Raw genomic sequence first — 56,764 nt, 5'->3', positions numbered from 1 at the left:
GCCCTCTTGATTCCGTCGGTATTCGACTTCGACCGGCTGGCTGCCGAATTCCCGACACAGCACGCCGCGTTTCTCTCCAGCTGATCAGGATCGGGACGCCGCAGCTTCGGGCAATCGGTCGCTGCATGCGCAAGCAAGGTCGCAGCTCCGGAAACCGGGTCGCCGGCACGCAGCCGCGCTAGCGGGAATGCGACCGGTTCATTACCGGCGCCACCCAATCCTCGCGCAAGGCCTTTGCCGGATGACTGGCGCTGACGTGCCCCATGAACGGCGCCCAGATGTCGTACCCCAGCAACTGCTGAAGGCGTGGCGACATGTCGCGCGCCAGTGACGCCGGCACGCCGAGAAAATAGTTTTCCTGCGTGCGCGCCCACGGCTCGCAGTACTGGTTCGAGAAGGCCAGTCGCGGCGCGTCGCTGCGATTGGCGCCGCCTCGGTGCAGCAGCGTGCCGAGAAACACGACACAGGCTCCAGCCGGCATCCGGGTCGCTCGCAGCTGCGCCTGCAGATCATCACGCGCAGGCGCATCGGCGTCATGGCCATCGTAAATGCCGGCAATCTGCGCGTCGCTCCAGAGATGGCTGCCGGGCAGCATATCCGTCCCGCCGTTGTCGGCCGTGAACGGGTCGACTGCGACGATCGTCGAGACGCTGATGGCCGGCCGCGGGCGAGGAATGCGATAGAACTGATCGTCGTAGTGAATCGGCTGCGGCGTCTCGCCGGGATGGATGCGGATCGCCTGACTCGCCGTCAGCAGATAGCCCGGCTGCAGCAGGCGATCGAGCAGCGCCAGCACGCGCGGATCTTCGGTGATGCGCTCGAAGATCGCGCCGCGTGCCACCAGCGTGTAGACACGCTCGGTCTTGTGCCCTTCGAAATTGTTGCGGCCGCTGTGCCGATCGAGATGCGGCGCCAGACCTTCGCGAACCTCGCGCAGATCGCTCGCCGTCAGGAAGTCGTCGATGATGCTGTAGCCGTCACGCTGCAGATTCTGCAGGTGCTTCTCGACATCGAAAGCCGGAGCATTGTCGACCATCGCGGAGGTCCTCGTTATCGGTGTTGCCGCAATCAACCGCCGCCGACATTCTTCAGCCAGGCCGTGCCCTCGAACCACTTGCCGTACAGCGCGTCGTAGCTGCCGTCGGCGCGGATCACGCGCAGGAAATTGTTGAGCCAGTTCATGAAATCGGGATCGCCCTTGCGGATCGCCCAGCCCAGCGGCTCCTGCGTGAACGTCTCCTTGAGCAGGCCGACCTGCCCCGGATAGCGAGCAACGAACACGGCATTGAACGGCAGGTCGTAAACGAAGGCATCGGCGCGGCCGTTGCGCACTTCCAGCGTCGCTTCGGCCTCGCTCTCGAAAGCCTTGATCTTCGCCTTGGCGAAATACTTGCGCGCGGCGATGTCGCCGGTGGTGCCGAGCTTGGTGGCAATCGTGTATTTCGGATCGTCGAGCTGTTCACGCTCGGTGATCGTGCCGATCAGGCCCTTGCGGATCAGTACGGTCTGGCCGATGACGATGTAGGGATCGGCGAAATTGACCTGCAGATTGCGTTCCGGCGTGATCGTCATGCCGCCCATCAGGATGTCGAACTTGTCGGTCATCAGGGCCGGGATGATGCCGTCCCATTGCGTGTTGACCAGGGTCATCTTCACGCCCATGTAACGCGCCATGAGCCGCGCCAGATCGACATCGAAGCCGACGATGTTGCCGTTGCGGTCGCGCATCTCGAACGGCATGTAGCCGGCTTCGACACCGACCCGCAGCTCGCCGCGCCTGAGGATCTGGTTCAGCGTCGAATGCTCCCAGAGCGCCTGATCGGACGCCCGGGCCGACGGCAGCACGATCAGCAACAGCGCGGCGAGCAAATAACGCGGATGTCTCACGGGATTTTCCTCAGGCGCCGTTCGGCAGCCTACCTAGAATGGAGTCATTACAGCAGATCGGATTCGCGACGTGCGAGACGCTTACATCCCGCATCTGGAGTGGACAGTGGCGCAGGCGTCGGCGCTGCGCGACGAACTCGTGCAGCTCGCCAATCTCAACTCCGGCAGTTTCAACGTCGCCGGCGTGCGCGCGGTCGCCGAGCGAATCGCGCCGCGCTTCGAGGCGCTCGGTGCGCAGGCGCAGTGGTTCGAGCTGCCCGCGCACCGGTCCAGCGCCGACGACGGCACGCTGCGCGAGCGCGCGATCGGGCCGGCCCTGCGTCTGCGGCAGCGGCCCGAGGCACCGCTGCAGATCTTCCTCGGCGGGCACCTCGACACCGTCTACGCCGCGGACGGCCCGTTCCAGACCGCCACGTTCAGCGACGACGACAGCCTGCACGGCCCCGGCGTCGCCGATCTCAAGGGCGGCCTGCTGGTGATGTGGCTGGCGCTGGCGACGCTGGAGCGCAGTCCCTGGCGCGAGCGCATCGGCTGGGAGGTGCTGCTGAATCCGGACGAAGAGATCGGCTCGCAGGGCTCGGCACCGCTGCTCGCCGAAGCCGCGCAGCGCAATCGCTTCGGTCTGGTGTTCGAACCATCGTTCGCGGACGGCAATCTGGCCGGCGCGCGCAAGGGCAGCGGCAACTTCGACATCCTGATCCACGGTCGCGCAGCGCACGCCGGCCGCAACCCGGAACAGGGACGCAACGCGATCGTCGCCGCATCGCGGGTGATCACCGCGATCCACGCGCTGCAACGTGACGGCGTTACCGTCAATCCCGGCTATGTCCGCGGCGGTGGCGCCCTCAATGTCGTGCCCGAGTTCTGTCTGTTCAAATTCAATGTCCGCACCCGGCACGCCAGCGACGAGCAATGGCTGCGCGAGGCGCTCGACCGGATTTTCCGGGCACACGGCGGCGACGGCATCGTGTTCGAACTGCGCGGCGGCTTCACGCGGCCGCCCAAGCCCTTGAACGAAGCCCAGCACCGACTCATGGACTGGATGCTCGACTGCGGTCGCGCACTGGAACTGCCATTCGAGTTCAAGGCGACCGGCGGCTGCTGCGATGGCAACAATCTCGCCGCGCACGGCCTGCCCAATCTCGACAACCTCGGCGTCGTCGGCCGTGACATCCACTCCGAACGCGAAACCATGCGCTGGTCCAGCCTCGCCGAACGCGCGCGCCTGTCGGCCCTGCTGCTGATGCGCGTCGCCAGCGGCGAATGGAGCTGGACGTGAATCGCGTACGGCCGATCGCCGCCGGCGATCTCGATGCGCTGCTCGATCTTGCGCGCGGCGCCGGCACCGGCTTCACGTCGCTGCCGCCGGTGCGCGAGGTACTGGAACGGAAGATCGCGCGTTCGCTGGCCTCGTTCGGCGAGGACGTGAAGCGGCCGGGCCCCGAACGCTACATGTTCGTGCTGGAGGACATGACGAGCCGCACGATGCTCGGCTGCTGCGCGATCGAAGCGGCCTGCGGGCTCGAAGAACCGTTCTACAGCTACCACGTCGGACTGACCGTACAGGCCAGTCCGGCGCTGGACGTCTACAAGCGCCTGCCGACGCTGTATCTGTCGAACGACCTGACCGGCGCTTCGATGCTCTGCTCGCTCTACCTGAATCGCGATGCGCGCCAGGGCGGCAACGGCGCGATGTTGTCGAAATCGCGCTTCCTGTTCATGGCGGCATTCCCGCAGCGCTTCGCCGACAAGGTCATTGCCGAGATGCGCGGCGTTTCCGACGAAAACGGGCGCTCGCCGTTCTGGGAGGGCCTCGGCCGGCATTTCTTCGACATCGAATACGGCGCCGCCGAGCACGTCGTCGGTCAGGGCAACAAGGCGGTGATCGCCGAGCTGATGCCCAAGCACCCGATCTATACCGTCCTGCTGCCGGCCGAGGCGCAGGCGGTTCTGGGGCAGGTCCATCCGGAAACGGCACCGGCGTTGCGCTTCCTCGAACAGGAGCGCTTCCGTTACCAGGGTTATATCGACATCTTCGACGGCGGACCGTCCGTCGAGGCACCGCTGCGTGCCATCCGTTCGGTGCGCCGCTCGCTGTTGCTGCCGGCAATCATCGAGGACGGCCGCCTGTCCGACACGCGCCCCTTGCTGATCGCCAACGAACAGCTCGCGGACTATCGCTGCACGATGGCCGAGGCCCGCTCCGGTCGCGACGGCGTACAGGTGTCGCCGGCGGTAGCGGCGGCGCTGCAGATCAGCGACGGTGAAACCGTGCGGGTCTGTCCGCTGTGAGCAAGCGACTGCCATGCCGGATCAGAGGTCGGGCATGCACGCTGCCGCGATCGACGACGAACTTGATCGCGGCAGCGCTTCGTCGTCGCGGGAATCAGACGTGGAACCCATGATGCAGACCACCGGACTACTTCTCGTCAATGGGCGCTGGCGCGACGGCGGTGGCAGCACCTTCGACAGCATCGATCCCGCGAGCGGCGATTCGCTGTGGCAGGGCAAGGCCGCCAATCGCGAGGACGTGCACGAAGCGTTCACGGCGGCGCGGGCCGCGTTCGACGACTGGAGCGACCGCGCACACGGCGAGCGCGAAGCGCTGCTGCGCGCCTATGCACGGACGCTCGAACAGCGCAAGGAAGCCCTGGCCGCGCTGATCGCCCGCGAAGTCGGCAAACCGCTGTGGGAAGCGCGCACCGAAGTCGCGGCGATGATCGGCAAGATCGAGCTGTCGATCCGCGCCTACGGCCTGCGCACCGGCAGCACGGAAGCCGCCGGCGGCCACGTGCTGCGTCACAAGCCGCACGGAGTGGTCGCGGTATTCGGGCCGTACAATTTTCCCGGCCATCTGCCGAACGGGCACATCGTGCCGGCCCTGCTCGCCGGCAACTGCGTGCTGTTCAAGCCCAGCGAACAGACGCCCGCCGTCGGCGAGGCGATGGTCGCGTGCTGGCAGGCGGCCGGGCTTCCGGCTGCCGTGCTGCAGCTGCTGCAGGGCGAACGGGCGACCGGCGAAGCGCTGGCCGCACACCAGGAACTCGACGGCCTGTTCTTCACCGGCAGCTCGCGTACCGGCGCGATCCTGCACCGGCAGTTCGCCGGCATGAGCGAGAAAATCCTCGCGCTCGAACTCGGCGGCAACAATCCGCTGATCGTGCGGCCGGTCGAAAACCTCGACGCCGCGATTCACGACGTCGTGCAATCGGCGTTCCTGACCTCCGGCCAGCGCTGCACCTGTGCGCGCCGCCTGATCGTGCCCGACGACGCGTTCGGCAGACGCTTCGTCGCACGTCTGAGTGAAGTCGTCGAGCATCTGCGCATCGGCGCCTGGAACGACGAGCCGCAGCCCTTCATGGGCCCGGTGATCAGCGCCGCCGTCGCGCGTCAGCTGCTCGATACGCAGGCTGGACTGATCGGCCTCGGCGCGAAAGTCGTGCTGCCGATGCGTACGCTCGAACGCGGCGCGGCCTTCGTCACACCCGGGCTGCTCGATGCCAGCGATTGTGAAATGCCCGACGAAGAGCACTTCGGACCGCTGCTGAAGATCATTCGCGTCGCCTCGCTGGCCGACGCCATCACCGTCGCCAATCGCACACGCTATGGCCTGTCGGCCGGCTTCATCGGTGACGACGAGGCCGAATACCGGCAGTACTGGCGCCGCTCACGTGCCGGCATCGTCAACTGGAACCGCCCCACCACCGGCGCCAGCGGTGCGTTTCCGTTCGGCGGCATCGGCGCCAGCGGCAATCATCGCGCGAGCGCGTTCTACGCCGCCGACTACTGCGCGTATCCGGTTGCCAGCGGTGAAAGCGCGCATCCGCAACTGCCGGAAAAACTTGCGCCGGGTCTCAATCTGTAGCGCCGAGACCACTTAGGCTGGGACGCAGACATCGGAGACCACGATGCTGCGAAGATTCCGAATCGCGATGTTCCTGATCGGCGCCCTGCCCGCTCTCGCGGTCCATGCTGCCGATCCGCCGCCCCTGATGCTGGCCGACGTCTACCACGTCGGCGACGCCATCGATCTGTCGGCTTACTGGGTCAGCGAGAAGTTCGACGGCGTACGTGGTTACTGGGACGGACGACGCCTGTGGACGCGCGGCGGCACGCCGGTATCGGCACCGGCATGGTTCACGACCGGCTGGCCGGCCGTGCCGCTCGACGGCGAACTCTGGGCCGGACGCGGCCGCTTCGAACAGGCCTCGTCGACGGTGCGCAGCGAGACGCCGGACGACGCGGCCTGGCGACAGATGCATCTGATGGTGTTCGACCTGCCGGCGCACGGCGGCAGCTTCGACACGCGCCTCGCCGCCTTGCGCGCCTTGTTCTCCAGTGCGATGCCCGCGACGCTGCGCCTCGTCGAACAGACGCATGTCGCCTCGCCGGCCGCCTTGCTCGCGCGGCGCGATGCCATCGTCGCCGCCGGTGGCGAGGGCCTGGTCCTGCATCGCGGCGCCTCCTTTTATCGCGCCGAGCGCAACGACGATCTGCTCAAGTTCAAGCCGCACGACGATGCCGAGGCGCGAGTCGTCGGCTACACGCCGGGCAAGGGCAAGTACACGGGCATGGTCGGAGCGCTGGAAGTCGAACGCGCCGACGGTCTGCGCTTCCGCATCGGCTCGGGACTGTCGGATGCCGACCGGCGGACACCACCGCCGGTCGGCACCACGATCACCTATACCTACAACGGCTTGACCGCCAACGGCGTGCCGCGCTTCGCACGTTACCTTCGCGTGCGAACGGACTTGCCGTGAACGGCGCAACCGTGACATCCGCCAGGCTCAGGGAAAGCCTGCGAGACGCAATGGCCTGCTTCGCGTCGGCGAGTGCATTTGCCATCGCCCCCGCGGCGTCACCGATCAGCTGCCCGTAGACCGCACGGTATGCGTCCTCGCTGCTCGGCGTAACAGGCGGGCCGATCGCCATCGCCACCTGCCCGAGCGGACCGTCGAACACTTTGCCGATTCAGGTCTTGCCGCCGAGAGCGCGGCGAGCATGGGCTCCGGGCCTGGCTGCGGTAATAACCTGTTGAGGGGGCAAGGGCTTGACGCTGTGCATGGCGCCCAAGCAGGCTGCGACCCCTGCGGCCCGACATCCGCATCGGCGTGCGCGACGCATTCGGGGGAATGAGGCAAGATGAATCGGGGATTGGTGGTGGAGGACCAGCCGGCCTTGACGCGCTGGCTGGGCGAAACCCTGGCGGATGCCTTTCCCGGCGTCGAGGTGCGGACGGCCGACACGCTCGCTTCCGCGCGCGCCAGCATCACCTCGCAAGCCCCCGACATCGCGCTCGTCGATCTCGGCCTGCCGGACGGCTCCGGCATCGACCTGATCGCCGAACTCGCCGCCTCGCATCCGGGCTGCCACTGCATCGTCACCACCATCTACGCGGATGACCAGCATCTGTTTCCGGCCTTGCGCGCCGGCGCCGCCGGTTATCTGCTGAAGGACCAGCCGCGCGATCGCACGGTCGCGGCACTGCGCGGCATCGCCGCCGGCGAACCGCCGCTGTCGGCGTCGATCGCGCGTCGCCTGCTGCGCGTGTTCGGCGATGAAAAGACCGCGCGTGCGACAGCCGAAGCGCCGAAGCTGACGCCGCGCGAGCGCGAGACGCTGACGCTGATCGCCAAGGGCTTCAAGATTGCGGAAGTCGCCGAAACGCTCGGCGTCACACGCAACACCGCGCACGAGTTCGTCAAGAACGTCTATCGCAAGCTGAAGATCGGCTGCCGCGCCGAAGCCGCGGTGGAAGCGACGCGGCTCGGCCTGATCAATCCACACCTGTAGCGACAAAACGACGCATTGCCGCGAACCGCGGACTTTCTGCATCATCGAACGGGTTCGGGGGAGCCATGAGCGAGACACTGCCGGCACGACTGGGGCCGTACCGCATCCTGCGCCTGCTTGGCGAAGGCAGCAGCGGGCGCGTCTATCTGGCCGAACAGGACGAGCCGCGACGCGAAGTCGCGCTCAAGGTGTTGCGCAACACGGCATTGTCCGGCGACGCGCGACTGCGCTTTGCCCGCGAGGCGGAACTGCTCGCGCAGCTCGAACACCCGGGCATCGCCCGTGTCTACGCGGCCGGCGTGATCGACACCGACACCGGCCCACTGCCCTATCTGGCGCTGGAATATGTGCACGGCGTCGAGCTGCTCGAGTACGCGCGGCGCCATGCGCTGGATCTGGCCGCCAAGCTGGCGCTGGTCGCGGCAATCTGCCGCGCCGTGCACTACGCACACGCGCGCGGCATCGTTCATCGCGATCTGAAGCCGGCCAACATTCTCGTCGACGCCGACGGCCAGCCGCATATCCTCGACTTCGGCATCGCCCACGTCGCACAGGATCGCTTCGCGACGATGACGATCGCCGGCCAGGTGCTCGGCACGGTGCCGTACATGAGCGCCGAACAACTCGCCGGCCGCGTCGGCGCCAGCGACCCGCGTTGCGACGTTTATTCGCTGGGTGTCATCGCCTATGAACTGATCTGCGGGCAGCTGCCGTATCCCGGGCTGTCGACGTCGACGGTCATCGAAGCGATCGCGATCATTCGCAGCGGCCGCATCGAGAAGCTGTCGAAACTCGCACCGCAGGCCCGTGGCGACGTCGAAACCGTGGTCATGAAGGCGATGGCGCAGGAGGCGCCGCGCCGTTACGGTTCGGCCGCGGAACTGGCGGCCGACTTCGAACGCTATCTGCAGCACCAGCCGATCGAGGCGCGCCCGCCGACGGCCCGCTATCTGCTCGGACTGTTCGTGCGACGCCATCGCGCGGTATCGGCCGCGATCGCGGTGGCGATACTGGCACTGGTCGGCGCCGCGGTGATCTCGCTGAACTACGCCATTTCCGAAGCGCGCGCGCACGCGATCGCCGACCAGCGCGCCGCCGAATTCGCCGCCGTCAACCGCTTCCTCAACGAAATGCTGGTGTCGGCGGACCCGGCGCATACGCGCGGCCGGGACGTGACGGTCGCCGAAACCCTGGATGCCGCGCGCCTGCAGCTGCCGAACGATCACTCGCTGACGCCCGAAGCCGGTGCCGCGCTGGCGGCGACGCTGTCGAACACCTATGCCGCGCTCGGCGACGTCGACACCGCGCTGAAGCTCGCCCGCGACGCACGCATCGAAAGCGAAAAGGCGCTCGGCCCCGGCAGCGAAGCGGCGATTCGCCTGCGGCTCGCCGAAGCCAGCGCCCTGCACACTGCCGGCGATCTGAAAGCGGGCAATGCGCTGCTGGCACCGCTGATCGATCAGCCGACGCCGGCCGGCGAAGACCCGCGCCTGCGCTTCCAGGTCCGTCTCGAATACGCGACCGCACTGCTTTACATGGGCGAGCACGAGCTCGCGCTGCAGGCACTCGAAAAGCTCGACAAGGATGCAACGGCAAGGCTGGGCGCCAGCGACAGCACGACGCTCGAAGTGGCGCAGGGTTACACCTCGATCCTGTTCAACACGGGCCGCTACGAGCAGGCGATCGCCGGCTTCCGCGAACTGATCGGCCGCGAAACCGCGGCACTCGGCGCGGATCATCCGATGACCCTGCTGACACGCATGGACTACGCCGATCGCCTGCGACAGCTGGCGCGCTACGACGAGGCGGAAAAGCAGATCCGCAGCGTCATCGCCGATCGCACCCGCGTGTCCGGCCCGACACACTACTGGACGCTGCTGTCGAACTACGTGCTGTGCAACGTGCTCGATCAGGCCGGTCACCCGCAGCAGGCGGAGGCGCCGATCGGCCCGGTCGTCGACGGCCTGCGCAGCAGCCTCGGCGACCGCAGTTCCGATACGCTGAACGCCATGTTTCTGCAGGCCAACATCGAACGTCACCTCGGCCACTACGCGCTCGCCGAGCGCCAATATCGCGACGTCATCGCCCTGCGCGCACAGTCGGACTCGGCGACGCATCCGGAATCGCTGTTTCCGGTCGAAGGCCTGGCGCTGACCCTGATCGAAACCGGCCGCAGCGACGAAGCCCTGCGCCTGCTGCAGGACGCCCTGCCGAAGGCCGACGGCCGCAGTGAACACAATGTTCTCTATGGCCGCCTGCTCGGCAGCTACGCTTACGCGCAAATGCGCAAGGGCCGCTGGCAGGACGCGCGCGTGTCACTGGAAAAATCGGCGGCGATCGTCGGCCCGCCGACGCTCGATCTGCATCATCCGGTCGTGCAGACGGTCTACGCGCGCCTGCTGACGGTCTATCGTCAGCTCGGCCTCACGCAGGAAGCAGACCGCCTCGCGCCCAAGGTCGATCCGTCGCCGTGACCCCGATCCTGTCGCTGCTGGCCATCGCCCTGCTGATCGCGCTCGGCGGCGCGCTGCTGCTGCTGCGCCGCGAACGCCGTCATTCCGAACGACTCGCGCGCGAATTGGGCGGCAAGCTCGCACTGGCGCGCTCTGCAGCGGCGGCCGACGAGCGCCGTCGCCTGCTTGCCGACCTGCATGACGACATCGGCGCCAAGCTGACGACACTGGTTCATGCGCTCGACAACCCCGCGCACGCCGACCTGATCCGTGCCGTCGTCCAGGATTTCCGCGACATCGTCTCGCGCACGCAGCAGGATGCCTGCACGCTGCTCGAAGCGCTGGGCCAGATGCGCGAGGAAACCGAGCAGCGACTCGATGCGGTGGACAGTGTGCTCGACTGGCAGCAGGCCGCCGACCTCCCCGATCCGGCGCTCGACGAAGCGCAGGTCCTGCACCTGTTCCGCATCGGCCGCGAGACCGTGACCAATGCGCTGCGTCACGGCCACGCGCGCCACATCCGCGTCCGCGTCCGTGCCGTCGCCGATCATCTGCTGCTTGATTTCACCGACGACGGTCCGGGCCTGCGGCCCAGCATCCCGGAGGCCGGCCTTGGTCGTGGCACCAGCAGCATGCGCAGCCGCGCCGAGCAGCTCAGCGGCACGATCGACTGGGCGCCGGGCACGCTCGGCGGCACCAAGGTCATCCTCGAATTTCCGCTGCCGCGGCAGACCTGAAGGAAACCCTTCAGGTCACGGTCGGGCGGGCTGCCTACAATCGCTGCTTTCCAGATCGCGGATCGCCGATGGCCAGTTCAGCACTCGCGCATGCCGTTGAAGCCAATTTCGACGGACTTGTCGGACCAACGCACAACTATGCCGGCCTTGCCTTCGGCAATGTCGCGTCCGCAAAAAACGCCGACCAGCCCTCCAATCCGCGTCTTGCAGCCCTGCAGGGCATCGCCAAGATGCGCGCGCTCGCTGAACTCGGGCTTGCCCAGGGTGTGCTCGCCCCGCACGAGCGGCCGCATGTGCCGACACTGCGACGACTCGGCTTTTCCGGCAGCGATGCCCAGATCCTGCAGGCGGCGCGCAGACGCGCGCCGCAACTGCTCGCGATCGCCAGTTCCGCGTCGGCGATGTGGACCGCGAATGCGGCCACGGTTTCGCCGAGCGCCGACTGCGAAGACGGCCGCGTGCACTTCACGCCGGCCAATCTGTGCATGAACCTGCATCGCGTGATCGAAGCCGCGACGACCTCGCGCCTGCTGCGCGCCGTGTTCGCCGACGCGCGCTGCTTCGTCCACCACGCACCGCTGCCGTCAACACCGGCGCTCGGTGACGAAGGCGCCGCCAATCACACTCGCCTGTGCAGCGACTACGGCGACGCCGGTCTGGAGCTGTTCGTCTACGGACGCGGCAATGCCGACGAGACCGCGCCCGCACGATTTCCGGCACGTCAGACGCGCCTCGCCAGCGAGGCGGTGGCGCGCCTGCACGGCCTGCGCGACGCGCATACCTGCTTCACGCGGCAGCAAGCGGCCGCGGTCGATCAGGGCGTGTTTCACAACGATGTGATCGCGGTCGGCAATCGCGAGGTTCTGCTGCATCATGAACAGGCCTTCGCCGATGCCCAGGCCCTGCGTGCCTGGATCTGCACGCACCTGCACGGCGAACGGCGGCCGGTCTTCGTTGAAGTGCCGGAGGCCGAGGTGTCGCTTGCCGACGCCGTGGCGTCCTACCTGTTCAATTCGCAGCTGATCTGCACCGCGGACGGCACCATGCGCCTGATCGTCGCACAGGAAAGCCGCGAACACGCCGGCGTCTGGCGCACGATCCAGCGCATCATCGCCGACGAAGGCAATCCGATCGCCGCAGTCGATGTCTTCGACCTGCGCCAGTCGATGCGCAACGGCGGCGGACCGGCCTGCCTGCGCCTGCGCGTGGTACTCAACCCGGCCGAGCAGGCGGCGGTCAATCCGCTGTGCTGGATCGACGCCGCGCAGGCCGAACGGCTGTCGCAGTGGGTTTCACGTCATTATCGCGATCGGCTGTCGCTCGACGATCTGGCCGATCCGAAACTGCTCGACGAATCGCGCACCGCGCTCGATGCGTTGACGGGCCTGCTCGGGCTCGGCAGCGTCTACGATTTCCAGCGCTAGGCGACGCCATCGGCGTTGACAGGCCCTGGTCCACCTTCACCGTTTCCGCGATCCCCATGCAACTGAACCTCGGCTGGCAGTGGTACACGTGGTCCGAGCTCGATGCGCCCACGCTCTATGACCTGCTCCGGCTGCGTGTCGATGTCTTCGTCGTCGAACAGAAATGTGCGTACCCGGAGCTCGACGGACTCGACGCGCAATGCGATCACCTGCTGGTGCGCGATCATGCCGGCATGCTGATCGGCTATCTGCGGCTGTTGCCGCCGGGCCTGAAGTCGCCATTGCCGACACTCGGCCGCCTGATCGTGGCCGAAGCCGCACGCGGTCAGGGCATTGCCCGGGCGCTGGCGCAGGAAGGCGTGCGCGGCTGTCAGCTCCGCTATCCGGAGCACGACATCCACATCTCGGCGCAGCAGCACCTGGAAGCGTTCTACCAGTCACTCGGTTTTGCCGTGGTCTCGACGCCCTACCTGGACGACGGCATCTGGCATGTCGACATGCGCAAGGTCTGGCAGCGCTGAGGGCCGTCGCGCGGGGCCTGAAACCTTCAGCGTCGCGACGACCGCGGCCGCCACGTGCGCATCAGCAGAAAGCCGCCGACCAGTCCGCCGAGATGGGCGAAGTGCGCGACGCCGGACATCGAGCCGGTGACGCCGGCGTACAGCTCGAACGCCGCGTAAAGCACGACGAACAGCGGCGCCGGCAGCGGGATCGGCGGAAACAGCAGGATGATGACGCGCTTCGGAAACAGCATCGCGAACGCGACCATCACGCCGAACAGCGCACCGGACGCCCCGACCACCGGATGCGCGTCGTGCAGCAGGGCGCTGACCGCGAGCTGCGCAAGGGCGGCCGTCACCATGCTCAGGGCGTAGAGCGTCGCAAAGCGGAGCCGGCCGAGCGCGGCTTCGACGTCGCGACCGAACACGAACAGGCCCAGCATGTTGGCCGCCAGATGCATGGGACTGCCATGCAGGAAGGCGCTGCTGAGGATCTGCCAGGGCGCGAAACCGGCGCCGATCGGCCACAACGCGTAGCGCTGCACCATCGAACTGCCGATCAGCAGTTCCAGGCCGAAGATCGCGACGTTGGCGAACAGCAGCGTGTAGGTCAGTGGCGAACGTTTCATGTCGGTCCGGTTCAGGGCGCGTCGCGGCATTGTACGAGGCGCATCGACCACGGCCACGGCAGAAAACGCCGAAGCACCGCAAAATAGCGGGCTGAGCAAACCACAGGAGCAGGATGATGAGTCAGCGTGAAGTGCTGGTGGTCGGTGCCGCCCGGACCGCGGTCGGCAGTTTTGGCGGCAGCCTCAAGGACGTGCCGTTGACGACACTGGCGACGACCGCCGTCAAGGCGGCGCTCGAACGCTCGGGCGCGCCCGCTGCCGAGATCGGCCATGTGGTGATGGGCAACGTCATTCCGACCGACACGCGCGATGCATATCTGTCGCGCGTCGCGACGATCGAAGCCGGCATGCCGCAGGAAACGCCCGCGTTCAACGTCAACCGCCTGTGCGGCTCGGGCCTGCAGGCCATCGTGTCGGCGGCGCAGGCGATCCTGCTCGGCGATGCCGATCTGGCGATCGGCGCCGGCGCCGAATCCATGAGCCGCGGCCCGTACATCATGCCGGCCGGTCGTTGGGGCGCGCGGCTCGGCGACACGCAGATGATCGATTACATGAACGGCATCCTGCACGATCCGTTCGGCCGCTTTCACATGGGCGTGACCGCCGAGAACGTCGCCGAGCGTTACGGCATCAGCCGGCAGATGCAGGACGAACTCGCCGCCGAAAGCCAGCAGCGCGCAGCGCGCGCGATCGCCGAAGGCCGCTTCAAGAGCCAGATCGTGCCGGTCGAACTGAAGACACGCAAAGGCACGGTCCTGTTCGACACCGACGAGAACGTGCGCAGCGATACCAGCGTCGACAAACTCGCCGCGATGAAACCGGTGTTCAAGAAGGACGGACAGGTCACCGCCGGCAACGCCTCCAGCCTCAACGACGGCGCCGCCGCGCTGGTACTCGCCGAAGCCGGCAAGGCGCGCACGCTGGGGCTCAAGCCGCTCGCGCGTCTGGTTGCGTACAGCCACGCCGGCGTCGATCCGGCGTACATGGGGATCGGTCCGGTCCCCGCGACGCGCCTGGTTCTGAAGCGCGCCGGTCTCGCACTCGATGCGATCGACGTGATCGAAGCCAATGAAGCCTTCGCCGCGCAGGCCTGCGCGGTCAGCAAGGAACTCGGCTTCGATCCCGCCAAGGTCAATCCGAACGGCTCCGGCATCTCGATCGGTCATCCGGTCGGCGCGACCGGCGCGATGATCGCGACCAAGGCGATCCACGAGCTGCAGCGCATCGGCGGCCGCTATGCACTGGTGACGATGTGCATCGGCGGCGGTCAGGGCATCGCCGCGATCTTCGAACGCATCGCCTGAGCCGACGCCGCAACGGCGTCCGTCATCCCGCGGTACGGTGATGACGGACGCCGTTTTCGTTTCCCGCTTCGCCATCAATGACGCTTTCGTCGCGCGGCGTGAATCAGGCGAAGCATCACGCACGTATACTGCCCGTCCACTTGGCCGACCGGGCGGACGCGCACACGCATGTACATCGAGTTCTTCCAGCTGAAGGAGATGCCGTTCTCGATCACGCCGGACCCGGCGTATCTGTACATGTCGCCGCGCCATCAGGAGGCGCTTGGTCATCTGCTGTACGGCACCGGCCAGTACGGCGGCTTCGTGCAGCTGACCGGCGAAGTCGGGACCGGCAAGACCACCATCGTTCGCACGCTGCTCGAACAGCAGCTCGACAAGGTCGATGTCGCGTTCATCCACAATCCGCGCCAGAACGAGCAAGAATTCGTGCAGACCATCTGCGACGAGCTCGGCGTCAGCTATGCCCGTGACGATCGTTCACTGAAAGGTCTGATCGATGCGCTCAACGAGCATCTGCTGCGCGTGCACGCCGAAGGCCGGCGCACGGTGGTGATCATCGACGAGGCCCAGAATCTGGAACGTGGCGTGCTCGAACAGGTCCGCCTGCTGACCAATCTGGAGACAGCCAAGGAAAAGCTGCTGCGCATCATGCTGATCGGCCAACCGGAGTTGTCGGCGCTGCTGGCGCGTCCCGACCTGCGCCAGCTCGCCAGCCGCATTACCGCGCGCTTCCATCTGACGCCGCTCGGCGCGCGCGAAACCGCCGAATACATCGAACACCGCCTGCGCGTAGCCGGCGCGCACGGCGAGATCTTCACGCCGGCCGCGATCGCCGACGTACACCGCTACACCAAGGGCGTGCCGCGGCTGATCAACATCGTCTGCGACCGGGCGCTGCTCGGCGCGTACGCACAGAACGCACGACGCATCTCGCCGGAAATCGTGCGCAAGGCGGCCAAGGAAGCGATCGGCCAGCTGCCGGACGAATTCGATCCGCATGCCCGTCGTCGCTGGCGCCTCATCGAACTCGGCTGGGGCGGCGCACTGCTGGTCAGCCTCGCCCTGCTGGTCTGGAGTTTCACGCGCCACGACGCCGCCACGCCGGCGAAAGCAACGACGCCGAGCACCGCGACAACCGCACCCGCAGCCACTGCGGCCGCGCCCGCCGCGACGCCGGCGCCCGCTGCGGCTGCGGCCGCGCCGGTTGCGGACCCGGTCGCCGACACGCGGGCGCTGGAAGAGACCGCCGAAGCGCTCGGCCCCGTGATGAGCCGCCTGATCCGCTTGTGGGACGACCAGCTGGTCATTCCGCACGGCCAGAACGTATGTGCGGCGCTGGAGCACGCCAGGCTGGAGTGCTATCGCAGCCAGGGCAGCTGGGCGGATCTCGGCCAGATGAACCGGCCGGCGTTGCTGACGCTGAACCTGCCCGAGCAGGGCAAGCAGTATTTCCTGCTGACCGGCCTCGACACGAACAGCGCCAGCTTCTCGACCGCGCTCGGACCGGTGCGCGTGCCGCTGGCCTCGCTCGACGGCGTGTGGACCGGCGAGTTCCTGCTGCTGTGGCGACGCGGCACCGAGCAGACCTATATCGCGCAGCAGACCCGCGGTGCCTCGATTCCGTATGTCTGGCAACGTCTCGCGGCACTCGACGACATCACGCCACCGGCGCCGCTGCCAAGCCGTTTCGACCGGCGCCTGGGACAGGCGCTGACCGCGTTCCAGCAGTCGCGCGGCCTGGTGGCGGACGGCGTCGCCGGCATCCGTACGCTGATCGCGCTGGGTGATGGCCTGCCACACACACCGACGCTCGGCGACACCGGGGCGTCTCCATGAGCTACATCCTCGAAGCGCTGCGCCGAGCCGAGCGCGAGCGCGACACCGGCAAAGCCCCCTCGGTCGAATCACTGAGCCGCAGCGCATCGGCCGCGCCGCCCTCGCGCGTGCCCCTGAACGTCTGGATTCTCGCGATCAGCACCGCTGTCGTCGCAATCGCCGCGCTGACGATCCTGCTGTGGCCGGCTTCGCACGACAGGCCGGCGGCGGTGGCAAGCACGCAGCCGGCAAACCCGTCGACGCTCGAAACAGCGGCGGCGGCAGCGCCGATCGCACCGGTCGCACCGGCAGCGGCGACCGAGCACGACGCCGTGCCGCCGCCGCCGGCCGCCATCGAGGATCGCGACGCCGTCGACAATCTCGACGAGCTGACCGGCGAATCGGCAAATGACACGGCAGTCGCGCCGCCTGCCACGCAGGATCTTGCGGCAGCCGGCACCGAGCCCGACAGCGATGCGCCCGCCGCCGGTGTCCCGGCCGCGGCAGCGGCGGTCCCGCCGGCCAGCAACGACGTCACGGACCACGGCACCATCGTCGTGCCGGCCGGCGTCACCGTGCTGCGCGACATGCCGGCGAGCTATCGCGAGCAGTTTCCGGTGCGCGCACTCGACGTGCACGTCTACGACCCGGACCCGGCGAAACGCTGGGTGATGATCGACGCCAGGCGCTACCGCGAAGGCGACACGCTCGCCAGCGGGCCGCAAATCGTGCAGATCATCGAAAGCGGCGTGATCTTCGACTATCAGGGCGCGCACGTCCTGTTGCCGGTGCGCTGATTCGGAGCGCGGAAAGTACGGCGATTCTTGAAGAATCGCGCTCAAATGCGTGCGAATGCGCAAATTTCCGACAAGCTAAAAGCTCGGAATATTCTTACTATTTCGGTATCGGTCCGCGATCCGGGGCCAGAAATTTGTTCCGCATGTGCGGGAGCGGTCCGGAACACCGGCCGCGACGGTGATCAGGGAGAGTTTTGCGATGAAACGTTATGGTCTGCTGAGCGTGCTTGCCGCGCTCGTCCTTACCGCTTGCGGCAACGGCAGCGTCAAGAGTCCGGACTTCGAGCCGCAGCTGCTGAATCTCGCGGTCACGCCGGCAAGCCAGTCGGTCGGCACCGGCGAGACCCGACAGTTCACCGCGATGGGCACGTTCAGCGTCCAGCCCGGCGCGCCGGCCGACACCCCGCACGACATCACGGACAGCGTCAGCTGGTCGTCGTCCGATCCCTCGGTCGCATCGATTGATTCCAAGACCGGGGTCGCAACCGGCGTCGGCCAGGGCACCACCACCATCACCGCGTCGCGCGACGGCATCAACGCGACTGCCACGCTGACCGGCGAAGGCATCGTCCTGCGCTCGATCACGGTCACCCCGCCGCAAGGTGCGACCACGGTGGGCGGCACGCCTGTGCAGTACGTCGCCCAGGGCGTGTACAGCAACAGCCCGACGCCGCAGGACATCACCGACGCGGTCATCAGCTGGACGATTGCCGACACCACGATCGGCAGCATCGCCCCGTCGACCGGCAAAACGGTCAAGGTGACCGGTCTGCGCTCCGGTCTGACGACGGTCACGGCCAGCGCCAAGGGCATCGACGGCACCGCCCAGTTCGGCGTCGGCCAGCTGACGTCGGTCGCCATCAGCCCGAAGACCGCGTCCAGCCCGCTGGGTCGCGCCTTCCAGTTCCAGGCAATCGGCACCTACTCGCTGCAGACCGGCTCGTCGCAGACCTTCACGCTGCCGATCCCGGCCAGCTGGACCGCGGTCAACGCCACCGGCAATACCGGCGATGCACCGACGCTCGATACCGCCTGCGACGGGCAGACCTCGACCAGCTGCAAGGTCACCGGTCACTCCCAGGGTGACGTCGACATCAAGGCGACGGTCGTCGATGGCGCTGCCGGCACCTTCACCGACACTGCGGTCCTGACGGTCACCGAACCGGTGCTGGATTCCGTGCAGATCACGCCGGACCCGATCGACGTGAGCCCGCGCACGACGCCGGACAATGTCGATCTGCCGCTGGGTGCCAGCCAGGACTTCTTCCCGCTGTACTACTACACCGACGCGCCCGGCGTGCCGGTTGTCGCACCGCGCACGGCTGCCGACAAGGTGGTCTGGTCGACCAGCGACGCCACCACGGTCGGCATTACGGCCAAGGCCGACAACAGCATCACCGCCACGGCGAAAAAGCAGGGCACCGCAAATGTCGTCGCCACCGCCGGCAGCATCAGCGACTCGGTCGCGGTGAAGGTCGGCCCCGCCGCCATCACGCAGTTGCTCAGCGTGCGCCCGGCCAAGGCCTATGTCGGCGTCGGCCGCCAAGTCGAATTCACCGCTGTCGGCCTGTACAGCACCGGTGAAACCAAGGATATCGCCGATGGCGGCGTGACCTGGTCGAGCTCTGACCCGTCAATCGCCAGTATCGATGCGACGACCGGTGTCGCCACTGCCGGGGCCAACGCCAGCGCGACCGGTGTCACCATCACCGCAACGCTGAACAGCGATACGACGCAGCATGCAACCGCGACCCTGATCGTCACGCCGGAAGCCTGCGCGACGCCGCTGCTTGCCGCTGATGGTGCGACCGCCACGGAAGGTCCTGCCGTCGGCGTCTGTCTGCTGTGCGGCGTGACCGGCGCAGACAACGTCATCGATGCGGATCTCGCCAGCGTCGGCGTCATCACGGTCGGGGTCGGTGCGCTGAATGCATCGCGTTCGATCGACGTCACCGCTGCCGCGAGCGGCGCGCCGTACGCCGTGCCGTTTGCGGCCGGCTCACGGCCGGCGTTCATCATTGCCAACGCCAATGGTCCGCTGGTATTGGCGGAAGTCGCCTCGCAGATCCAGCTGAGCACCCTGCTCAATGGCGCCGTGCAGGAGTCGACCGACAATCCGGTCACGCCGCTGCGTCTTGATCTGCTGGGCGCCGAACTGATCAGCCTCAACAAGACCCAGGGCCTGGTGTCGTTCGCGACCTCGCTGCCGTACGACGGCGTTCGCATTCAGCTGAAGAGCGGTCTGGCGACGGCGCTGAGCACGGTCGAAGTCGGGGCAGCCTGCGGCACCAGCCTGCTGCCGGTCCAGCCGGCGAGCGGCATCAGCTCGCTGGAAACGGCGGGCGTGGCGTCGACGGACGAGCCGAGCATCGAGGTCGGCGCCAGCCTGACGCTGGTGGCTCATGACTTCACCGATCCGAGCCAGTCGCTCAATTCCGACGACGTGAGCTGGACGAGCGGCAATACCGCGCTGGCAACCGTCAGCCCGACCGGTGTCGTCACCGGCGTCGGCGCGGGCGAGGTTGTCATCACCGGCACGCTGAAGAACACCTCGGCCTGCGGCACGCATTGCAGCGCGAGCCGGACGATCAAGGTGAGCTCGGCGATCTGCGAGGTGCCGTTGCAGATGTCGCAGGGCGCGACCGTCGATTCCCTGTTCTCCGGTCTGTGCCTGCTGTGCTCGACCAGCAACCTGAACAACGTGATCGACGCACAGCCGCAGACCTACGGCCAGGTGTATCTGCCGGTGGGCCTGCTCAACGCCGCGGTGACGGTCACGGCGACGGCCAAGCCGCCTTACGCTCCGTTCACGGCGGGTCCGACAACCGGCTTCGTGGTGGCTTCGGAGAACGGCGCGCTGCTGACGGCCGAGATCGGCAACCAGATCGTCGTCCGCACCCTGAGCGGCGGCACACCGACCGGCGACGCCAGCAACACCGCAGCGACACCGCTGCGGCTCGACCTGCTGGGCACGTCGCTGACCGGCGCACTCGGCACCACGGCGCAACCGCTGTTCATCTCGACGACCAAGAGCTTCGACGCGGTGCAGATCACGTTCAACTCCGGTCTGGCGACGGCGCTGAGCAGCTACCGCCTGTATGCCGCTTGCGGCAAGGGTCCGCAGTAGGAAGCCTGGCAAGCCCCGGCTCCATTGCGGAGCCGGGGCGCAGCACGAAAAAGGGCGGCCAGATGGCCGCCCTTTTTCTTTGCCGCAACGGCAGGGTCAGTTCAGCTCGATGGCGCTGCCGCCAGCAACGCCAGCACGCGATCCAGACGCTGCAATCCGTCGTCGATGTCGGTCTGCGTGATGTTCAGCGCCGGCGCGAAGCGCAGCACGTCCGGACCCGCCACCAGCAGCCACAGCCCCTCCGCGAGCGCCGCGTTGACGATCGCCTTGGCCTTGCCCCTCCAGCTGTCGGCAACGGTGACGCCAACCAGCAGGCCGTTGCCGCGTGGCGGCCCGAACAGACCGTGACGCGTCGACAGTTCCGCCAGCCCGCCCTTCAGTTGCTGCGAGCGTGCCTGCACATTGGCGATCAGCTCCGGCTTGCAGACCTCTTCCAGCACCGCGCCGGCGACCGCACAGGCCAGCGGATTGCCGCCATAGGTCGAGCCATGCGTACCGAACGCCAGCGCCTTGGCGATTTCCGCCGTGGTCAGCATCGCACCGATCGGAAAGCCGCCGCCGAGACCCTTGGCCGTCGTCATCACGTCAGGCGTCACGCCGAGCTGTTCATATGCATACAGGGTGCCGGTGCGGCCATTGCCGGTCTGCACCTCGTCGAACACCAGCAGCGCCTTGTGCTTGTCGCACAGCGCGCGTGCCGCCTGCGCGAATTCCGGCGTCGCCGGAATCAGGCCGCCCTCGCCCTGGATCGGCTCCATGACAACGGCACAGACCTGGTCATTCATCGCCGCTTCGAGCGCCGCAACATCATTGAACGGCAGGTGCTGGATACCGCCTGGCAAGGGTTCGAATCCCTGCGTGTACTTCGGCTGGCCACCGACGCAGACCGTGAACAGCGTACGGCCGTGGAAGGCATTGTCGAAGGCAATGATCGTGTGCTTCTGCGGCCCGAAGTTGGTGCTGCCCCAGCGACGCGCGAGCTTGAACGCGGCTTCGTTGGCCTCGCCTCCGGAATTGCAGAAGAACACGCGTTCGGCGAACGTCAGTTCGGTGAGGCGCTGCGCAAGCTTGAGCGCCGGCTCGTTGGTGACGACGTTCGACAGGTGCCAGAGCTTCTGCGCCTGCTCGTCGAGCGCCTTGATCATCACCGGATTGGCGTGGCCGAGCACGGTCACCGCAATGCCACCGGCAAAGTCGACGTACTCTCGCCCCTGCTGATCCCACCAGCGCGACCCCAGGCCGCGCACCGGAATGACATCGGCAGGCGAATAGTTGGGAACCATGACCTCGTCAAAGGTCTGGCGCGTGACGGACGTGGACATCTCAAAGCCTCAGCGTCTCTTACGGTGACGCAACCGTGGGATTAACGAAAAAATCCCGCGCGGCGGCGGGATCGCTCTGCACACGCAGGCGCGTGGCAGGCGTCAGTATAACAACGCCGGCGTCGGGGGTCGGCGCAGCGCCACGATGACGGGCCCGATGCGGGCGGCGTGGCGAGTCGACTCCGGATCGAGGCCTGCCCGACCCGACAAAAAAGGCGCGCCATCCGGCGCGCCTTTTGGTTGCAGCCAGCCCCGCTCAGTGCTGACGCAGCATCAGGATGTAGAGACGCGCCAGCTCGATCGAGCCATCCGGCGTCTGCACGGTACGCAAGGTCTTCGCCGCCGCGTCCTTCTGCCCGGCCATCATCTGCGCATAGCCGAGATGCAGCTTGGCCTCATCCGGCTTCTTCAGCGCATCCTTCTTGATGCCCTGCTCGATCAGCTTGACGCCATTGGCGGCATCGCCATAGCCGACATGATTGAGACCGGCATTGACCAGCGCATCACCGCTGGCCTGCGTGGCCGCTTCCTTGTCGCCTGCCGCCAGCGCCGGCTTGTCTTCGGCGACCTTCTTGTCGACCAGATCCTTGAGGCGCTTGTGGCGCGCCGCATCCGGGCCGGTGCCCAGCAGCTTCTTGTCATAGCCCAGATTGACGTACTGCTGTGCCTCGCCCGGGAATCCGGCCTGCAGGGCGAGCTGCGCCGCTTCCATGAAATCTTCGGTCTTGAGCATCGTGTCGGTCGCCTTCTTCAGGCGATAGGTGTCGAGCGTCAGACGCGGCGAGAAGCCGGGCTTGTTCGCGGTACGCGTGATCAGATCGAGCCAGTAGTTCGGCTTCGGGTAATAGGCAACGAGCTTTTCCAGCGCCGCGATGTAGCCGGCGTTGTCCTTCTTCTTGACTGCGATCGACGCCAGCATCTCGAGCTGGGTTTCGGTCGGCTTCTGCCCGGCCTTTTCCAACGTCGCCAGCTGTGCGTTCAGCTCTTCCTGGGCACCACCGAGATCGTTGGCCAGGTACAGTGTCTGCGGCAGCAGGCCGAGCGTCTGTGCGCTGGTGCCGCCGGCCGCGCGATACTTCCTGATGAGTTCGGCGGACTTCGTGTAGTTCTTGCCGGCGTAAGCCAGCTTCGCCATCACGTCGTAGGTCTGCAGCTTTTCGCCGGCCGGAAACTTCGGCGACGCCATCGCCGCCTCGTAGGCCTTGATCGCGGTCGCTTCATCACCGGCACCGGTCGCCGCAGCGGCGCGCATGCGATCGATGATGTAGCTCTCGTACGGCGTCAGTCCGCCGACCTTTTCAGCGGCGTCGACGTCAGCCAGCGCCTCGCGATAATTCTTGGACTTCAGTGCGGTCTGCGCATTCTGAAGAGGCTCGCCGACTTGGGGACGCAACGCGTCTTCGGCAAAGCTGGCCGTCGTGCCGAGCAGCAGTGCGGCACCGGCCAGAAGCGGAATCAGGGAAATACGCATCAGCAATGGACCTCGTTTTCTTGGGGAAAAAGACAGCAGCACGAATAATGCCGGTCATTTCCTGATCCGTGAAGCCCGGAAATCTCCGGCTGTCTGTCCGCTGAAGGAGCAGCAGCCGGAGACCACCGCCGGTCGGCGGCGGGCGTCCGATCGTCTCAGGCCGGCGTTTGCAGCAATGTTTTCAGCACGAATCCCTCGTCCGCAAGCTGCGCGGCATCGACCTTGACGCGATCGGCGACCAGCTTTTTGGCGATCATGAATTCCTGCGGGCGGTTCACCGCGTCGGCGGAAATGACGACGCCATCCTTCAGATAGAACGCCGAAAACGCCTCGCTGTTGATGTCGCCGCGAATGATGATCTGCTCGTAGCCCTGCGACAGACCGACCATCTGCAGCTTGAGGTCGTACTGGTCGGACCAGAACCACGGCACGGCGCTGTACGGCACCGGCTTGCCGAGAATCGCGGCAGCGGTCACGCGCGCCTGCTCGATCGCATTGGGCACCGATTCGAGCCGCATGCTGCGACCGAAGAACGCGTTCTCGCTCTGTGCACAGTCGCCGATCGCGTAAATGTCGGGATCGGCGGTCTGCGTATGCAGGTTGACGACGATGCCGTTGGAAATCGTCAGGCCGGCCGCTTCGGCGATTTCGGTATTGGGGATCAGGCCGATACCGGCAATGACGATGTCGGATTCGATGCGGGTGCCGTCGGCGAGCACCACGGCATCGACGAGCGCATCGCCTTCGAAGGCATGCACACCGACACCGGTCTTCAGATCGACGCCGCGGCTGCGGTGCACGCGCTCGTAGAACGCCGAGATCTCCGGGGCGGTGACGCGCGCAAGCACGCGCGGCAAGGCTTCGACGACGGTGACCTTGAGTCCTTTCTTGATGCCGACCGAAGCCGCTTCCAGGCCGATGTAGCCGCCGCCGATGATGACCAGGCGCTTGCCGGCCTCGAACTGCTCCTTGAGCTTCAGGATGTCGGCGATGGTGCGCACGTAATGAACATTGGGATGATCGGCGCCGGGCAGCGACAGCCGCCGTGGTCGGCCGCCGGTGGCGAGCACCAGCTTGCCGTATTCCATGGTCGTGCCGTCATAAAGCCGCGCGGTACGGGTCTCGCGGTCGATGCTCTCGACGCCGGTGCCGAACATGCATTCGATGTTGTGCTTGTCGAACACCGACTGCGGTTTGATGAACAGCGATTCCAGCGTCGCCTCGCCCGACAGAAAGGTCTTCGACAGCGGCGGCCGCCGGTACGGCACATACGGCTCTTCGCCGACCAGCACGATACGGCCGGTGTAGCCCTGCTGCCGCAGTCCGGACGCCAGATCACCGCCCGCCTGCCCTGCGCCGACGATCAGGACGTCGGCTTTCGTTGTGTTGTTGGTCATCGTTCCTGCCAATTAGAAGTACGGACCCGTCTTGTAATGAGCGGGTGTTTCGACATGCGGCTGCACTGCCGCCCGCGGCCCCGTCGCCACCGGAAGCGCCTATTGTCTCGCGTTAGCACCCGCGAGGTACAGCCGTCGGACGGAGTCGCGACGGAATCGGCCGCGGCATCGTGGCGCGACGCTTGCTAGTTCCATGGCAGCGTCAAGGACGGCGCGGGTGGTTTCGAATGCGCAATTCCAGTGCACAGCCGGACAACGGGCATGTCGCAGGCGGGCAAGTCCGCAGCGCGCAGACGCGCGGCTGGGCGTTCGCGCTGACCGTGCTGCTGCACACCGGCCTGCTCGCCACGTTGCTGACGCAGGCGCAGACCCCGGCGCGACACGCAGTCACGGCGCAACGCCCGCTGGTCTTCGTGCAATTGCCGTCGGCGATCGTGCAGGCGGAGCGGTCCACGGCACGCCCGAAGCGGACGAGAGCGCAGGCGACACCCACGAAACGGCGCAGACCGGTCGTCGCAAGCAAGCCGTCCGCAGCGGCGGCGCCCGCCACGGCGATTGATTCCGGTGCCGACAGCCAGGCGTCCACCCCGGCACCGGTCGCCGCGCCACCAATGGACGCAGATCCGGGCGTGCCGCCCCCGACCGCCTATCTGATGCGCATCACGCGCATCATCAGCTTCGAGCAGAAATATCCGTGGAGCGCGCGACAATACGACCAGCAGGGTGACGTCATCGTGCGCATGCATCTTGCCCGCGACGGCCGGGTGCTGAGCGTGCGGCTGATCCGCAGCTCGGGGTATGCGTCACTCGATGACGAGGCGCGCGACGTGATCCTGCGCATCGGCCGCTTCCCGCCGTTTCCGTTCGATTACCTGCCGCAGGTTGCCGAGTTCGACATCGATCAGCCGGTCACCTTCCGGCACTACCTCAACTGAGGCGCGGTCAGCGGTCGATGCGGCGCGCCGCAAACGGCATGTCGGCCTTGCGCTGATTGCGGGCGACGGCAATTTTCTGGTTGCGCTTGTTGATGATGCGACGCTGATAGCGGCGCTCCAGTGCCAGCGCGCGGTGCTCGCTTCCGACCCAACTCCGCTGCATGAGAAACTTGCCGGCGGCGATCGCGTCCGGCGAGCGGATCGCGATTTCGGCAGCCAGAGCGCGCGCCGCCAGCACGGGATCGTCGGCCAGATGCGTGACCAGCCCGAGCGCATGGGCTTCGGCGCCGCTGAACACGCGGCCTGTCATCGTCAACTCCTTGGCCCGATCGATCGGCAGCAGCTCGCGCAGCAAGACCATGCCGCCCATGTCCGGAATCAGGCCCCACTTGCTCTCCATGATCGACAGCTGCGCATCGCTGCGCGCGATGCGGATGTCGGCGCCGAGCGCGAGCTGTATACCGGCGCCGAAACAGTTGCCGTGTACCGCGGCAATCACCGGAAACGGCAGCTTGCGCCATCCCAGACTGAAACGCTGGAAGGCATTGGCAAACGGCCACCAGAGCTTCAGGTAGAGGACAAAGGCCTGCCGCGGGTTCGACATCACCGACTTCAAGTCCAGGCCCGCGCAGAACGACGGTCCTTCGCCATGCAGTACGGCGCAGCGCACATCGCGACGTGCGCGCAACAGCTTCTGTGCGGCGAGCATGGCCTTGATCATCGGAAAGTCCATGCCGTTGTGCCGGGCGGCGCGTGTCATCGCGACCTGGGCGATGCCGTCCTCGATCGTGACGCGGATGCGGTCGAAAAATTCGTATGGCATGACGGGCTCGGGCAACGCGGACGCGCTAGCTTACTTCAGCTCCGCCGAGCTCTTGCCCAGCAGCCGTCGCGCGATGATCAGCAACTGGATCTGCTGGGTGCCTTCGAAGATGTCGAGGATCTTGGCATCGCGCGCCCACTTCTCCAGCAGTTCGCTCTCGCCGTAGCCGAGACTGCCGCAGAGCTCGACGCACTTCAGGGCGATATCGACGCAGGCGCGGCCGGCCTTGGCCTTGGCCTGGCTGGCCTGCAGCGAATTCGGCTTGCGGTTGTCGGCCATCCACGCTGCCTGCAAGGTCAGCAGCCAGGCGGCTTCATAGTCGGCTTCCAGTTTCAGCAATTCGGCCGCGGCCGCCGACTGCACGATCGCCGGCCGGTCGTAGTCGACAACGACACCGGCGTTCTTCAACAGGCGCTGCGTCTCTTCGAGACAGGCGCGCGCCAGTCCCACCGCCATCGCCGCCACCAGCGGCCGCGTGTTGTCGAAAGTCTGCATGACGCCGGCAAAACCCTTCTCGACGTTGACGGTCGGATCGCCGAGCAGGTTTTCCTTCGGCACCCGACAATCGCGCAGCGCAAACTGCGCCGTGTCGGAGGCGCGTATGCCGAGCTTGTGCTCGAGACGCACCAGATCGAAACCGGGCGTGCCTTTCTCGACGACGAACGACTTGATCGCGGCGCGCCCGGCGTTCCTGTCGAGCGTTGCCCACACCACGACCAGCTCGGCACGATCGCCGGCGGTGACAAAGATCTTGTCGCCATTGAGCACGTAGTGATCGCCGTCGAGGCGTGCCGTCGTGCGGATTGCCGCCGAGTCGGAGCCGCAATGCGGCTCGGTGATCGCCATCGCCGCCCAGCTGTCGGCAAAGCGCGCGAGCTGCTCCTCGCTGGCGACCGATGCGATGGCCGCATTGCCGAGCCCCTGACGCGGCATCGACAGCAGGAAGCCGACGTCACCCCAGCACAGCTCCATGGTGCCGAGCGCCGTCGACAGATTGCCGCCGTTGCGATTGCCGTCGCCCTGATCGCGGTCCCGACGCACACCGGCAGCGCCGGCACCGCCGACGCCGCTGGCATTCATGCCGTCGAGCAGTGCGCCCAGCATGTCCAGCTCTTTCGGATATTCGTGCTCGGCCAGATCGTAGCGCCGCGAATTCGGCCGGAAGATCTCCTGCGCAACCTGTCGCGCCTGATCGACCAGGCCGCGGAACTTCTTCGGGGTTTCGAGATAGATCACGTGGGACTCCCGCAGGCTAGACGAGAACGACGCCTTCGACGATGCCGGCGGCACGCAGATCGCGATACCAGCGTTCGACCGGATGCTCCTTGACGAAGCCGTGACCGCCGAGCAGCTGCACCGCCTCGCTGCCGATGCGTACGCCCTTGTCGGCGACCAGTCGCCGCGCCAGCGCGGCCTCGCGCGCAAAGCTCGCGCCGCGTTCGGCGCGGCTGGCTGCGCGATATGTGGTCAGCCGCATGCCTTCGAGTTCGATGCTGATGTCGGCGACTGCAAACGCCACCGCCTGGCGATGACTGATCGGCTCGCCGAATGCAATGCGCTCGTTCACATACGGAACCAGATAGTCGAGCGCTGCCTGCGCCGTGCCGACGGCAAGCGCGCTCCAGGCGATGCGCGACAGTGCGATGCAGTCTCGGTAGGCCGACGCATCGGCCACCGCGAGGCGCGCCGATGCCGGCAGCTTGACGTCCTTGAGATGCAGGCGCGCGGTCTCCGCAGCACGCAGTCCCATCGCCGGTTCGGCTTCGATGCCCAGGCCCGCACTCGATGATTCGACGATGAACAGGGCGGGCTCTCCGCTCTCGACCTGCGCCGCCACGATGAACAGTTCTGCGGCAGCAGCGCGCGGGACCAGCGACTTCACTCCGGACAGGCAATAGCCGCCCTCGACGCGACGTGCCGTGGTCTGCAACGCGAACGGATCGAACAACACCTGCGGCTCGTGTATCGCCAGCGCCGCCTGCGGCGCGTGCTCGGCCACGAAGGCCGGAAGATAAAGCGCCTGCTGGGCCTCGTCGCCCCACAGCACCAGCGCATTGCTGACTGCCGCGGGCGCGAGACAGGCCAGCGCCAGCCCCATGTCGCCATGGGCGAGCGCTTCGGCCACCAGCACATTGGTCACGGCGGAACGCTCGCTGCCGGCCCCGCCCAGCGCTTCCGGAATGTTCATCACGCCGAGCCCGAGATCGGCGGCGCCCCGCAGCAAGCCGGTGTCCGCCGCGCCGGCCGCATCGGCGGCAGCGGCAGCCGGCCGCAGTTCGTCGAGCGCGAAGCGACGTGCCGCGTCCTGCAGCATCTGCTGCTCTTCGCTGGGACTCAGGTCGAACAGGCCGTCACCGGCGACGCGCGCGGGACGCGCAGGCTGTGCGAGTTTCTGCGTGGCCTTGAAGCCGCGTGCCGCGGCGGCGGCGCTGCGAAAGCCGATGCGCGCGCCTTGATACAGCGCCTGCTGCGCCGGCTTGCGCAAGTGCAGGCGATCCAGCAACGGCGAGCCGGCAACGCGATTGATCGCGCGCAGGCCCAGCCCCATGACGCGATTGACGACGCTCATCACCTGTCCTCTCGTGGGCACAGCTTCGGATTTCGTGCGGTCCCGGCGACAGCGGCAGCAACACCGGACAGCGTCTGGCGGACGCTGCATCGCGGAGTGCTGCGCGCGACCAGCCGAACGCCGCCTTCCCTGGAAAATTCCGGGCGCGGAAATTCGCGCAAAAGCCCGTCAGCGTTTCTTCGGGGTCAGCACTGCATCGCGCGTCGATTCGAGAAAGATGTCGACGAGACGCGTGAACTTGCCCTGGATGAACGGCGGGGCGAGCAGGCGATACATCAACGGCACCGGCACGTCGCGCAGCTTGCCGCGCACATTGAAGATCAGCTTGGTCTTGTCGCCTTCGTCGAGCAGCTTGAAGCGCCCCTCGATCGTCGCATTGCCGCGATCGGCAATCGGCTGCCAGCTCAGCTCGCCGCGCTTGGCGTCGATGCTGTACTTCGCGCCGTAGCTGACCTCGTGCGCGATGTTGGCGACCTTGGAGCCGATCACCGACATCTCCCAGAGGTAGGCGTTGTTGCCGAGCTTGGTCAGCTTGCGCAGTTTCGGAAAACGCTTGATCGTGCCTTCGAGGTCGTCGAGCAGCGGCGCGACCTTCTTGAACGGTGCGTCGACCTCGACACTGCGTTCGATCCTGATATCAACATTCATGACGGTATCCAACTCTCCTCTTGCGACGCAGCTTGGCACCATCGCAGGCATTGATGCCTTGGCTGCGCGGCGGTCGATTTCGGCGCTCGGGTCAATCCCGAAAGCGGCTAGAAGCGCAATTCATTGCGTTGAATGGCTGCGAACGTTTCGGCATCGAGCCGCTCGTAGCCGCGCTGTCGGTCGCGCAGCACGTAGAGCGGTTCGTTCACCATGGAAGGATCGAAACCCTGCTGCTTGAGTTCGAGCTTGCGGAACTTGAAGGTCGCCGTGGTTTCCTGGGCACTGCGCAGGCGCACGAACAACGGCACCGCGTAGGCCGGCAGGCGCGCGCACAGATGGGCAGCGAGCGCGGCACCGTCGAAGTCGGCGCTCAGACTCAGTGCCGCCATGCCGGCACGGCCGTCCGCATTCGGCAACTGCACGCCGTAGACCACCGCCTCGGTGATCGTCGCGAACTGGTTGAGCACGCCCTCGACTTCGGTGGTCGCGACGTTCTCGCCTTTCCAGCGGAAGGTGTCGCCGACGCGATCGACGAACTGGATGTGCGAGAACCCCTGATCGCGCACCAGATCGCCGCTGTTGAACCAGCAGTCGCCGGCCTTGAAAACATTGCGCAGCAGTTTGGCGTCGCTGGCTTTCGGATCGGTGTAGCCATCGAACGGGGCGCGCTCGGTGACTTCGGTGATCAGCAGACCGACGCCGCCCTTGGCGACACGCTGCAGGAAGCCTCCGGCGGCGCGACGCGGTGCATCGTTCTCGGCATCGAATTCGACGATCGCGAACGGCATCGGGCAGAAGCCCGCAGTGCGCGCCAGGCCAAAACCGTTGACGAATGCGAGATTGGCTTCGGACGCACCGTAGAACTCGCAAATCCGTTCGATGCCGAAGCGCTGCTGAAATTCGTCCCAGAGTTCGGCGCGCAGGCCGTTGCCGATCACCAGACGCACACGATGTTCGCGATCACCGGGCTTTGGCGGTTGATTGAGCAGATAGCGGCACAGTTCGCCGATGTAGCAGAACGCGGTCGCGTCGACGCTGCGGATCTCGTCCCAGAAACGCGAGGCGCTGAACTTGCGGCCCAGCGCCAAAGTGCAGCCGGCACTGAGCGTTGCGCTCCAGGAGACTGTCAAGGCGTTGTTGTGATAGAGCGGCAGCGGACAGTACAGCACGTCGTCGCGGCGCATGCGGACCGCCAGCTGGCCGACGCCGGCAAGGCTGCGCATCCAGCGGTAGTGCGTCATGCGCGACGCCTTCGGCAGCCCGGTCGTGCCCGAGGTGAAAATGTAGAAGCACGGATCGCGCAAGCGGATCATCGCCGTCTGCTGCGGGTTGTCGGCGCGGGCCGCAGCGCTTTCCGTGCGCAGATCGAGATAGCCCTCGGGCGCCCCGCCGTCACCGTCGCGGTAGTGCAGAAGATCGGACGACGACGACGGCGCGTAGCGCGTGCTTTCCAGCGCCGCCCGGCACTCGTCGCCGACGACGACCGCGCGCGCCTTGACCAGGCCGATGCTGTGAGCGAGCAGTTCACCGCGTTGCTGCGGATTGAGCATCGCCGCAATGGCGCCGAGTTTGACGACGGCCAGCGCGCAAGCCAGCGCCTCCGGGCGATTCTCGAACAGCAGGGCCACCGCATCGCCAGGTCCGACACCGCGCGCCGCAAGCGCATGCGCGATGCGATTGGCCCAGGCGTTGAACTCCGCGTACGACCAGCTGCGGTCCTCGAAGCGCAGCGCCGTCGCCTGCGGTTGCGCGGCCGCGAGTTGCGCAAAACGCAGGCCGATCGACAGTGTCGTGTCCGGCTTGAGGCGCAGCAGGTTCCACAGGCCGCGCTGGGTCGTCGTGAAATCCGGCAGGGTCGACGCGACGCCGCGCAGCAGGTCGCGCAGCCGCACTCGATCGGCGCTCATGGTGTCTCCTCGGGATCTTTCGCGCACTGTCGTCGTCCGCGCGCGTTGCGACAAGCGCCGCGGCGCCAGCCCCGGCTGTCGTCCCAGTCCGGTGGTGATCTATGGCGTTGTCGCGCTCGCCGTCGGTGCGCCACTGACGCTCATGAAATGCTCGAGCGTGCGTGGCGGAATGCCGGCGACACTGACGAACACCAGGCCATCGAGCGTGCCGCCGAAGCTCTCGTCGACATTGAAGCCGGCGAAACGGCCGTTGAGTTCCAGATAGTGACGCAGCAGCACCGGCAGGCCCGGACCGTTGCCGATGCGGGAAATCACGCGCGAAAGCAGGCGCGGATCGGCGAGCGCCGAAATCACGTTGCGATGCGCCGCCACCTGGCGCCGTTCGGGCAGCGGATGCAGCGGCTCGATCAGACCGGCCAGCGCCGGGTCGGCGTGATGCACACTCAGGGTTTCGGCAATCAGACGGCGCGCCTCCAGGCTGTAGCTCGGGCTGATGCTGACCGGCCCGAACAGGTAGCGGATCTGTGGCTGGCGTGCGAGCACGGCCGCGATACCACCCCACAGCAGCCGCAAGGGCTGGAAGCTTTTCTGCCAGGCCGGCGCCACGAAGGAGCGGCCCAGTTCGACCGCCGGGCCGGTCTGTCCGATCAGGCGCGCGTCGTAGCGGAACAGCGTGCGCGTGTAGAGGCCATCGACACCGAAGCGCGCGACGATCGCATCGGTGAATCCGAAGCGGTAGGCACCGACGATTTCGCACTTGCGCGGGTGCCAGAGAAACAGGTGCTCGTAGTGCGGATCGAAGCGGTCGAGATCACGCGCCAGCCCGCTGCCCTCCTGCAGCAAGCGGAAGCTTTCCTCGCGCAGGCGGCCAATCTCGTCGAGCAGGCGCGGCATCTGCGCCGCCGGCGCCAGATACAGCTCGAACTCGCCGGCTTCGAGCAGGCGATACCGCGACAGGCCGGCGACTTCGTCGGCCAGCAGCTGCGCATGGCAACGCGGTGCCAGAGGCGCGAGCACGCGCGAATCCGCCGCCGCAGCGGACTCGCGGTCGGTACCGAGCGAATAGGTCAGCACGCGCAGGAAGTCGGTCTGCGCCGCTTCGGGAATGCGCGCGAGTTCGCGGGGATCGACATTCGCACCGATCCGCAGTCCCAGGGTCTGGCCACGCATGGCGAGCAGATCGCGCGCCAGCATGACGGTGCGCAGGCGCGAGTTGAGCGTACCCGCCGCCAGCGAACGCAGCCGCGGACGACCTTCGACGAACAGTGGCAGCACGCGCGCGGCGCCGCGGCGCGCCAGCAGTGCAACGGTGGACGACCACGGCGGATCGCTGACCTGACGTGCCTGCCAGTCGACGCGGCTGACTTCGCCGGCCGGAAACACGATCAGTACGCCGCCATCCTTCAGGTGACGCATCGCCGCGCGGATGCTCGCACTGTTGACGCCGCTCTTGAAGACATCGACCGGCACCACCAGCGGCGCGAGCTCCGGCAGACTGCACAGCAGCGTGTTGGCGAGCAGGCGCACGTCGGCGCGGCGCTGCAGCAGCAGGTCGGCAAGCGCCAGACCTTCGGCCGCACCATACGGATGATTGGCGATGACCAGCAGCGGACCGGTCGCCGGAATGTCGTCGAGGCTGCCGGCATTGAGGCGGTAATCGATCTGCAATGCGCCCAGCGCATAGTGAACGAACGCACGCGGATCGAGCGGCACGGGGCGCGCGCGATAGTGCTGCTCCAGGGTGCTCAGGCCGGTCGCGGCATCGAACAGCGATGCAGCCCACGCCAGGCCCCGCGCACGCGGCAGGCCGATCGTGATCGGCGGATTCGGCTTCCCGGCTGGGGGGATTCCAGGCGACGTATCCATACGTGGTTCTTCTTGATTTCGTGCCGGTCATGCACCGGCGCGGCACACATGATGCCCCAATATGTGGCCAGCGATATGCCCGCAAGACCCGCGAACATGACCGCGCGCTGACCCGTGGCATCGCTACACTGCCGGCGCAAGCTTCCGACGGAAAGACCGCACGACATGAATCCTGAGACCCAAGCCGCCGGGCGGGAACGATGCCGCCACCCGCCTCGCGCCCGGCTGATCGGCATGCTGCTGGCCGGCGGCCTGCCGCTGTTTGCCGGCTGTTTTTCGCCACCCTATCCGTCCGGCCAGCTCGGACAGCTGTTTCCGGACCCGCCGCAGCCGGAACTGAAGGTCGAACAGCTCGCCGGCCATACCCTGCGCTACGCGGAACTGGATCGCGCCGGCGCGCCGCGCATCGTTTTCCTGCATGGCTCGCCGGGCGAATGGCAGGCCTTCGCGGGCTATATGAAGCGGCCGGAGCTGCAGGTCTATGGCCCGCTGCTCGCACCGGACCGGCCGGGCTTCGGCGGCTCGGAGCCGCATGTGGTCGTCGCCAGCCTCGACGAGCAGGCGCGGCGGCTCGCGCCGCTGCTGCGCGGCGCGGGCGCGCCGGCGATCGTCGTCGGCCATTCGATGGGCGGGCCGATCGCGGCGAAGCTGGCGATGGACTATCCGCAACTGGTGCGTGGCCTGCTGCTGCTGGCGCCGTCGGTGGCGCCCGAATACGAAGGTCAGCGCTGGTACCAGTGGCTGGCGACCTGGCGCGTCGTGCAGTGGCTGCTGCCGCAGGCACTGGTCGACTCGAATCGCGAACTGACGCCCCTGCAGCAGCAGCTGCGCGAGATGGAACCGGGCTGGGCCAGGCTGCGGATGCCGGTGTACGTCGTGCAGGGCGAGGACGACGGTCTGGTCGATCCGCGCACCGCCGATTTCCTGGAGCGCGAACTGGTCAACACGCCGCACCGCATCTGGCGTTACCCGAAGGCCGGCCACATGCTGTTGTGGGAACACCCCGAGGTCGTCGTGCAGGCACTGCAGGCGCTGATCACCGCGACGCAGAACGTCGATGCGAACGATCGGCAATAAGCCGGCGGTCTTGCGGTGCTGCCGCAGGCGGCCCGGTCGGCGTAAGCTGATATTCAGCCGGCAGACATCGGATGCTGCCAGCATCTCGCGAATTCATTCAATGACATGCCAGACTTGAGCCCATGTTCGATCGCCTGCGCCGACTGATGGACAGCCCTCTGGGCGCAATCCTCGGTGGCGCCTTTTATGGAAGCTGGGCCACGTTCGCCAACTGGAGTGCCGGTGTCCACGCGGCGGCGCGCATCGGTTTCATCCACTTCCTCATGAGCACCGGCCTGACGCTGGCCGGCGTGGCGATCATGAACCGCCTCTACCACCTCGCACGACGCCCGCGCAACGGCGCCATCATCGCGTTCTGCGGCTCGATGGCATGCACCTACACGCTGCTGATCGGCGTGCACAGCCTGATCGGCACGCCGCACATCCTGCTGACACTAGCGCCGGGTTTCATTCCGACGGTTTCGTTCTGCGTGGTCTATCCGCTGTTGCTGTTGCGCCACGCACGTCAGAACCAAGGCACGCACCGCGATGACGCGATGGAGGTCGACCATGAAGTCGCGTCCGTCATTCGCTGATCTGATCGCGTTCAACGTCGCGGTCATCGCGCAGGGCCAGCGGCTCGCACGCCACTACTTCGAGCACGGCGACGCGTTCCGGACTCAGGTCGGCCCGCATCTGCGCCACATCATCGAACACTACGAGGCACTGCTGAACCGCCGCGCCGGCGAGCTGGTCGACTACGATCATCGGGCGCGCGATCGCAGCGTCGAGCAGTCGCCGATCGTCGCGGCACGCAGGCTGGACGGCATCGTCGACGGCCTGCAGGCGCTGCGCGGCCATCAGGCCGACGAAGCGGTGTCGGTCGGCTTCTCGATCGGAGTCGACGGCGCCGAGTTTCATCTCAGCCCTTCGTCGCTGGCGCGCGAACTGAATTTCGTCGCCAGCCACGCAATCCATCACTACGCCATCATCCGCCCGCTCGCGCTTGCGGCCGGCGTCGAACTGCCCACCGAATTCGGCAAGGCGCCGGAAACCGTCCGTCACGAAAAACTGCAGTGGGCGACGTGAGCCAGGCGATCGATCTGGCGGCGCAGCCGTATCGCGCGCCGCTGGCCGAGCGTCTGGCGATTCGCTGGGACCGTCTGCGCCGCTGGGAATTCTGGCCGGCCTGGCTGTTCTACATCCCCATCGTCGGCTACATCCTCTGGCTCGGCCTGCGCTTCCGTCAGCCGACCGCCTTTACCGCAAGCAATCCGGCCTTCGAATCCGGCGGCGTGGTCGGCGAGAGCAAGACCGTCGCACTAGCCGCGTTGATGGACCGGGCACCGGACCTGGTCGCGCATTTCGAACGGCTCGACGTCGAAACGCCACTCGCGACTCGGATCGATCGCGCGCTCGCCTTCGTCGCCGGCGGCTACCCGGTGGTGCTCAAGCCGGACATCGGTGCCCGCGGCCGTGGTGTCGCCGTGATCCGCGACGAAGCCGCGTTGATCGCCTATCTGCGCAGCGCGACCGGCGACGTGCTCGTGCAGCGCTACATCGGTGGCGACGAATTCGGCATCTTCATCTACCGCCAGCCGCGCGACGGCACGGCGGTGATCTATTCGATCACGCAGAAGTGCTTCCCGAGCGTCGCCGGCGACGGCGAGCACAGCCTCGTCGAGCTGATCGCGCGCGACACGCGGGCGCGGCTGATTGCGCCGCTGTTGTGGCGGCGTTTTGCGACGCGCCTGCACGAAATCCCGGCACGCGGCGAAACATTTCCGTTGGTCGAGATCGGCGCGCATTGCCGCGGTTCGCTGTTTCTCGACGCCTCGTCGCTCGCCACGCCGGAATTGACGGATGCCATCGCGCGCGTATTCGCCGCCATTCCTGGCTTTCACTTCGGCCGCCTCGATCTGCGCTGTCCGTCCGCTGCCGCGCTGAGCGCCGGCCACGAGCTGCGCATCCTCGAAGTCAACGGCGTCACGGCCGAAGCCGCGCATATCTATCATCCGGGCACGCCGCTGCTCGCCGGCTACCGTTCGATGTTCCGCCAGTGGCGGATCGCGTTCGAGATCGGGGCCGCCAACGCCGCGCAGGGCGCCGCGATCACCGGGCCGTTCGAGCTGCTGAGCCGCTTTCGTGCGGACCTCAGACGCGGCCGGGACTGGCACTGAACGAACGGGCATGAATCGCGGCCCGGCAGCGCTGGCGCGGCACGCGGCTTAGGATGGCCGCAGTCCCATCATCGGAGCCCGAAATGCTCAAGCAACTGTCACGCATCATCTGCCTCGGCCTCGCGCTGACCGGCGCCGCGCACGCCGCCGAACCGATCAACACCACGACCTTCGGCAACCTCGCCGTCGATGGCTACGACGTCGTGGCCTACCAGACCGATCACCGGGCCGTGAAGGGCAAGTCCGACTTCCGCACCGAGTGGCATGACGCGAAGTGGCAATTCGCCAGCGCCGAACACCTGCAGGCCTTCCGCGCCGATCCGCAGCGCTACGCGCCGCAGTACGGCGGCTACTGCGCCTACGCCGTCGCCGACAAGCGGCTCGTCGACATCGATCCCGAAGCGTTCACGATCGTCGACGGCAAGCTGTATCTGAACTACTCCAGGGACATCCAGAAGAAGTGGAGCGCCGATCGCGCAAACTACATCGAGAAAGCCGACCGCAACTGGCCGGCCCTGAGCCGATAGGGAGAGCCGCAATGAACTTCGTCCGACGTCATCTGCATGTCGTTCTGGCGCTGTACGTGGTGTTCGTGTTCGTGCAGTCGCTGTTCTTCAAGTTCAGCGACTCGCCGGAAACCATCTACATCTTCCAGACCAAGCTCGACCCCTGGGCGGCCAGCCTCGGCTTTCCCGGCCTGTTTGCACCCGGCGGCATCTTCAGCGCGCACGTCGTCGGCAGCTTCGAGCTGCTTGCCTCGCTGCTGCTGCTGGGCGGTACGTTCGTCGCCCGCCTGCGCCTCCTGCAGGCGCTCGGCGCCATGCTGGGTCTTGGCGTCATCAGCGGTGCGATCTTCTTCCATCTGTTCACACCGCTCGGCGTACAGGTCGTCAATGCCGACGGCAGCAAGGACGGCGGCGAGCTGTTCATGCTGGCCTGCGGTGTCTGGATCTGCAGCGCGATCCTGATCTGGCTGCGCCGCGATCTGCTGCCTGGGATGCTGCCTCGCGCTCAACGCAGCTGAAGCCGCATCGTTGCCAACAAGAAAGCCCGCTTCGAGCGGGCTTTCTTGTTGGTGCGGATGGTTGGGGGACGTGGATTCGAACCACGATAGGCAGAGTCAGAGTCTGCAGTCCTACCATTAGACGATCCCCCATCCGACAAGCGGAAATCGTGGGGCCGCGAGTATAAGCACTCGCCGCCCCATGGCCAAGCGTTTTAGCGCTTGGAGTACTGCGTGCCGCGGCGGGCCTTGTGCAGACCGACCTTCTTGCGCTCGACTTCGCGGGCGTCACGCGTGACCAGACCGGCAGCGCGCAGCGGGCGGCGCATTTCCTCGTCGTACTGGATCAGCGCGCGGGTGATGCCGTGACGGATCGCGCCGGCCTGACCGTTCGGGCCGCCACCGGCGACCGTGATCTTCAGGTCGAAACGACCGACCGAATCGGTCACTTCGAGCGGCTGGCGAACCAGCATGCGCGAGGTTTCGCGGCCGAAGTAGGCCTCGACGGTCTTGTCGTTGATGCTGATTTCGCCGGAACCCGGCTTGAGGAACACGCGCGCGGCCGCGGTCTTGCGGCGGCCCGTGCCGTACTTGTATTCGATGTTCTTGGCCATGATGGTCTCGACCCGATCAGATGTTGAGAGGCTGCGGCTGCTGCGCGGTGTGCGGATGCTCCGCGCCGGCATAGACCTTCAGCTTGCGGAACTGCGCGTAGCCCAGCGGGCCCTTCGGCAGCATGCCCTTCACGGCCTTCTCCAGCGCGCGTTCCGGGTGGCTCTGCAGCATCTTTTCCAGCGTGGTCGACTTGATGCCACCCGGATATTCGGAGTGGCTGTAGTAAACCTTGTCCTTGAGCTTGTTGCCGGTCGCTTTCACCTTCTCGGCATTGACGATGACGATGTAATCGCCGGTGTCGATGTGCGGGGTGTATTCCGGCTTGTGCTTGCCGCGCAGGCGGCGAGCAACTTCAGTGGCCAAACGGCCGAGCGTTTTGTCCGTCGCGTCAATCACGTACCAGTCGCGCTTGACGGTCTCGGACTTCGCGAAGATGGTCTTCATCGGTCCAATCCAATCGGTAGTTATAGTTCAGTTCTGCCGGCCCTGAGGCTTCCGTGAAGGCGTGACAGAACCTCGAAAAGCGCGCGATTGTAAGGGCGTGCCGGGCCGGGCGCAAGGCGCCGAAGCGGCGCCGGCCGGGATCACGTCCGGAAACGCGCCCGCAACAGCAATCGGCCCGGCCATCCCCGGCCGGGCGTTCGCAGCCGCGCGAAGCTTCGCTTCGCAAGCGCGACGGCTGATCTCGATAGAGTCGGGTCGCCGTCCCTGGCGGGACCTCACTTCCCGATTGACCCCCGGCCCGGCCATCCCTGGCCGGGCGTTCGCAGCCGCGCGAAGTGCCACTGGCACTTCGCAAGCGCGGCTGCTCACCCAAAGTTGATCTTGGCTTCGAGGTTGGTGCGGGAGTCGGCGTTCGTCAGTGCTTCGTCGAGCGAGATCACCTGGTCACGGTAGAGCTTGAGCAGAGCCTGATCGAAGGTCTGCATGCCCTTGTCCGACGACTGATCCATGGCTTCGCGCAGCTCGTCGATGCGCTTGTGCAGGATCAAATCCTGAATGAATGGCGTGTTGACCATGACCTCGATCGCCGCGCAGCGCTTGCCGTCGTTCTGGCGCACCAGCCGCTGCGACACGATCGCGCGCAAGGTCAGCGAAAGGTCCATGTAGAGCTGCTCGCGCAGGCTGTCTGGGTACAGATTGACGATGCGCTGCAGGGCCTGATATGCGTTGTTGGCGTGCAGCGTGGAGATCGCCAGATGGCCGGTGTTGGCGAGCTGGATGCAGGCATCCATGGTCTCGCGCGTGCGGACTTCGCCGACCAGAATGACGTCCGGCGCCTCGCGCAGCGAGCTCTTGAGCGCACGCTCGTAGCTGACGGTGTCCTGGCCGACCTCGCGCTGATTGACGATGCTGCGCTGGTTGGGATGAATGAACTCGATCGGATCCTCGATCGTCAGGATGTGCCCGGACTGGTTCTCGTTGCGGTGGTTGATCATCGCCGCCAGCGTCGTCGACTTGCCCGAACCGGTCGCGCCGACCATCAGGATCAGGCCGCGTTTCTGCAGGATCATCTCCTTGAGCCCCGACGGCATCCCGTACAGCTCGTCCAGTCGCGGCACCTGCGCGCGAACATAGCGCATGACCATGCCCAGCGCGCCACGCTGATAGAAGACATTGACGCGGAAGCGGCCGAGTCCACCGGCTTCCGTGGCGAGATCGATTTCGAGGTTTTGCTGCAGATGTTCCTGCTGATCATCGGTGAGGATGCTGTAGGCGAGCTCCTTGATGAACTCGCGCGTCAACGACGCCTTGCCGATCGGGTGCAGCTCGCCCTCGATCTTGATCTGCGCGGGCGCATTGGCGGTGAAGAACAGGTCGGAGCCGTTCTTTTCAACGCAGAGTTTCAGGTACGGCAGGATTTTCAGCATGCGTCGGTTCCGGCTTCGTTGCGCCCTCAGCGCCGCACGACCATGGCGGCATCGTCTTCTTTCATGCGCATGCTCTTGACGCCGGCATCCTCGAGCAGATCCTCGCGCGCGCGCCGCGACTCCAGCTTGATGCGCAGTCGGATTTCGTTCTGCGAATCGGCATTGCGCACCGCTTCGTCGTAACTGATCAGGCCGTCCTCGAACAGCTGGAACAGGTACTGGTCGAAGGTGATCATGCCCTGCTCGTTGGAACGGGCCATGACCTCCTTGATGCCGGCGACTTCGCCCTTGAAGATCATGTCGGCCACCAGCGGCGAATTGATCATGATTTCCATCGCCGCCGCGCGGCCGCCGGTTTCCTTGCGAACCAGACGCTGCGAGATGATCGCCTTGAGGTTGAGCGACAAGTCCATCAGCAGCTGCTCGCGCTTCTCTTCGGGAAAGAAGTTGATGACGCGATCAAGTGCCTGGTTCGCCGAATTGGCATGCAAGGTCGCCAGCACGAGGTGGCCGGTTTCGGCGAAATTGACCGCGTACTCCATGCCCTCGCGCGTACGGATTTCGCCGATCAGGATCACGTCCGGCGCCTGGCGCAAGGTGTTCTTCAGCGCGTTCTCCCAGGAGAATGTATCCGTGCCGACTTCGCGCTGGGTGATCATGCAGCCCAGATGCGGATGCACGTACTCGATCGGGTCCTCGATCGTGACGATGTGGCCGCGCGAGTTCTGGTTGCGATAGCCGACCATCGCCGCGAGTGAGGTCGACTTGCCGGAGCCGGTGGCACCGACCATCAGCACCAGACCGCGCTTTTCCATGACGATGTTCGACAACTGCTGCGGCAGGCCAAGCTGCTCGAAAGTCGGGATTTCGGTGGTGATCGTGCGCAGCACGCCGCCGACGCGGCCCTGCTGGACGAAGGCATTGACGCGAAAGCGGCCGATGCCGGGCGGCGAGATCGCGAAGTTGCACTCGTTGGTCGATTCGAAATCCTTGATCTGGCGATCATTCATCAGCGATCGCATGATCAGCGCCGAGGCTTCAGCCGGCAGCGGCTTTTCCATCACCGGCGTCATCTGGCCGTCGAGCTTGATCGCCGGCGGAAAGCCGGCCGAGATGAAGAGGTCCGACGCCCCTTTCTGCTTCATCATCGCCAGCAATTGCTGGACGAGCTTGATGGCTTGTTCGCGGTCCATGCTCTTCTCCCCGGATCAGGCGGCGTCAGTTGGCCGAGAACGTGCGCGGATCGGCCGACTTCATGCGGGCTTCCTCGATCGTCGTCATGCCCTTTCTGACCATGTCCTTCAGGCACTGGTCCAGGGTCTGCATGCCTTCCTTGCCGCCGGTCTGGATCGACGAGTACATCTGCGCGATCTTGTTCTCGCGAATCAGGTTCCGGATCGCCGGTGTGCCGATCATGATCTCGTGCGCGGCGACGCGGCCGCCGCCCTTCTTCTTGAGCAGGGTTTGCGAGATCACGGCGCGCAGCGACTCCGACAGCATCGCGCGCACCATGTCCTTTTCCGCCGCCGGGAACACGTCGACGACGCGGTCGATGGTCTTGGCTGCCGACGAGGTGTGCAGCGTACCGAACACCAGATGCCCGGTTTCCGCAGCCGTCAATGCCAGACGGATCGTCTCCAGATCGCGCATTTCGCCGACCAGGATGACGTCCGGATCCTCGCGCAGCGCCGAACGCAGGGCTTCGTTGAAGCCGAGCGTGTCGCGGTGCACTTCACGCTGGTTGATCAGGCACTTCTTGGACTGATGCACGAACTCGATCGGATCCTCGACAGTGAGAATGTGCCCGTATTCGTTTTCGTTGATGTGGTTGACCATCGCGGCGAGCGTCGTCGACTTGCCCGAGCCGGTCGGACCGGTCACCAGCACGATGCCGCGTGGAATCTCGGCGATCTCCTTGAAGATCGCCGGGCACTTGAGATCCTCCAGCGACAGGATCTTCGACGGAATCGTGCGAAACACGGCGCCGGCACCGCGCGCCGTGTTGAATGCATTGACGCGGAAGCGCGCCAGTCCCGGGATTTCGAACGAGAAGTCGGTTTCGAGAAACTCGTCCCAAGCCTTGCGCTGCTTGTCGTTCATGATGTCGTAGACCATGTCATGAACGCTCTTGTGCTCGAGCGCCGGCAGGTTGATGCGCTTGACGTCGCCGTCGACTCGGATCATCGGCTCGACGCCGGCCGACAGGTGAAGATCGGACGCGCCCTGCTTGACGCTGAACGTCAATAACTGCGCGATATCCATGGAAGGCGCCCCCGAGGCGAAACAGCGTATAGGTAGTGTCTAATGTCGGCCCGGCCGACGACCCTGATATGCCACGGACGTTATCGGCAATTCCGACCGCAAGCAACATGGCCGACATCCAGACCCGACTCGCAGACGTCCGCCAACGTATCCGCATCGCGGAAAAAGCGGCGGACCGGCCCGCGCAATGCGTGCGCCTGCTCGCCGTCAGCAAGACCTTCGACGCGCAGGCCATCCGCTTGGCGCACGCGGCCGGCCAGCACGAGTTCGGCGAAAACTATCTGCAGGAGGCCTTGACCAAGCGCGAGCAGCTCGCCGATCTGCCGCTGGTCTGGCATTTCATCGGCCCACTGCAATCGAACAAGACACGGGCCGTCGCCGAAGCGTTCGACTGGGTCCACGGCGTCGATCGCGAAAAGATCGCCGTGCGTCTCGCCGAACAGCGCCCGGCCGGGCTGCCGCCGCTGCAGATCTGCGTGCAGGTCAACATCTCGGGCGAGGCGAGCAAGTCCGGCTGTGCCCCGGCCGATACGGCCGCGCTTTGTGCGGCAGTCGCCCGGCTGCCGCGCCTGCGGCTGCGCGGCCTGATGGCGATTCCGGAGCCTGGCGCCGGCGATCCGCGCGCGCCGTTCCACGCCCTGCACGCGTTGTACGAATCGTTGCAGCGCCAGGGACATGCGCTCGACACCCTGTCGGCCGGCATGTCCGACGATCTCGAAGCGGCGATCGCCGAAGGCTCCACTCTGGTCCGCGTCGGCAGCGCGATCTTCGGGTCGCGCCCGCGCAAACCTGTCCAGGCGCCTTGACCGGCACTCGGACGCCGCAGTCCACGCCCGGCGACATCGCCGCAGCTTGCCGCCGACAAACGCCGCCTGCAGACTCTCGCCCCATGACGCCCCAAGACCTCGCCAAACGCCAAGCCGCCGAAGCCGCCCTCGCCTACATCGAACCGGGCGAAGTGCTCGGCGTCGGCACCGGTTCGACCGTCAATCTGTTCATCGATCTGCTCGCGGAAAGGCGTCTGGTGCAGGACATCAAGGGCGCCGTCTCGTCGTCGAACGCGAGCAGTGAACGCCTGAAGAAGATCGGCGTGCCGGTGCTTGATCTCAACGAGACCGGCGAGCTGTCGATTTACGTCGACGGCGCCGACGAGACCAATCCACGGCTGCAGCTGATCAAGGGCGGGGGCGCGGCGCTGACGCGCGAGAAGATCGTGGCTGCCGCGAGCCGCAAGTTCGTCTGCATCGCCGATCAGTCCAAGCGGGTCGACGTGCTCGGCAAGTTTCCGCTGCCGGTCGAAGTGATTCCGATGGCGCAATCCTACGTCGGCCGTCAGCTCGTCAAGCTCGGCGGCAAGCCGAAGCTGCGCGACGGCGTCATCACCGACAACGGCAACGTCATCATCGATGTGCACGGCCTGTCGATCACCAACCCGGTCGAGCTGGAAACGCAGATCAATCTGATCACCGGCGTGGTCTGCGTCGGTCTGTTTGCACGCCGGCCCGCCGACGTGCTGATTCTCGGCACCCCGAACGGTGCGCAAACGATCCTGCCGTGACCGAAAACGCTCACGAAAAAGGCCGCGCAATGCGCGGCCTTTTTCGTTTCACCCGGCTTCAGCCCGTCAGTGCACTTTGCGTGACTTGCCGGCGCGGTGCTCGGCCGACTTCTGTGGACGCCCGCCGCCGTAGTGGCCGGTACCGCCCCGCGTCTGCGGGCCGTAGACCTTCTGCGGCTGTTCGCGCTTGGGTTTGCCGGACGGCTTCTTGTCGCTCATCGATGTGCACTCCCTCCACGATGACCACCACGGCCGCGGCGCCCGCCGTTGCCGGCCGGCCGTGCCGCCGGCTGGCGATCGCCGTTGTGATTGCCATTGTGCGACACGTGGTTGCCGTTGACATCACCATGCTCGTCACGCGGCACGGCAGCACGCGGCGCCTGCTGATTCGGATGGCGCGGGCCATTGGGACGACCGCTTGCAGGGCGACCGTTGGCAGCGCCGCGATGCTGACCGCCACCGCCGCTGCCCTGACGACGTTGACCCTGATCCTGACGGCCGCCGTGGCCCTGGCGGCGGCCCTGATGCTGACGCGGCGGACGCTCGTCGTCCGGATCGGGCGCCGACGATCCGGTGCCGGCCTCGAAACCGTCGACCTGAAAGGTCGGCAGCGGCTTGCCGAGCAGCTTTTCGATACCGCGCAGATCGCCGCGCTCGTCGTTGCAGACCAGCGAAAACGCCTCGCCGACATTGCCGGCGCGGCCGGTACGGCCGATGCGATGCACGTAGTCTTCCGGCACGTTCGGCAACTCGAAGTTGACGACATGCGGCAGCTGGTCGATGTCGAGACCGCGTGCGGCAATGTCGGTGGCGACCAGCATGCGGATCTCGTTGGCCTTGAACTGTGCGAGCGCCTTGGTCCGTGCGCTCTGGCTCTTGTTGCCGTGCAGCGCGGCGGCGCCGATGCCGGCCTTTTCGAGCTTCTCGACCAGGCGGTTGGCGCCGTGCTTGGTGCGCGTGAACACCAGCGTCTGCTTCCAGTCGTAGCCCTTGGCAAGATGGATCAGCAGATCGGTCTTGCGGCTCTTGTCGACGAACAGCGCGCGCTGGTCGACGGTCGCGACCGCCGAGTTGCGCGGCGCGATGTCGATCGTCACCGGCTGGTGGAGCAGGCCTTCGGCCAGCTTGCGGATGTCCGGCGAGAAGGTCGCCGAGAACAGCAGGTTCTGGCGCTGCTTCGGCAGCAACGCGATGACGCGGCGGATGTCGTGAATGAAGCCCATGTCGAGCATGCGGTCGGCTTCGTCGAGGATCAGGGTCTCGACCTGCGACAGGTCGACCGTGCGCTGACCGACATGGTCGAGCAGGCGGCCCGGTGTCGCCACCACGATCTCGGCGCCCTGCGACAGCTGCTGGATCTGCGGCGTGATGCCGACGCCGCCGAAGATCAGCACCGTGCGCATGTGCGGCAGGTGCCTGCCGTAGGTGCGCACGCTTTCCTGAACCTGCGCGGCGAGCTCGCGGGTCGGCACCAGCACCAGTGCACGGACCTGCTTGCGCGCCGGCTTGCTGCCAGTGGTGTGCAGGCGCTGCAGCAATGGCAACGTGAAAGCCGCCGTCTTGCCGGTGCCGGTTTGCGCCGCCGCGAGCAGATCGTGGCCCTTGAGGATTTCCGGGATCGCCCTGGCCTGGATCGGCGTCGGCTCGGTGTAGCCCTCGCCTGCCACGGCACGCGTAAGCTCGGTCGCGAGGCCGAGGCCCGCGAAGATTGAAACGTCAGACATGAAAACTCCTGAACGCCTGCAGCGCGGATTGCTCCGCCGGACCGGTTCAGGTCGTGCGTTGATGAGGAGACGCCGCAGCAACTGCGGTCGGGCTTCGAGTGAATACGGACTTGAGCTGGATCAGCCAGAGCCGTGTGCGCCAACCGGTGGACGCCTCGCAAGCGGCGCGCAGTATAGCGATGTGCCGGACTTTCACCTAATCTGTAGCCGCTTCGCTCGCAAATCGCGTGCCGCCCTGGTCACTCTCTATCCAACAAAGGACAGGTCCCCATGAAAAGACTGCTCGCTCTCGCCGCCCTCGCCAGCCTCGCTGCCGCCCCGGTTCACGCCGACACCTGGAAGGACCTCAAGAACAGCGCCAAGCAGCAGGCGTCGGACAAGGCGGCCGAACAGATGGGTATCGCCACGCCGGCGCCGGCCAATGCCAAGGTCTACATCATCGAGCCAAAGGACGGCGCAACCGTGTCGTCGCCGGTCAAGGTCGTGTTCGGTCTGTCCGGCGCCGGCGTTTCGCCGGCCGGCTACAACAAGGAAGGCACCGGTCACCATCATCTGCTGATCGACAATCCGACCATCGACTACACCCAGGCGCTGCCGGCGACCGACCAGATCAAGCATTTCGGCGGCGGCCAGACCGAAACGATGCTGGACCTCAAGCCGGGCAAGCACACGCTGCAACTGCTGTTTGCCGACTGGAAGCACCAGCCGTTCAATCCGTCCGTGCAGTCGGATGTGATCACCATTACGGTCAAGTAGGTGGCTGACGCGCGGCGCCCGACGGCGGACGCCGGCGTCGTGGTCCAGATGCCGGCGATGGCACCAGGATGGTGCGCCGCCGGAGCACGGAGTTGCGTGACGTTGCAAGGTTGCCCGTCACTTTTGCGGTACGCACATAGAACTTTCGTTTGAGCATGAAATCTTCGCTGGGCCTGCGTTTCGGGCAATCGCTGACGATGACGCCGGCGCTGCAGCAGGCCATCCGCCTGCTGCAGCTGTCGAGCCTCGATCTGCAACAGGAGATCGAACAGGCGCTGGAATCGAACATCCTGCTGGAGCGCGAGGATGGCGTCGATCCGATGGAAGCCGAGGTCAGCGCCGGCGCCGAATCGGCCGAGGCCACCGAAGCGGTCAACGCCGCACAGCAGACCTCGGGCGATCCGCAAAGCCTGGAACTGCGAGAAGACGGCGAGATCCCGAGCGAGATGCCGGTCGACGCCGACTGGGGCGATGTCTACGACGAGCCGCCGTCGAGCAGCAGCAAAAGCAGTACCGACAGCGACGAACTGCGCGATTTTCTCGACGCCAATCTGCATGGCAGCAAGAGCCTGCACGATCATCTGGTCGAGCAGGCACAGATGGCACCGTTTTCACGGCTCGAAGCGGAAATCGCCGAACATCTGATCGATTCGATCAACGACGACGGCTATCTCGCCGACTGGCCGGAGTTGTCGCTGCGCCTGATGCAGGAATTCGGGCTGACCGCCGATGCCCTCGAAGCGATCGTCCTCAAGGTCCAGGACTTCGATCCGACCGGGGTTGCCGCACGCGATCTCGGAGAATGCCTGCGCCTGCAGCTGGAACCGATGTCGTCGCGCACTCCCGGCATCAATACGGCACTCAAGCTGATCGGCGAGCAGCTGCCGCTGCTGGGCCGTCGCGACGCGCCAACGCTGGCGCGCGCCTGCGGCGTACCGCTGGCTGAGGTCGAAATCGCGCTGGCGTTGATCCGCAGCCTGCAACCGCATCCCGGACGTCCGTTCCAGGCCCACGAGTCGGACTACATCACGCCGGATGTCTTTGTTTCCAGAAAGAATGGTCGCTGGGTCGTGAGTCTGAACCCGGAGCACACACCGCGCCTGCGGCTGAACGGCCAGTATCAGGGCATGATTCGCCGCGCCGACAGCTCGCGCGACCAGGTTGTGCTCAAGCAGCACCTGCAGGAAGCCCGCTACTTTCTGAACAGTCTGGAAGCCCGCAATGAAACTCTGCTGCGGGTCGCGCAGTCCATAGTTGAAGAACAGCGAGCTTTCCTTGATTATGGACCCGAAGCGATGCGCCCGATGGTATTGCGCGACATCGCCGAACAGCTGGGCATACATGAATCGACCGTATCGCGCGCCACAGCAAACAAATACATGCTCACCCCCCGTGGGCTGTACGAGCTCAAGTTTTTCTTCTCCAGCCATGTCCAGACCACCGGTGGTGGCGTCTGCTCGGCGACGGCAATCCAGGCCATGATCAAGCGCATGATCTCGGGCGAGGATGCGTCCCGTCCGCTGTCCGACGCGACGCTGTCGGATCTGCTGCTCAAGGAAGGCATACAGGTTGCAAGGAGAACGGTAGCCAAATACCGCGAAGGCCTGGGCATCCCGCCCTCGCACGAGCGAAAACCGCCGACCTGAGAAGGTCGGCACCCGCAGTAGTCCATGAAGCCGTAGAGGCAGATAGGAGCGAATCGATGAACCTGAATATCTCTGGTCACCATGTCGATGTCACCGTCCCGATGCGTGAGTACGTCCTCACCAAGCTCAAGCGACTCGAGCGACATTTCGACCATCTGATTTCAGCTGAAGTCATTCTCTCCGTGGAAAAGATCAACCAGCGCGCCGAAGCAACGATTCATGCGAGTGGCGCCGACCTGCACGCCGAAGCCACGCAGGACGACATGTACGCCGCCATCGACCTGATGACCGACAAGCTCGATCAGCAGACGCGCCGCCACAAGGAAAAGCTGCGGGATCACCATCCCCGCGAAGCCCACAAGCGCATGGCGCTTTGAGTAGAATCGCGGTTCAAGGCCCGGCCCATTGCAGGCCGGGCCTTTTTTATTGGCCCCGCACCAGCGTACCGGCCCGATGACGAGAGGAATCCCCAACAATGAAAATCGCCGAGATCCTGTCAGCCGACCGCGTCAGTCAGGGCCATGCCTTCACCAGCAAGAAGAAGGCACTTGAAGAACTGTCGCAGCTGCTGGCGCGCGGCGTTCCCGGCGTCGACGCGGGCGACATCCTCGGCAGTCTGGCGGCGCGCGAGAAGCTCGGCAGTACCGGCCTCGGGCACGGCGTGGCGATTCCGCACGGGCGTCTGGCCGGCGTCAACGACAGCGTCAGCGCGTTCATGCGCCTCAAGCACCCGCTCGACTACGACGCCCACGACGGCCATCCGGTGGACTTGATCTTCGGTCTGCTGGTGCCGCAAGGCGCCACCGAAGCCCATCTCAAGCATCTCGCCGCGATCGCCGAGATGTTTTCCGACGACAGCTTCTGCAAGGCGGCACGCGCCGCGGCCGACGACGCCGCGCTGTTCCAGCTGATCGCCGACTACCAGCCGGCCTGAAGTCCGTCCCGGCGATTACCGATGCCGGGCACTGCACCTTCCGTCACGCTGCATGGCGTGTTCATGCGCGTGCATGGCAGCGGCGTGCTGCTGACCGGCGCCAGCGGCGTCGGCAAAAGCGAGCTGGCACTGGAACTGCTCGCGCGCGGTCATCAGCTGGTCGCCGATGACGCCGTCGATTTCTCGCGCCGTCGCCGTTTCATCGTCGGCCGCGCGCCACGCCTGCTGCGCGGTTTTCTCGAAGCCCGCAGCCTCGGCATCCTCAACATCGCAAAGCTGTACGGCGCACACAGCGTCGCCGGCCACTGCAAGCTCGATCTGGTGCTGCGGCTGGAGGCGCCGCGCGTGATCTGGGACAGTGGCCTGGAACGCCTGGGCGGTCGCCGCAGCAGCACGAGCATTCTCGACATCGAGCTGCCGGAAATCACGATCCCGATCCGCCTCGGGCATAATCTGGCCGTGCTGGTCGAAGCTGCCTGCCGCGATCTGCAGCTTCGCAATCGCGGCTACCGGGCCGACGACGATCTGATCGAGCGGCAGGCGCGCGAAATCCGCAAGCAGGAACTGCGCGAAGAAAGAAAGAACGACACGCCGTGAACCTCGCCCACCACACTGCAGCCGCAAATCGCCGATGAAGCTCGTCTTCGTCAGTGGCCTGTCGGGTGCCGGCAAGACCGTCGCGCTCAAGCAATACGAGGACATCGGCTACTACTGCATCGACAATCTGCCGCTGCAACTGGTCGGCCCGTTCATCCGTCGCGCGCTGCGCCGCAGCGACGGTCGCTACGAGAAGCTGGCAATCGGCATCGATGCCCGTGAAACCGCGCCCGAAATCGCACGCTTCCCGAAGTATCTGGAATCGCTGCGCGCGCAGAACGTGCAGGTTCACGTGCTGTTCCTGCGCGCCGACGATTCGGTGCTGCTGCAACGCTACTCCGAAACGCGTCGCCGCCATCCACTGGCACAGGGCGAGATCTCGCTGAGCGATGCGGTACGCCTCGAACGGCAGTTGCTGGCGCCGATCGCCAACGCCGCCGACGCCACCATCGACACCTCGAACAAGAACCTGCATGCCCTGCGCGAGGAAATTCAGGGCCTGGTACCCGGCGGCGGCGGCAAGCTGTCGCTGATGTTCATGTCGTTCGGCTTCAAGAACGGCATCCCCGAGGATGCCGACTTCGTGTTCGACATTCGCGCGATCCCGAATCCGCATTGGCAGGCGGAACTGCGCACGCTGACCGGCCGCGACACTGCGGTGGTCGCGTGGATCGAACAGCAGCCGATCGCCAGGCGCCTGTTCGCCGATATCCAGGCCTTTCTCGCCCGCTGGCTGCCCGAATACCAGAAACAGGATCGCGCCTATCTGACCGTCGCGATCGGCTGCACCGGCGGCCAGCACCGCAGCGTCTACTTCGTCGAAAAGCTCGGCGAGGCCTTCCGCGGCCGCTTCGAACACCTGGCGATCCGCCATCGCGAACTGTGGCTGCCGCCGGCGACGCCGGCACATGGCACATGAGCCGGCGATGACGATACCGACCCGGCACCGTCGGCACGAGGCGTGCTCACCATGACCGTAGGCCTGCTGCTGGTCATGCACGGCAAGCTCGGGCATCACCTGCTCGACACGTTGCACGAGATGATCGGCGAACTGCCGATGGCAGCCGACGTGCTCGAAGTACGCCGCGTGCAGGCACACGAAGTGCTGATCAAGCAGGGCCGCAAGATGATCGAGCGGCTCGACAGCGGCGCCGGCGTGTTGATCCTCACCGACGCGTTCGGCTCGACGCCGAGCAACATCGCCAACAAGCTCGCCGACGACGGCAGCACGATGGTCGTTGCCGGCGTCAACCTGCCGATGCTGATCCGCATCTTCAACTACCCGAAGCTCACCCTGCCGGAGATGGCGAACACCGCCGTCGAAGGGGGTGCGCGCGGCATCCTTGTCTGCCCCCGCCCCTGAAGGAACTCTCGTGGAACGTACCGTCACGATCGTCAACCGCCTCGGTCTGCACGCCCGCGCCGCCGCGCGCCTGGTGACGCTGGCCTCGAAGTTCGAATGCGACGTGCGCGTACGGAAAGACGCGCGCGAGGTCAGCGGCAAGTCGATCATGGGCGTGATGATGCTGGCCGCGGCCAAGGGCTCCTCGATCACGCTGATCGCCGAGGGGCCGGACGAGGCGCAGGCGCTGGACGAACTCGAGGCGCTGATCGCGGCGCGCTTCGACGAAGAGAGCTGAGGCGCCAGAACGCAGCATGAGCCTCTGGCTTTCCGGCATCGGCGTCTCGCGCGGCATCGTGATCGCCCGCGTGCAGAAGCTGCACGCGGGCGATCTCGACATTCCGGAACGCACGCTCGATGCCGGTGACGTCGACGGCGAAATCGTGCGCTTCGTCGGTGCCCAGCGCCGCGCGCGCGAGCAGTTGCACGAGGTTCGCGACAAGATTCCGCCGGGCACGCCGAACGACATCGCCGCGTTCATCGACACCCACATCCTGATGCTGGACGACCGCTCGATCAGCGACACGACGATCGGCCATATCCGCAGCCAGCACCTCAACGCCGAAGCCGCACTGCGCAAGACCCGCGACGCGTTGATCGCCGTGTTCGAGCAGATGGACGACGCCTACCTGCGCACGCGGCGCGACGACGTCGACCATGTCTGCGCGCGCATCCTGCGCGTGCTGCTGCGCTCCGAGCGGCAGCTGCCGCAGAAGGCCGACGCCGAACCGTTCGTGATGGTCGCCGACGACATCACGCCGGCCGACATCATCCTGCTCTCGCAGCAGCATGTCGCCGCGTTCGTCACGGAGTACGGCGGTCCGCTCTCGCACACGGCGATTCTCGCGCGCAGTCTCGGCATTCCGGCGATCGTCGGCCTACGCGACGCGCGGCGCCTGCTGCGCGAGGGCGAGCTGGTCATCATCGACGGCGAAGCCGGCCATGTACTGGCGACGCCGGACGACGTCGCGCTCGCGTTCTATCGCGACAAGCAGCAGCAGCAACGGCAGTACCGCGCCAGCCTGGTCAAACTCAAGGGGCGCGCGGCCATTTCGCGCGACGGCGTGCATCTGAGGCTGCTCGCCAACATCGAGCTGCCGGAGGACGCGAAGGTCGCCGAGGAGAACGGCGCGGAGGGCGTGGGCCTGTACCGCACGGAATTCCTGTACATGAATCGCAAGGATTTGCCGAGCGAGGACGAACAGTACGAAGCGTATTCGCGCATCGTCAGCGCGGTGTCCGGCCCGATCACGATCCGCACACTCGATCTCGGCGCCGACAAGCAGGTCGATTCCGGCCGCACGCTGGGTCCGACGCCGAACAATCCGGCGCTCGGCCTGCGCGCGATCCGCCTGTGCCTGAAGGAGCCGGAGCTGTTCCGCGTGCAGGTGCGCGCGCTGCTGCGCGCCTCCTCCCTAGGCCGCATCCAGATCATGCTGCCGATGATTTCCAACCTGCAGGAATTCCGCCAGGCCTGCGCGGCGATCGATGCGGTGCGTCACGAACTGATCGGCGAAGGTCACAGGCTCGCCGCGCAAGTGCCGGTCGGCGCCATGATCGAGGTGCCGGCAGCGGCGCTCGCCTCGCCGATGCTCGCCCGCCATGCGCGATTCTTCTCGATCGGCACCAACGACCTGATCCAGTACACCCTGGCGATCGATCGCGTCGACGACGAGGTCAACTATCTCTACGACCCGCTGCACCCCGCCGTGCTGCAGCTGATCGGCCGGACGATCGACGCCGGCGTCGATGCCGGCATTCCGGTCGCGATGTGCGGTGAAATGGCCGGCGATCCGAGGTACACTCGGCTGCTGCTCGGTCTCGGCCTGACCGAGTTCTCGATGCATCCCGCCAGTGTGCTGGAGGTCAAGCGCATCATCATGGATTCGGATGTCGGTCGGCTGCGCCGCGCCGTGCGCGAGTTGCTCGGCTGCACCGAGCTGCAGGACATGCGCGATCGCATCTCGGCGCTGGACGCGTAAGTCGAGATGCGGCGCGGGGCGATCTCGCGCAGGCGGTGCTCGCCGTACTGAAGCACGGCTGCGCGCCACCGATGCGACCTCGGCCCTGCTCGCGACGATTTCTTCACGCATCCTCGGACCTGCCGGTTTTACAAACCCAAAAAGTTCAGCAGGCGCTCACGCGCTTGGGCTAAGCTCGCCGCCGGAATCCTGGAGGATGAATGTCCGAGCGCGAGCAATCGTCAGGCGCGGTGGCCCTGCTGCGTGAGCGGCTGGCCAGCGGCCGGCTGCTGCCGGTGCGTCGCGCACTGCACGCGCTGAACCCTGCCGAGATTGCCAATCTGCTGGAATCGCTGCCGCCGCGGCAGCGCAAGGTCGTCTGGGAGATGGTGAGCCCGGAGGACGACGGCGAGGTGCTGCTGCATCTGGGCGACGATGTCCGTACCGCGCTGATGCGTCAGATGGACGTGCACGAGCTGGTCGCCGCCGCCGAAGAGCTGGACATCGACGATCTCGCCGACTTCGTCGAGCACTTGCCGGAGACGGTCACCCAGCAGGTCCTCAAGGCACTCGATGCCGACGACCGGGCGCGCCTGGAAGCGGTGCTGGCCTACGAGCCGGACACTGCCGGCGGTCTGATGAACACCGACACCGTGACGGTCCGGCCGGACGTCACACTCGATGTCGTGCAACGCTATCTGCGCCTGCGCGGCGAGTTGCCGGCGCATACCGACGCCCTGTTCGTCGTCGACCGCTACAGCCACTATCTCGGCGCGCTGCCGCTGGACCGCATCCTGACGCGCGGTGCCGACGAACTGGTGTCCGGCGTCATGGCGCGCGAACGCGACGTGCTGAAGGCCTCGCTGTCGGAAGAGCGCGTCGCCAAGCAGTTCGAGGACGCCGACCTCGTGTCGGCGGCGGTGGTCGACGACAGGAATGTCCTGGTCGGCCGCATCACGATCGACGACGTCGTCGACGTCATTCGCCGCGATGCCGAGCACAAGCTGATGTCGCTGGCCGGCCTCGACGAGGACGAAGACATCTTCGCGCCGGTCCGCGGCGCCGCACGCCGTCGCGCGGTCTGGCTCGGCATCAATCTGCTGACCGCGTTCTTCGCGTCATCGGTCGTCGATCTGTTCCAGGGCTCGATCAGCAAGGTCGTGGCTCTGGCGGTGCTGATGCCGGTCGTCGCCAGCATGGGCGGCATCGGCGGCAGCCAGACCCTGACCCTGATGATCCGCAGCCTCGCACTCGGCCAGATCGGCTCGCACAACTGGCGCTTCCTGCTGCGCAAGGAACTGGCCGTTGCGTTGATCAACGGCGTGCTTTGGGCGCTGGTCGTCGGCGCAGTGTCCTGGTGGTGGTTCGCCAGCCCGATGCTGGCGCTGGTTGTCGGACTGGCGATCGTCATCAACCAGACCATCGCCGCGCTGGCCGGCATTTTCGTGCCGCTGACCCTGCACAAGTTCGGCGTCGACCCGGCTCTCGCCGGCAGTGTGATCCTGACCACCTTCACCGATGTCTGCGGCTTCTTCAGCCTCCTGGCACTGGGGACCCTGATCCTGCTCTGAACGCGGCAAACGGCGTCATCAAAGGGTCACGGTCGGCGCCCGGCTTTCCGGCTACTCTGTGCAGCAGATTCCGCCACCGAACGACCGCATGGCCCGCAAACCGTTTTCGCGCCGCGCCTTCCTGACCGGGTCCGCCGCCGCCGCGGCCTCGCTCGCACTCAATGGCCTGTCCGGCTGCGGCAGCAGCAGCGGCACGGTGTCCGCCGGCGCCATCGGCCGCGGTCCGAACTCGCTGCCCGATCCTTCGCGCGCGGCCGGGATCGCCGATGCCGCGCTGCCGTTCGATCACGTCGTCGTGGTGATGATGGAAAACCACTCGTTCGACAATTACTTCGGCATGCTGCCGCTGCGCGGTCAGGCGGCAGCCGACGGCTTCTCGTTCGACACCGCGGGCACACCGCAAGACCGCAACCCGCTGCAGGGCGGCTATCAGCACGCCTTTCACCTCCAGGGCACCTGCCAGCCGGGCAGCGTCACGCAGAACTGGAACAGCTCGCACAAGCAGATCGATGGCGGAAAGATGGACGGTTTCGCCGCCACCGCCACCTCGGCGATGGGCTACTGGGACGAAGGCGACCTGCCGTTCTACTACTCGCTGGCCAGGACCTTCTGCGTCGGCAACCGCAGCTTCGCGTCGGCACCCTGCCAGACCTATCCGAACCGGCGTTTCCTGTACGCGGCAACGGCGCAGGGCATGATCTCGACCGACTCGTCGACCTTCACCATGCCGCCGCCGGCCAACGGCACGCTGATGGACATGCTGACGAAATACGGCGTCAGCTGGCGCAGCTACTTCAGCGATCTGCCGGCGCTGGCGATCGTGCCGCAGAACCTCGAGAACCATCCGGCCAACTTCGCGACGATCGCGCAGTTCTATCTCGACTGCCTGACCGGGCAGCTGCCGGCGGTCTCGTTCGTCGATCCGGAATTCAACATCGTCAGCACCGTCGGCTCGCCGCTGTTCGACTTCGTCAATACGGTCGCCGACGCAATTCCCGGCCTGTCGGACGCGGTCCGCACCCAGCTCGGCAGCCTGGAAACGCAGATCAATGCACAAGGCGCATCCGAGGAAAACCCGGACGACGTGGCGATCGGCGAAGCCTTCGTGTCGCGCGTCGTCAAGGCCATCATGGCTTCTCCGGCCTGGCCGCGCACCTTGCTGGTATGGACCTACGACGAGCATGGGGGTTACTACGACCATGTGCCGCCGGCCTCCGTGCCCAAACCCGACGATATCCCGCCGATGCTGGGCAGCGACGACATCCCGGGCGCCTACGACATCACCGGCCTGCGCGTGCCGACGGTCGTCGTGTCACCGTACAGCCGCGCCAATGCCGTCACCGATGTCGTGCACGATCACACCTCGATCATCGCCACCATTGCCGCCAAGTGGAACCTGCCGGCCCTGACCTGGCGCGATGCGCAGGCCAACACCCTGCTCGATTTTCTGGACTTGAACGCGCCGCCGGCGTTCCTGACGCCGCCGACGCTGGCCGCACCGGCCGCCCTGGCCCTGCCGTCCGGCAGCTGTTCAGGCACGGCACCCGAGCCGGTCATCACACCTGATTGAGTCGCGCGCGCGGAATCTGCGGTCTCAGACCCAGATTTCGTTGACCGGATCGGCGACCCGCCACAGATACCAGCTGGCGACCGTGCGGTAGGGCGCCCACTTCCGGGTGATCTTCAGCGTGCGCGCGTCCGACAGCGGCTTGCCCTTGTTGTAGAGCATGTTGACGCCGCGGCGCAGGCCGACGTCGTCCATCGCGAACAGGTCGAGCCGCAGCAGGGCGAACATCAGGAACATTTCCGCGGTCCAGCGGCCGATGCCGGGCAAGGCGTCAAGCACTTCGATCGCCGTCTCGTCGTCGAGCTTCTTCAGCGCGACGAAATCGAGCGTGCCGCCGGCAGCGGCATCGCCGAGGTGCTTGAGCCATTTCGCCTTGGCGTTCGACAGGCCACAGCTGCGCAACTGCTCATGCGTCGCCTGTGCGAGCTGTGCCGGCTCGAGCCGCTTGAGCGCGCCGAGCGCTGCCATCACGCGCGTCTGGATGGTGTCGGCGGCGCGACTCGAGAGCTGCTGGCTGATGATCGACGAGCACAGGGTATGGAATGGATCGCGCCGCGTACCGGCGAGACCGCAGGGTCCGTGCTCGGCGATCACGCCGGCCATGACCGGGTCGACGGCGGCAAGATGCCGTTCGGCATCGCGGACCTGTTCCTGTAT

54 protein-coding genes and 1 tRNA gene (2 of these 55 running past the window's edge) are annotated in these 56,764 nt (G+C 66.2%); 34 read left to right on the top strand and 21 right to left on the bottom strand.

The features are described from left to right. Positions 1–84, top strand: the 3' end of a protein-coding gene (locus G7Y85_RS11945; RefSeq protein WP_366514956.1) for a TetR/AcrR family transcriptional regulator. 591 nt of this gene lie to the left of the window's left edge; the window shows 84 of its 675 coding nt (coding positions 592–675); the start codon falls outside the window, past its left edge; its stop codon occupies positions 82–84. 94 nt (positions 85–178) lie between these two features. Here the strand turns inward: G7Y85_RS11945 and G7Y85_RS11940 are convergent, their stop codons facing one another. Together G7Y85_RS11940 and G7Y85_RS11935 are read right to left on the bottom strand one after the other, a co-directional pair. After that, positions 179–1,036, bottom strand: a complete 858-nt coding sequence (locus G7Y85_RS11940; protein WP_166257022.1) for a phytanoyl-CoA dioxygenase family protein — start codon at positions 1,034–1,036, stop codon at positions 179–181. 32 nt (positions 1,037–1,068) lie between these two features. Continuing rightward, the gene (locus G7Y85_RS11935; RefSeq protein WP_366514955.1) at positions 1,069–1,887 is read right to left on the bottom strand and encodes a transporter substrate-binding domain-containing protein; all 819 of its coding nucleotides are present in this window, start codon (positions 1,885–1,887) and stop codon (positions 1,069–1,071) included. 70 nt (positions 1,888–1,957) lie between these two features. Here G7Y85_RS11935 and G7Y85_RS11930 point away from each other — a divergent pair, with 70 nt between their 5' ends. The 9 genes from G7Y85_RS11930 (at position 1,958) to G7Y85_RS11890 (ending at position 12,815) form a co-directional block, all read left to right on the top strand. Beyond that, complete coding sequence (locus G7Y85_RS11930; RefSeq protein WP_166257019.1) at positions 1,958–3,166, top strand: hydrolase; 1,209 nt, start codon at positions 1,958–1,960, stop codon at positions 3,164–3,166. Continuing rightward, positions 3,151–4,179 (top strand): arginine N-succinyltransferase, encoded by a 1,029-nt coding sequence (gene astA / locus G7Y85_RS11925; RefSeq protein ID WP_166257016.1) that lies wholly within the window; start codon positions 3,151–3,153, stop codon positions 4,177–4,179. The genes G7Y85_RS11930 and astA overlap by 16 nt, the downstream gene beginning before the upstream one ends. Positions 4,180–4,288: 109 nt before the next feature. Then, a complete protein-coding gene (astD, locus tag G7Y85_RS11920; RefSeq protein WP_166257097.1) occupies positions 4,289–5,752 on the top strand; it encodes a succinylglutamate-semialdehyde dehydrogenase in 1,464 nt (487 codons plus the stop codon). Positions 5,753–5,795: 43 nt separating this feature from the next. Continuing rightward, positions 5,796–6,647, top strand: coding sequence for a DNA ligase (locus tag G7Y85_RS11915; protein WP_166257013.1), 852 nt, complete (start codon positions 5,796–5,798; stop codon positions 6,645–6,647). A 382-nt stretch (positions 6,648–7,029) separates the two neighbouring features. Further along, positions 7,030–7,680: a response regulator transcription factor gene (locus tag G7Y85_RS11910; protein ID WP_166257010.1), complete on the top strand. Its 651-nt coding sequence runs from the start codon at positions 7,030–7,032 to the stop codon at positions 7,678–7,680. 65 nt (positions 7,681–7,745) lie between these two features. After that, a complete protein-coding gene (locus tag G7Y85_RS11905; protein ID WP_166257007.1) occupies positions 7,746–10,154 on the top strand; it encodes a serine/threonine-protein kinase in 2,409 nt (802 codons plus the stop codon). Beyond that, positions 10,151–10,870, top strand: coding sequence for a sensor histidine kinase (locus G7Y85_RS11900; protein ID WP_366514954.1), 720 nt, complete (start codon positions 10,151–10,153; stop codon positions 10,868–10,870). The genes G7Y85_RS11905 and G7Y85_RS11900 overlap by 4 nt, the downstream gene beginning before the upstream one ends. Before the next feature lie 68 nt (positions 10,871–10,938). Beyond that, positions 10,939–12,294, top strand: a complete 1,356-nt coding sequence (astB, locus tag G7Y85_RS11895) for an N-succinylarginine dihydrolase (protein WP_166257004.1) — start codon at positions 10,939–10,941, stop codon at positions 12,292–12,294. 56 nt (positions 12,295–12,350) lie between these two features. Then, entirely contained in the window at positions 12,351–12,815 is a 465-nt protein-coding gene (locus G7Y85_RS11890; RefSeq protein ID WP_166257001.1) for a GNAT family N-acetyltransferase, read from the top strand. 26 nt (positions 12,816–12,841) lie between these two features. Here the strand turns inward: G7Y85_RS11890 and G7Y85_RS11885 are convergent, their stop codons facing one another. After that, a complete protein-coding gene (locus tag G7Y85_RS11885) occupies positions 12,842–13,423 on the bottom strand; it encodes a rhomboid family intramembrane serine protease (RefSeq protein WP_174839763.1) in 582 nt (193 codons plus the stop codon). Positions 13,424–13,539: 116 nt separating this feature from the next. On the opposite strand from G7Y85_RS11885, the gene G7Y85_RS11880 reads away from it, so the two are divergent. From G7Y85_RS11880 to G7Y85_RS11865, 4 genes are all read left to right on the top strand, one after another. Then, a complete protein-coding gene (locus G7Y85_RS11880) occupies positions 13,540–14,727 on the top strand; it encodes an acetyl-CoA C-acyltransferase family protein (RefSeq protein ID WP_166256998.1) in 1,188 nt (395 codons plus the stop codon). A gap of 168 nt (positions 14,728–14,895) precedes the next feature. Then, positions 14,896–16,563, top strand: coding sequence for an AAA family ATPase (locus G7Y85_RS11875; RefSeq protein ID WP_166256995.1), 1,668 nt, complete (start codon positions 14,896–14,898; stop codon positions 16,561–16,563). Beyond that, positions 16,560–17,339, top strand: coding sequence for a general secretion pathway protein GspB (locus G7Y85_RS11870; protein WP_166256992.1), 780 nt, complete (start codon positions 16,560–16,562; stop codon positions 17,337–17,339). The genes G7Y85_RS11875 and G7Y85_RS11870 overlap by 4 nt, the downstream gene beginning before the upstream one ends. A 199-nt stretch (positions 17,340–17,538) precedes the next feature. Continuing rightward, positions 17,539–20,466, top strand: a complete 2,928-nt coding sequence (locus G7Y85_RS11865) for an Ig-like domain-containing protein (protein WP_166256989.1) — start codon at positions 17,539–17,541, stop codon at positions 20,464–20,466. A 101-nt stretch (positions 20,467–20,567) separates the two neighbouring features. Here G7Y85_RS11865 and G7Y85_RS11860 read toward each other — a convergent pair whose 3' ends face one another. The 3 genes from G7Y85_RS11860 to G7Y85_RS11850 form a co-directional block, all read right to left on the bottom strand. Continuing rightward, the gene (locus G7Y85_RS11860) at positions 20,568–21,788 is read right to left on the bottom strand and encodes an acetylornithine/succinyldiaminopimelate transaminase (protein WP_166256985.1); all 1,221 of its coding nucleotides are present in this window, start codon (positions 21,786–21,788) and stop codon (positions 20,568–20,570) included. Between the two features lie 256 nt (positions 21,789–22,044). Continuing rightward, positions 22,045–23,259, bottom strand: a complete 1,215-nt coding sequence (locus G7Y85_RS11855; protein WP_241696128.1) for a tetratricopeptide repeat protein — start codon at positions 23,257–23,259, stop codon at positions 22,045–22,047. 155 nt (positions 23,260–23,414) lie between these two features. Further along, positions 23,415–24,656, bottom strand: coding sequence for an NAD(P)/FAD-dependent oxidoreductase (locus tag G7Y85_RS11850; RefSeq protein ID WP_166256982.1), 1,242 nt, complete (start codon positions 24,654–24,656; stop codon positions 23,415–23,417). 227 nt (positions 24,657–24,883) lie between these two features. Here G7Y85_RS11850 and G7Y85_RS11845 point away from each other — a divergent pair, with 227 nt between their 5' ends. Next, positions 24,884–25,591, top strand: coding sequence for an energy transducer TonB (locus G7Y85_RS11845; RefSeq protein WP_166256979.1), 708 nt, complete (start codon positions 24,884–24,886; stop codon positions 25,589–25,591). Positions 25,592–25,598: 7 nt separating this feature from the next. On the opposite strand, the gene G7Y85_RS11840 is transcribed toward G7Y85_RS11845, so the two are convergent. From G7Y85_RS11840 to G7Y85_RS11815, 6 genes are all read right to left on the bottom strand, one after another. After that, entirely contained in the window at positions 25,599–26,414 is an 816-nt protein-coding gene (locus tag G7Y85_RS11840; RefSeq protein ID WP_166256976.1) for a crotonase/enoyl-CoA hydratase family protein, read from the bottom strand. Positions 26,415–26,444: 30 nt separating this feature from the next. Continuing rightward, positions 26,445–27,650 (bottom strand): acyl-CoA dehydrogenase family protein, encoded by a 1,206-nt coding sequence (locus G7Y85_RS11835; protein ID WP_166256973.1) that lies wholly within the window; start codon positions 27,648–27,650, stop codon positions 26,445–26,447. A gap of 16 nt (positions 27,651–27,666) precedes the next feature. Next, entirely contained in the window at positions 27,667–28,962 is a 1,296-nt protein-coding gene (locus G7Y85_RS11830; RefSeq protein ID WP_166257085.1) for an acyl-CoA dehydrogenase family protein, read from the bottom strand. Positions 28,963–29,151: 189 nt separating this feature from the next. Continuing rightward, positions 29,152–29,631, bottom strand: coding sequence for an SRPBCC family protein (locus G7Y85_RS11825; RefSeq protein WP_166256970.1), 480 nt, complete (start codon positions 29,629–29,631; stop codon positions 29,152–29,154). A 107-nt stretch (positions 29,632–29,738) separates the two neighbouring features. After that, complete coding sequence (locus G7Y85_RS11820) at positions 29,739–31,538, bottom strand: long-chain-acyl-CoA synthetase (RefSeq protein ID WP_166256967.1); 1,800 nt, start codon at positions 31,536–31,538, stop codon at positions 29,739–29,741. Between the two features lie 99 nt (positions 31,539–31,637). Continuing rightward, positions 31,638–33,404 carry a bifunctional lysophospholipid acyltransferase family protein/GNAT family N-acetyltransferase gene (locus G7Y85_RS11815; protein WP_166256964.1) on the bottom strand — a complete coding sequence of 589 codons (1,767 nt, stop codon included), beginning with the start codon at positions 33,402–33,404 and terminating at the stop codon, positions 31,638–31,640. A gap of 165 nt (positions 33,405–33,569) precedes the next feature. On the opposite strand from G7Y85_RS11815, the gene G7Y85_RS11810 reads away from it, so the two are divergent. From G7Y85_RS11810 to G7Y85_RS11785, 6 genes are all read left to right on the top strand, one after another. Then, the gene (locus G7Y85_RS11810; RefSeq protein WP_166256961.1) at positions 33,570–34,481 is read left to right on the top strand and encodes an alpha/beta fold hydrolase; all 912 of its coding nucleotides are present in this window, start codon (positions 33,570–33,572) and stop codon (positions 34,479–34,481) included. 122 nt (positions 34,482–34,603) lie between these two features. Then, a complete protein-coding gene (locus G7Y85_RS11805) occupies positions 34,604–35,056 on the top strand; it encodes a hypothetical protein (protein ID WP_166256957.1) in 453 nt (150 codons plus the stop codon). Then, positions 35,031–35,549: a hypothetical protein gene (locus G7Y85_RS11800; RefSeq protein ID WP_166256954.1), complete on the top strand. Its 519-nt coding sequence runs from the start codon at positions 35,031–35,033 to the stop codon at positions 35,547–35,549. The genes G7Y85_RS11805 and G7Y85_RS11800 overlap by 26 nt, the downstream gene beginning before the upstream one ends. Beyond that, entirely contained in the window at positions 35,537–36,640 is a 1,104-nt protein-coding gene (locus G7Y85_RS11795; RefSeq protein WP_366514953.1) for an ATP-grasp domain-containing protein, read from the top strand. The genes G7Y85_RS11800 and G7Y85_RS11795 overlap by 13 nt, the downstream gene beginning before the upstream one ends. 83 nt (positions 36,641–36,723) lie before the next feature. Further along, on the top strand, positions 36,724–37,167 hold the full coding sequence (locus tag G7Y85_RS11790) for a YHS domain-containing (seleno)protein (protein WP_166256951.1): 444 nt from the start codon (positions 36,724–36,726) through the stop codon (positions 37,165–37,167). Positions 37,168–37,178: 11 nt separating this feature from the next. Next, the gene (locus tag G7Y85_RS11785) at positions 37,179–37,664 is read left to right on the top strand and encodes a hypothetical protein (protein WP_166256949.1); all 486 of its coding nucleotides are present in this window, start codon (positions 37,179–37,181) and stop codon (positions 37,662–37,664) included. Between the two features lie 58 nt (positions 37,665–37,722). Here G7Y85_RS11785 and G7Y85_RS11780 read toward each other — a convergent pair. The 6 genes from G7Y85_RS11780 to G7Y85_RS11755 form a co-directional block, all read right to left on the bottom strand. Further along, positions 37,723–37,796, bottom strand: a tRNA-Gln gene (locus G7Y85_RS11780). Between the two features lie 62 nt (positions 37,797–37,858). Beyond that, positions 37,859–38,257 (bottom strand): 30S ribosomal protein S9, encoded by a 399-nt coding sequence (gene rpsI / locus G7Y85_RS11775; protein WP_166256946.1) that lies wholly within the window; start codon positions 38,255–38,257, stop codon positions 37,859–37,861. Positions 38,258–38,273: 16 nt separating this feature from the next. Beyond that, positions 38,274–38,702 (bottom strand): 50S ribosomal protein L13, encoded by a 429-nt coding sequence (gene rplM, locus G7Y85_RS11770; RefSeq protein WP_166256943.1) that lies wholly within the window; start codon positions 38,700–38,702, stop codon positions 38,274–38,276. 365 nt (positions 38,703–39,067) lie between these two features. Continuing rightward, positions 39,068–40,129: a PilT/PilU family type 4a pilus ATPase gene (locus G7Y85_RS11765; RefSeq protein ID WP_166256940.1), complete on the bottom strand. Its 1,062-nt coding sequence runs from the start codon at positions 40,127–40,129 to the stop codon at positions 39,068–39,070. A gap of 26 nt (positions 40,130–40,155) precedes the next feature. Continuing rightward, positions 40,156–41,322 (bottom strand): PilT/PilU family type 4a pilus ATPase, encoded by a 1,167-nt coding sequence (locus tag G7Y85_RS11760; RefSeq protein ID WP_166256937.1) that lies wholly within the window; start codon positions 41,320–41,322, stop codon positions 40,156–40,158. A gap of 25 nt (positions 41,323–41,347) precedes the next feature. After that, entirely contained in the window at positions 41,348–42,391 is a 1,044-nt protein-coding gene (locus G7Y85_RS11755; RefSeq protein WP_166256934.1) for a type IV pilus twitching motility protein PilT, read from the bottom strand. 107 nt (positions 42,392–42,498) lie between these two features. Between G7Y85_RS11755 and G7Y85_RS11750 the strand changes: the two genes are divergently transcribed. Together G7Y85_RS11750 and rpiA are read left to right on the top strand one after the other, a co-directional pair. Further along, positions 42,499–43,197, top strand: coding sequence for a YggS family pyridoxal phosphate-dependent enzyme (locus G7Y85_RS11750; RefSeq protein ID WP_166256931.1), 699 nt, complete (start codon positions 42,499–42,501; stop codon positions 43,195–43,197). A gap of 83 nt (positions 43,198–43,280) precedes the next feature. Then, complete coding sequence (gene rpiA, locus G7Y85_RS11745) at positions 43,281–43,949, top strand: ribose-5-phosphate isomerase RpiA (RefSeq protein ID WP_166256928.1); 669 nt, start codon at positions 43,281–43,283, stop codon at positions 43,947–43,949. Between the two features lie 66 nt (positions 43,950–44,015). Here the strand turns inward: rpiA and G7Y85_RS11740 are convergent, their stop codons facing one another. Continuing rightward, entirely contained in the window at positions 44,016–44,168 is a 153-nt protein-coding gene (locus G7Y85_RS11740; RefSeq protein ID WP_166256924.1) for a hypothetical protein, read from the bottom strand. Further along, complete coding sequence (locus G7Y85_RS11735; RefSeq protein WP_166256921.1) at positions 44,165–45,673, bottom strand: DEAD/DEAH box helicase; 1,509 nt, start codon at positions 45,671–45,673, stop codon at positions 44,165–44,167. Before G7Y85_RS11735 ends, G7Y85_RS11740 begins: the two co-directional genes overlap by 4 nt. A gap of 270 nt (positions 45,674–45,943) precedes the next feature. On the opposite strand from G7Y85_RS11735, the gene G7Y85_RS11730 reads away from it, so the two are divergent. The 11 genes from G7Y85_RS11730 (at position 45,944) to G7Y85_RS11680 (ending at position 56,110) form a co-directional block, all read left to right on the top strand. Then, positions 45,944–46,429 (top strand): DUF4399 domain-containing protein, encoded by a 486-nt coding sequence (locus tag G7Y85_RS11730; protein WP_166256918.1) that lies wholly within the window; start codon positions 45,944–45,946, stop codon positions 46,427–46,429. A gap of 155 nt (positions 46,430–46,584) precedes the next feature. Continuing rightward, positions 46,585–48,075, top strand: a complete 1,491-nt coding sequence (locus tag G7Y85_RS11725) for an RNA polymerase factor sigma-54 (RefSeq protein WP_166256915.1) — start codon at positions 46,585–46,587, stop codon at positions 48,073–48,075. 56 nt (positions 48,076–48,131) lie between these two features. After that, entirely contained in the window at positions 48,132–48,452 is a 321-nt protein-coding gene (hpf, locus tag G7Y85_RS11720; RefSeq protein WP_166256912.1) for a ribosome hibernation-promoting factor, HPF/YfiA family, read from the top strand. 98 nt (positions 48,453–48,550) lie between these two features. After that, positions 48,551–49,009: a PTS sugar transporter subunit IIA gene (locus G7Y85_RS11715; RefSeq protein WP_166256909.1), complete on the top strand. Its 459-nt coding sequence runs from the start codon at positions 48,551–48,553 to the stop codon at positions 49,007–49,009. A gap of 21 nt (positions 49,010–49,030) precedes the next feature. Next, positions 49,031–49,606, top strand: a complete 576-nt coding sequence (locus G7Y85_RS11710; protein ID WP_166256906.1) for a hypothetical protein — start codon at positions 49,031–49,033, stop codon at positions 49,604–49,606. 34 nt (positions 49,607–49,640) lie between these two features. Then, positions 49,641–50,525 carry an RNase adapter RapZ gene (gene rapZ / locus G7Y85_RS11705; protein ID WP_166256903.1) on the top strand — a complete coding sequence of 295 codons (885 nt, stop codon included), beginning with the start codon at positions 49,641–49,643 and terminating at the stop codon, positions 50,523–50,525. Positions 50,526–50,576: 51 nt separating this feature from the next. Next, positions 50,577–50,969 carry a PTS sugar transporter subunit IIA gene (locus G7Y85_RS11700; protein ID WP_166256900.1) on the top strand — a complete coding sequence of 131 codons (393 nt, stop codon included), beginning with the start codon at positions 50,577–50,579 and terminating at the stop codon, positions 50,967–50,969. Between the two features lie 10 nt (positions 50,970–50,979). Further along, a complete protein-coding gene (locus tag G7Y85_RS11695; protein WP_166256897.1) occupies positions 50,980–51,246 on the top strand; it encodes an HPr family phosphocarrier protein in 267 nt (88 codons plus the stop codon). Positions 51,247–51,262: 16 nt separating this feature from the next. Continuing rightward, the gene (ptsP, locus tag G7Y85_RS11690; RefSeq protein ID WP_166256894.1) at positions 51,263–52,990 is read left to right on the top strand and encodes a phosphoenolpyruvate--protein phosphotransferase; all 1,728 of its coding nucleotides are present in this window, start codon (positions 51,263–51,265) and stop codon (positions 52,988–52,990) included. 200 nt (positions 52,991–53,190) lie between these two features. Then, positions 53,191–54,540, top strand: coding sequence for a magnesium transporter (gene mgtE / locus G7Y85_RS11685; RefSeq protein ID WP_166256891.1), 1,350 nt, complete (start codon positions 53,191–53,193; stop codon positions 54,538–54,540). Positions 54,541–54,628: 88 nt separating this feature from the next. After that, positions 54,629–56,110 carry an alkaline phosphatase family protein gene (locus G7Y85_RS11680; RefSeq protein WP_166256888.1) on the top strand — a complete coding sequence of 494 codons (1,482 nt, stop codon included), beginning with the start codon at positions 54,629–54,631 and terminating at the stop codon, positions 56,108–56,110. 24 nt (positions 56,111–56,134) lie between these two features. Here the strand turns inward: G7Y85_RS11680 and G7Y85_RS11675 are convergent, their stop codons facing one another. Then, positions 56,135–56,764, bottom strand: partial view of a DNA-3-methyladenine glycosylase family protein gene (locus G7Y85_RS11675; protein ID WP_166256885.1) — the 3' portion only. 9 nt of this gene lie beyond the right edge of the window; the window shows 630 of its 639 coding nt (coding positions 10–639); the start codon falls outside the window, past its right edge; the stop codon is at positions 56,135–56,137.

This window comes from Solimonas terrae (genome assembly GCF_011067135.1).
Taxonomy (GTDB): domain Bacteria; phylum Pseudomonadota; class Gammaproteobacteria; order Nevskiales; family Nevskiaceae; genus Solimonas; species Solimonas terrae.
The sequence above is the reverse complement of the archived record's forward strand: the minus strand, read 5'-3'. Positions and strand labels throughout refer to the sequence as shown.

Bases quoted from the DNA above. Each gene is read 5' to 3' on its own strand.
- G7Y85_RS11940 (WP_166257022.1), bottom strand. From the start codon at position 1,036: ATGGTCGACAATGCTCCGGCTTTCGATGTCGAGAAGCACCTGCAGAAT.
- astA (WP_166257016.1), top strand. From the start codon at position 3,151: ATGGAGCTGGACGTGAATCGCGTACGGCCGATCGCCGCCGGCGATCTC.
- astD (WP_166257097.1), top strand. From the start codon at position 4,289: ATGATGCAGACCACCGGACTACTTCTCGTCAATGGGCGCTGGCGCGAC.
- G7Y85_RS11915 (WP_166257013.1), top strand. From the start codon at position 5,796: ATGCTGCGAAGATTCCGAATCGCGATGTTCCTGATCGGCGCCCTGCCC.
- G7Y85_RS11910 (WP_166257010.1), top strand. From the start codon at position 7,030: ATGAATCGGGGATTGGTGGTGGAGGACCAGCCGGCCTTGACGCGCTGG.
- G7Y85_RS11905 (WP_166257007.1), top strand. From the start codon at position 7,746: ATGAGCGAGACACTGCCGGCACGACTGGGGCCGTACCGCATCCTGCGC.
- astB (WP_166257004.1), top strand. From the start codon at position 10,939: ATGGCCAGTTCAGCACTCGCGCATGCCGTTGAAGCCAATTTCGACGGA.
- G7Y85_RS11890 (WP_166257001.1), top strand. From the start codon at position 12,351: ATGCAACTGAACCTCGGCTGGCAGTGGTACACGTGGTCCGAGCTCGAT.
- G7Y85_RS11885 (WP_174839763.1), bottom strand. From the start codon at position 13,423: ATGAAACGTTCGCCACTGACCTACACGCTGCTGTTCGCCAACGTCGCG.
- G7Y85_RS11880 (WP_166256998.1), top strand. From the start codon at position 13,540: ATGAGTCAGCGTGAAGTGCTGGTGGTCGGTGCCGCCCGGACCGCGGTC.
- G7Y85_RS11875 (WP_166256995.1), top strand. From the start codon at position 14,896: ATGTACATCGAGTTCTTCCAGCTGAAGGAGATGCCGTTCTCGATCACG.
- G7Y85_RS11870 (WP_166256992.1), top strand. From the start codon at position 16,560: ATGAGCTACATCCTCGAAGCGCTGCGCCGAGCCGAGCGCGAGCGCGAC.
- G7Y85_RS11865 (WP_166256989.1), top strand. From the start codon at position 17,539: ATGAAACGTTATGGTCTGCTGAGCGTGCTTGCCGCGCTCGTCCTTACC.
- G7Y85_RS11860 (WP_166256985.1), bottom strand. From the start codon at position 21,788: ATGTCCACGTCCGTCACGCGCCAGACCTTTGACGAGGTCATGGTTCCC.
- G7Y85_RS11855 (WP_241696128.1), bottom strand. From the start codon at position 23,259: ATGCGTATTTCCCTGATTCCGCTTCTGGCCGGTGCCGCACTGCTGCTC.
- G7Y85_RS11850 (WP_166256982.1), bottom strand. From the start codon at position 24,656: ATGACCAACAACACAACGAAAGCCGACGTCCTGATCGTCGGCGCAGGG.
- G7Y85_RS11845 (WP_166256979.1), top strand. From the start codon at position 24,884: ATGCGCAATTCCAGTGCACAGCCGGACAACGGGCATGTCGCAGGCGGG.
- G7Y85_RS11840 (WP_166256976.1), bottom strand. From the start codon at position 26,414: ATGCCATACGAATTTTTCGACCGCATCCGCGTCACGATCGAGGACGGC.
- G7Y85_RS11830 (WP_166257085.1), bottom strand. From the start codon at position 28,962: ATGGGGCTGGGCCTGCGCGCGATCAATCGCGTTGCCGGCTCGCCGTTG.
- G7Y85_RS11825 (WP_166256970.1), bottom strand. From the start codon at position 29,631: ATGAATGTTGATATCAGGATCGAACGCAGTGTCGAGGTCGACGCACCG.
- G7Y85_RS11820 (WP_166256967.1), bottom strand. From the start codon at position 31,538: ATGAGCGCCGATCGAGTGCGGCTGCGCGACCTGCTGCGCGGCGTCGCG.
- G7Y85_RS11815 (WP_166256964.1), bottom strand. From the start codon at position 33,404: ATGGATACGTCGCCTGGAATCCCCCCAGCCGGGAAGCCGAATCCGCCG.
- G7Y85_RS11810 (WP_166256961.1), top strand. From the start codon at position 33,570: ATGAATCCTGAGACCCAAGCCGCCGGGCGGGAACGATGCCGCCACCCG.
- G7Y85_RS11805 (WP_166256957.1), top strand. From the start codon at position 34,604: ATGTTCGATCGCCTGCGCCGACTGATGGACAGCCCTCTGGGCGCAATC.
- G7Y85_RS11800 (WP_166256954.1), top strand. From the start codon at position 35,031: ATGAAGTCGCGTCCGTCATTCGCTGATCTGATCGCGTTCAACGTCGCG.
- G7Y85_RS11790 (WP_166256951.1), top strand. From the start codon at position 36,724: ATGCTCAAGCAACTGTCACGCATCATCTGCCTCGGCCTCGCGCTGACC.
- G7Y85_RS11785 (WP_166256949.1), top strand. From the start codon at position 37,179: ATGAACTTCGTCCGACGTCATCTGCATGTCGTTCTGGCGCTGTACGTG.
- rpsI (WP_166256946.1), bottom strand. From the start codon at position 38,257: ATGGCCAAGAACATCGAATACAAGTACGGCACGGGCCGCCGCAAGACC.
- rplM (WP_166256943.1), bottom strand. From the start codon at position 38,702: ATGAAGACCATCTTCGCGAAGTCCGAGACCGTCAAGCGCGACTGGTAC.
- G7Y85_RS11765 (WP_166256940.1), bottom strand. From the start codon at position 40,129: ATGCTGAAAATCCTGCCGTACCTGAAACTCTGCGTTGAAAAGAACGGC.
- G7Y85_RS11760 (WP_166256937.1), bottom strand. From the start codon at position 41,322: ATGGACCGCGAACAAGCCATCAAGCTCGTCCAGCAATTGCTGGCGATG.
- G7Y85_RS11755 (WP_166256934.1), bottom strand. From the start codon at position 42,391: ATGGATATCGCGCAGTTATTGACGTTCAGCGTCAAGCAGGGCGCGTCC.
- G7Y85_RS11750 (WP_166256931.1), top strand. From the start codon at position 42,499: ATGGCCGACATCCAGACCCGACTCGCAGACGTCCGCCAACGTATCCGC.
- rpiA (WP_166256928.1), top strand. From the start codon at position 43,281: ATGACGCCCCAAGACCTCGCCAAACGCCAAGCCGCCGAAGCCGCCCTC.
- G7Y85_RS11740 (WP_166256924.1), bottom strand. From the start codon at position 44,168: ATGAGCGACAAGAAGCCGTCCGGCAAACCCAAGCGCGAACAGCCGCAG.
- G7Y85_RS11735 (WP_166256921.1), bottom strand. From the start codon at position 45,673: ATGTCTGACGTTTCAATCTTCGCGGGCCTCGGCCTCGCGACCGAGCTT.
- G7Y85_RS11730 (WP_166256918.1), top strand. From the start codon at position 45,944: ATGAAAAGACTGCTCGCTCTCGCCGCCCTCGCCAGCCTCGCTGCCGCC.
- G7Y85_RS11725 (WP_166256915.1), top strand. From the start codon at position 46,585: ATGAAATCTTCGCTGGGCCTGCGTTTCGGGCAATCGCTGACGATGACG.
- hpf (WP_166256912.1), top strand. From the start codon at position 48,132: ATGAACCTGAATATCTCTGGTCACCATGTCGATGTCACCGTCCCGATG.
- G7Y85_RS11715 (WP_166256909.1), top strand. From the start codon at position 48,551: ATGAAAATCGCCGAGATCCTGTCAGCCGACCGCGTCAGTCAGGGCCAT.
- G7Y85_RS11710 (WP_166256906.1), top strand. From the start codon at position 49,031: ATGCCGGGCACTGCACCTTCCGTCACGCTGCATGGCGTGTTCATGCGC.
- rapZ (WP_166256903.1), top strand. From the start codon at position 49,641: ATGAAGCTCGTCTTCGTCAGTGGCCTGTCGGGTGCCGGCAAGACCGTC.
- G7Y85_RS11700 (WP_166256900.1), top strand. From the start codon at position 50,577: ATGACCGTAGGCCTGCTGCTGGTCATGCACGGCAAGCTCGGGCATCAC.
- ptsP (WP_166256894.1), top strand. From the start codon at position 51,263: ATGAGCCTCTGGCTTTCCGGCATCGGCGTCTCGCGCGGCATCGTGATC.
- mgtE (WP_166256891.1), top strand. From the start codon at position 53,191: ATGTCCGAGCGCGAGCAATCGTCAGGCGCGGTGGCCCTGCTGCGTGAG.
- G7Y85_RS11680 (WP_166256888.1), top strand. From the start codon at position 54,629: ATGGCCCGCAAACCGTTTTCGCGCCGCGCCTTCCTGACCGGGTCCGCC.